This is a genomic window from Castellaniella sp., from assembly GCF_049651205.1.
Classification (GTDB): domain Bacteria; phylum Pseudomonadota; class Gammaproteobacteria; order Burkholderiales; family Burkholderiaceae_B; genus Castellaniella.
On sequence record NZ_JBASBR010000007.1, the window covers coordinates 56,945 to 114,615 of the forward strand.

Consider the following 57,671-nt stretch of genomic DNA (forward strand, 5'->3'; position numbering starts at 1 on the left):
GCCGGTGGTCGGCTTGATCTCGATATTGCTGTGGATCCCCTGCGCCTGGGTGTAGCGCGCCACGGCACTGAGGGTAGAGGCAGGCTCGCCAGCGAAGCCCGCGTCGTACCAGGCACCAAAATCATGCTCGGACAGCGCTTTCCAGCTGAGTTCGGAAGCCAGGCCCGTACCACTGGAAGTACGATCGATGCGATCATCGTGCAACAGGAACAACACCCCATCTTCGCTGAGCTTCACATCGTATTCAACCATCCGGTAGCCCCAGGCATGGCCCGTGCGCATTGCCGCCAGCGTGTTTTCGGGTGCGAGACGGCCACCACCCCGATGGGCAATCAGACGGGGCCAGGGCCAAACAGAGTGAGCGGTCATGAAGAAGCTACGCCAAAAGGCGCCTCGGGGAAAATGAGCTCCATTTTAACGGTTTGCAGGGCGGCTCAGCATGCCCGTGCCTCACGGTGTTAAACTGCGTGGCATTTACGGCTGTCGGTTCGACCAGCCGGCAGGGGCGATTGTGATCGCCTTTTTTGTTTCAAGTGCCTGGTTTGGATGCCAGCCCTACTCAGCAGGACCTTCGCCCATGTTCGATTTTATTCGCACGCACCAGCGTTTGATGCAGTTGATCCTTCTGATCCTAGTGGTGCCTTCGTTTGTATTTCTTGGCATCAGCGGATATTCGTTTGTAACCGCCGATACTGCCATTGCGGAAATCGGCAAATTATCAGTTACCAAGCAGGAATTCACCCAGGCGCAACGCAATCAGTTGCAGCAGATGCAAGAAAGCAGCCAGGGTCGCTTTGATCCGGCCTTGCTGGACAATCCAGAATCCCGCCAGGCGCTATTGGATCAGTTGATCAATCGCAAGGTTCAAATCGTGCTGGCCACTGATGAACACTTCAGTGTGTCCGATAATGCGTTGCGTCGCGCAATTGCCGCCATGCCGCAGGTGCAGGTGGATGGACAGTTTTCCGCGGACCGCTACCACGAAGTACTGGCGTCTATCGGCATGAGCCCGCGCGACTTCGAAGACAGCCAGCGTGCCGAACTGGCCCTGGATACTGTCCTGGGGCCTGTACGCGACACCGCAGCCTTGCCTGCACCTGTGCTCGATTCCATCAAGCAAGCCCTCACTGAAGAGCGCACCGTGCGCCTTAAAGTGTTTCTGGCCAAGGATCACGAGCAGTCGGTGCAGATTTCTGCCGAAGATATTCAGGCCTGGTACGACAAGCATCAAGACGATCTCCGTTTGCCGGAGCAAGTGACTGCCAGCTATATCGTGCTGGATGAAGCGGCTGCCGTGGCCAGCGTGGCCAGCGTCTCCGATACACAGCTGAAAGACTACTACGAGCAAAACAAGGCACGTTACGTTGTCCCGGCGCGCTACAACGTCAGCCATATCCTTGTAAAGCTGCCGGCAGGTGCTTCGGATGAAGCCAGCAAGGCTGCGCTCAGCCGCGCCGAAGACATCAGCCAGCGTGCCAAGGCCGACCCCAGCCAGTTTGCCGAGCTTGCCCGCAAAGAGTCTCAGGACGCAGGAACCGCCCGTGATGGCGGCAAACTCGGTTGGATTCAGCGCGGCACTTTGCCCCTGGCCATGGAGCAGGCAGTCTTCGCACTCAAGCAGGGTGAGATCTCCGAGCCCGTCAAAGGGCCGGATGGTTATCACATCTTTATGGCCAACCAGGTTGAACCCGAAAAAGGCGAAACCTTTGACGAAGCGCGCAGCAAGGTAGAGACCGAAGTGCGCCGTCAGTTGGCGGCCGACCGCTTTGCCGATATGGCCACCAAGCTCACCAGCCTGGTGTACGACAATCCCACCAGCCTCGAGCCTGCCGCCAAAGAGCTGGGCTTGCAACTGCGTTCTGCCACTGGTATTGCACGTGATCGCCTGCTAAGCAAGGACGAAGCCGGCCCCGGTTCGGCCACAGCCAGTGATGATGCGGCTGTTCTGGGCGATGTTCGGGTGCGCCAGGCACTATTTAGCCGCCAGGTGCTTGGCGACAAACAAAACTCGGGGGTGATAGAAATTTCACCGGATACCATGGTGGTGGTGCGCGTCAAGCAAGTCACCCCTTCGCATGTGCCCGAACTGGATAAGGTTAAAGATCATATCCGCACACAACTAACCAACCAGCAGGCACAGGCGGCGGCGGTTGCCGAAGGCAAAAAGGCCTTATCGGCATTGCAAGCTGATACCGGCTCTGCAGAAGGCTTCCAGGATGCCATCACCATCAGCCGTCTGGATTCTGCGGGCCTTGGCAAATCTGTGCTGGATACCGCATTTTCTGTATCGCAAGATAAATTGCCGGCGTTTGGCGGGGTTACACTGCCGGATGCCTACGCGATTGTTCAGGTGGATGCGGTTAAACCCGGCACCACCGACAAGCCCGCTCTGGACGGCCTGGCTGCCCAGCTGGGGCGCGTATGGGGTGAGATTGAGCAACAAGCCCTGATGGTTGATTTGCGTAAAGCGCTTAATGTAAAAATCACCGAAGAAGGCAAGGCCCTGATCCAGAACGGCGACAGCGGCAGCAACTAAGCATTACTCATCCGCCTGGCGTCTTCACAGACACGGGCGGATCGACCGCTTGGGGTTTTCTACCCCAAGCAACTATCCCTTGGCACGAACAATCTTTTGCACCTGAGGTACATGCCGGATTGCCCGGATGACCTGAGCCAGGTGCTTGCGACTGTCGACCTGCACGGTGACATGCAGTAATGCTGTGGCAGCCGCTTCGTCAGGCATGCTGAGCTGCGTGATATTGGAGTCTGCCTCGGTGATCTCAGCCGCCAGGCGGCCCAGTACGCCACGCTCATTAAGCACAGTGATGTCCAGGCGGGTCGTCAGGTGCCGCGCAGTGGTGACATCCCATACTACCGGGATCCAGCGTTCGGGTTCTTTTGCTTGCTGGCGCAAGGCAACAGGACAATCAGCCATATGCACCACCAATCCGTGTCCAAGGCGGATACCACCAATAATGGCATCGCCCGGCAATGGGCCACAACACGGCGCCAGCTGTACAGCTTGCCCTTCGTTGCCGTGGATAACGATTGGTGCCCCGGAGACGGCATTGAACTCATCTACCGCCATGGCCGTGGTTTCGAGCATGGCGTTTTCGGGGGCGAAACGGCGTGCCACCACAGCGGCCAAGCGTTTACCCAAGCCAATATCCGCCAAAATCTCGGTGCGCGAGGCGCCGCCCGAGCCTTTGGCCAGACGATCCCACTGGGGATCCGTATCGGCTGGGTAGGTGATCCCTAGCTGATCAAACGCTTGATTGAGCAAGCGCCGCCCAAACGCGATGGATTCTTCATAACGTTCAGTGCGCAGATAGTGGCGAATCTCGGAGCGTGCCCGCCCGGTACGGACATAATTAAGCCATTGCGCACTGGGGCGCGAGGCCGACGAAGTCATGATCTCTACAGCGTCCCCGCTGTGCAACTCGGTGCGTAGTGGAGAAAAATCGCCATTGATCTTGCAGGCCACCGCGTGATTGCCGACATCGGTGTGGATGGCGTATGCAAAATCGACGGGTGTAGCCCCACGCGGCAAAGAAAGGATTTTTCCTTGGGGTGTAAACACATAAACGGCATCCGGAAACAGATCAACCTTGACGTGTTCGAGAAATTCGCCGGAATCACCCGTTTGGTTCTGGATATCCAGTAACGATTGCAGCCACTGGTGCGTGCGTTTTTGCAAATCGTTCAGTGAGGTGCCTTGTTCTTTATAAAGCCAGTGAGAGGCAACACCTTCTTCGGCCACGTGATCCATGTCCCGTGTACGAAACTGAAACTCGACCGGCGTGCCATAGGGGCCAATCAGGGTAGTGTGCAAGGATTGATAGCCATTGATCTTTGGAATGGCAATGTAATCCTTGAATTTTCCTGGTACGGGACGGTATAACTGATGCAGTGTGCCCAGGGCCAGGTAGCACTCGGGCAGCGTGTGCACAACCACCCGAAACCCGTAGATATCGAGCACATCAGAAAACGATTTTTTCTGCTCGACCATCTTCTTGTAGATGCCGTACAAGGATTTTTCCCGGCCACTGACTTCTGCGTCCAGGCCGGTTGCCGGCAGTGCCGCCCGTACAGCTTCTGCGATTTTGGTGATGACTTCCCGACGATTGCCACGGGCGGCCATCATGGCCTTGTACAGCACATCGTAGCGGTTGGGGTAAATGGCCTTGAAGCAGCGGTCCTGGAGTTCGCGAAACAGGGCGTTCAGGCCCAGACGATGGGCGATGGGGGTGTAGATGTCCAGGGTTTCGCGGGCTACCCGGCGGCGCTTCTCAGATGGCACGGCATCCAGCGTGCGCATGTTATGCAGGCGATCCGCCAGCTTGATGAGAATGACGCGTACGTCGCGCGCCATGGCCAGTAGCATCTTACGAAAGGACTCTGCCTGCTGCTCGGCCTTGGTGGCGTATTCGAGGCGCTCAAGCTTGGTGAGGCCATCCACGATATCAGCAACATCCGGGCCAAATTTTTCGGCGAGCTCTTGCTTGGCAACGCCCTGATCTTCGATGACATCGTGCAGCAAGGCAGCCATCAGGGAATCTGCATCGAGCTTCCAGCCTGCGCAGATTTCAGTGACGGCTATGGGATGCGAGATGTAGGGCTCTCCGCTTTCGCGAAACTGCCCCAGATGTGCATTGTCTGCAAACCGGTAGGCTTCACGCACGCGCTCGATATCACGCGGTGCCAGGTATACAGAGATAATTTGTTGCAGCCCCGCCAGCGAGGCGATAGGGCTGGGTGCCGCCGCAGGAATGGAGGCGGGGGCAGCGTGGGGTTTTCTTCTGCGTAGCCTGGGCCCTTTGCGCAGCACCGCCAGAAGCCCGGACGATGCACCGCGTATGCCAGAAAACGCCATTGAATACCCCCCTTTGCGTTTAGATCAGGTGGGAACCTTGCGCAGCATCTCGGTGCCAACCTGGCCTTGTGCGATTTCACGCAGGGCGGTAACCGTAGGTTTATTATGGCTTTCGATGCGGGCTTCGTGACCTTGGGCAAGCTCGCGGGCACGATAAGTGGCCGCCAGGGTGAGGTCAAAGCGGTTGGGGATTTGCTGAAGGCAATCTTCGACGGTGATACGGGCCATGAGTGTCCTGATTAGCTAGCGTTGTTGAGAGGTTTACGTATGCCCAGTTGCATAAACAGATCAGCGTGGCGAACGGATTGTGCGGTATATCGTAACCGGGCCGCTAGCACAACTGCCTGAAGCTGCCGTGAAGCCAGGCTAAAGTCTTGATTAATAATAACATATTCGCAGTCGGATGCATGCGCCATCTCGCCTCCTGCAGCAAGCAGACGGCGGGCAATCACCTGCGGGGCATCCTGGCCGCGTTTGTTCAGGCGCGTCTCGAGCGCCTCGATGGAGGGCGGCAGAATAAAGACGCCGATAGCCTGTGGGTAATGCTGCCGAACTTGCCGTGCGCCTTGCCAATCGATCTCGAGAATGATGTCTTGTCCGGCCGTGATGGCCTGAGCCACCCGATCGCGTGGTGTGCCGTAAAAATTGCCGTGCACCTCTGCCCATTCGAGCATGTCACCGCGTTCGCGCATGGCCTGGAAAGTATCCACTGACACAAAACGGTAGTGCTTTTTATCTTCTTCTCCGGGACGTGGGGGGCGGGTGGTGCACGAAATAGACAGCGATAAGGTGTCATCCTGTGCCAGCAGAGCGTTGACCAGGCTGGACTTACCGGCGCCGCTGGGTGCCACCACCATGAAGATATTTCCGGCGTGCTTGGGAGACATATCTGCGGATTGTGAAGGGGACGATGTTGTCATGATACCGCCGGCGTATCTGGCGATTGACCAAACTCGGCTAAGGTATCCGCATAAGCCTGGGCACTGGTACACAGAAATACGATGGCATCGCCGGGATTCAGGTTGAACAGCACATCCTGAATCTGACTAGCGACGTCGTCGGTATCGTTGACAGCGGCCACATGGACGTCTCCCTCGCCCTGAAACTGTTGGGCGGGCACAATATCGGCCACCTGCTGTACATCGGCTGGCCGCTGGGCTACATATACACGAAAGGGCAGGTTTTCGAGGGTGATGTCGAGAATCGCGCCGCGATCTATGCGCGCGATCAATTGGCTGTCTAGGGGCATGAGGGAAGCAAAAACGCGGAATATCCCCGCATTATATTTTGAATTGCGCCACAACAGGCGCGTGATCGGAGGGCTTTTCCCATCCACGCGGTATTTTATCAACCACGCACTCGAGGCAGCGGCTGGCAAGATCGGGGCTTGCCAGGATGTGATCGATACGCACACCTGCATTTCGCCGAAACGACATCATCCGATAATCCCACCAGCTGAATATCTTGGGCGGCTGATCAAACAGGCGAAAAGTATCCTTCAGGCCCAGATCCAGCAAGCGTTGAAACGCTTGGCGTTCGGGCTCTGATACCAGCACATTGCCCTCCCAGGCTTTTGGGTCGTGCACGTCTGCATCTGCCGGTGCCACGTTGTAGTCACCTAAAATGGCCAGATCAGTATGCTGACTGATTTCATCACCTAACCAGGCATGCAGCGCCTGATACCAATCCAGCTTGTACGCATATTTATCGCTGCCCACCGACTGCCCATTAGGGCAATAGGCACTGATGACACGCACCGCCTGGCCCTGGGTATCCGTTATGGTGGCGGCGATGATCCGTTGTTGCGGGTCTTCGTAACCAGGGATATTGCGTTGCACATCCAGAGGCGGTGTCCTGCTAATGATAGCCACACCGTTATATGTCTTTTGCCCGGCCCAGCAGGCGTGATAGCCCGCCACCCGTAACGCAGCATCGGGGAAGCGCTCGTCTGGCAATTTCAGCTCTTGCAGACAGAGGGCATCCACCGGGTTGGCATGCAACCAGTCGAGCACATGGCCCAGACGGACGTTAAGCGAATTGACGTTCCAGGTGGCAAGTTTCATTCGATTATAAATATCGTTATTAATCAAATATATATTAAACAAACTTAAATTAATACTTTAAGCTCACCAATCAAGCACCTTTCCACTTCGGGCCTAGTGATTGATCTTCTCCGTACTGTGTGAATACCACCATGGTATCAGCCCGGCACCTTATGCCGCTCGATCATGGTGGATAAGGACACTGCCACAGCGTATGGAGAATACGCAGACTAGCCGGCCTGCGAGTGCCTCATGGCATCAGTCAGGAAGCGGCCCACAGAATCCGAGGCGGGCTTGAGACGCAGGGAGGATGGAACCGCCCATTGTTCCAAACAGCCATCGCACATCACGCCGATCTGATCCGCTATGGCGAACGCTTCGTCTTGGTTATGCGTCACCACAATGGCGGTTCGGTTTGTTGTCTTGATGATGTCGCGCACTTCGCTGGCAAGATGGGTGCGGGTATTGACATCCAGATTGGAGAACGGCTCGTCCAGCAGGAGCAGTTCGGGTGAGGGCGCCAGTGCCCTGGCCAATGCCACACGCTGTTGCTGCCCCCCTGAAAGCTCGTGCGGATAGCGATTGCCTATATCCGCAAGGTGCACGATCTCCAGCATCTCCTGAACACGCGTCATACGCTCAGTGCGAGAAACTCCGCGCACGCCAAAGCCAATATTTTCGTTTATCGTTAAATGCGGAAACAAGGCGTAATCCTGAAACATCAGGCCAATATGCCGATCTTCCGGCGCAACATGCATGGTTGGAGACGATAAGGTTCTATTACCCAGTGACAAAACGCCACCGATAACAGGCTCGAATCCAGCAATTGCCCTGAGAACTGTCGATTTTCCGCAACCTGACGGGCCTAACAGGCACCCAACGCTACCTCGTTCAAGAGAAAGAGAAAAATCACGGATTACCGTGACCGGCCCATCAGGTGTCTCGTAAGCAATTTTAACGTGTGACAGATCCAGAAACGCATCCTCACCGCTGACATGTCCCGTTAAAGCGGGAGATTGAATTGAACTCATTACTTCTGATGTCCGTAGGAAAGATTGGTTCGGGCGAGAAGGATCACAGGCAACAAGCCGGCAAGCACGATGGCCAGCGCCGCGACCGCGCCTTCTTCGTAGCTCCCGCGAGAAGCCTCCGCGTATAGCCACGTGGCCAATGTGTCGAAATCAAACGGACGCAATAATAACGTGGCCGGCAATTCTTTCATGACCTCAACAAAAACCAACAACGCGCTGGCCGCCAGGGCGGGGCGCAACAACGGCAGGTGGATACACCACAAGGCCTTGGCGGGGCTGGCTCCTAAAGTTCTGGCCGCGTGTTCCAATGAAACGGGCACTCGCGTCAGACCAGCCTCTATCGCGCCAACCGGGATCGCGAGAAACCGGATGGTATAGGCGATGACCAGCAGCCCGGCAGACCCCATGAGAAACAGGCCCTGGCCGCCTATCAGCTCGCCCAGTGTCTGTTCAATCAGCATCACCGGAGTCAATAAGCCAATCGCCAGGACGGTGCCCGGCACCGCGTAACCCAGGCTGGCGACACGCGCCATTGATCTTGCGGGTTGGCGCCAGGCACCCTCACGAAGCATGCGGCTTGCCCAGGCAACCATCAGGCCCGCTGCAACCGTGACCACCATCGCCAGCGCAGCGAGCATAACAGTACTGGAAAGACTGCGGCTTAGCGCATCGGATATCCCGTGTCCTTCATGAAACCGCTGCACAACTTCGGCGACCAGGTAGGCGGCTGGAAATACGAAGCCCACCAAAATCGGTAACAGACCAAGCAAAAGCGCAACAGTGGCAGGCGTACCACGCAATACCCGTGCGCGCATTGGCTGCATGCGCTGGGCACTGGCAAAGCGCTGACGCGCACGTCCTTTCCGTTCCATGAGAATAAGCCCAACAACGATGAGCAGCATGGTGAGCGCAATTTGCGCAGCCGCGGCCAGATCTGATCGTGTCGTCCACGACGTATAAACCGAGACAGTCAGGGTCTGCACACCAAGGAATTCTGAGGCGCCAATGTCATTGAGTGTCTCCAGCAGGGCCAGGCTCAGCCCAATGGCCCAAGCTGGCCTGGCAAGCGGCAATACAACGCGCCGAAACACCTCTGCCTTGTGCGCGCCCAATGTCCGGGCGGCCTCAAGCAGATTGGATGCCTGCGTAAGAAACATGGACCGCATGGTGAGATATACATACGGATAAAGCACAAAGCCCAGCACCAGGATAGCGCCGATCATATTACGTATGTCCGGCAACCTGAACTCGCGCGGGCTGGCATATCCCAACCAGGCCCGCAGCATGGATTGCACCGGCCCGATCGGATGCAAGAGATCCAGGTAGGCATAGGCCATGATATATGTTGGCACAGCCAGTGGGAGCAACAAAGCCCAGGCAAGTATCGAGCGGCCCGGAAAATCATACGCGGTGACCAGCCAGGCGCTCCCGACACCCAGCAGGCTGACCACCAGACCAACTCCAGCCAGTAAAATCACTGTATCGCGCAAAGCAGCTGGCATCACCGTGCCCGCCAGATGCTGCCAATGATCCAGATCGCTCCCCAGGGCATGCCAAGCCAAGGCAAGGATGGGGGTAATGACAGCCAGGCTAATGAGAATGGCTCCAGATGGAGCCCATGAGCCTCGGACCGCCCGAGAATAGCGAAGGTTGTGGATTTTCATTCAGGCAAGAGCATAGGGCAGAAGGGGGTTGGAAATGCGCTGGCCCAAAGGACTCTCGCCATATAAAAATACTTGGGCCGAATCGAACCCATGGATCCGATTCGGCGCGCGCAATTATGAAACCTTAGTTGTCGAAGCCGACTTTATCCACCAGCTCGCTTGCCTGTTTGCGATGCTTGGCAATTTCAACCAGATCCAGCGAGTCAGCCTTCAGAGGCCCCAATGCGGCCATGACAGGGTCTACCTTTACGCCGGCACGCACAGGGTACTCGTAGTTTGCATTGGCATAGATTGCCTGGGCTTCGGGCGAAACGAGGTACTCCAGAAAGCGCACCGCATTGTCACGGTTAGGCGAGTTCTTGGCGAGCGAAGCGCCACTGATGTTGACATGGGTGCCGCCATCAGCACTGCTGGCAAAGGTTGGGCGTACAACTTTGATGGCATCCCCCCAGGCGCGACCTTCTGAACCGGGTTTATCGTTTTTCATCCGACCGACGTAATATGCATTGGCGATACCAATGTCGCAGATGCCGCCCAGGATGTCCCTCGCAACGTTACGATCGCCCCCAGCCGCTTTGCGGGCGAGATTCTGCTTGACACCTTCAAGCCAGGTCTCCGTAGCCTGAGGCCCGTTGTGAGCAATCATTGCGGCGATCAGCGCGGTATTGTAAGGGTGCTGCCCCGAGCGGATGCAAACCTTGCCTTTCCATTTCGGATCAGCCAGTTCTTCGTAGGTGAATGTTGTCAGCGGCAGGTCTTTGTCTGCGTAAAGCACTCGATCCCGCAGGGAAAGCGTAAACCACTGGCCATCCTTGCCACGCAGGTTGGCCGGTATGACTTCCTCCAGGGCCTTTGAGTGCACGGGCTGGGTCACACCGGCACCAACCAGATCCAGCACATTCCCGATATCGACAGTCATGAGCACATCGGCGGGGGATCGTTCGCCTTCAGAGCGCACGCGTTCCAGCAAACCAGACTTGATGAAGATTGTCCGGACTTCTATTCCACTGTCTTTGGTGAAAGCGTCCAGCAACGGCTGGATCAAAGCCGGTTCTCGCGTGGTGTAGAGATTGACCTCTTGTGCCGCCAAAGCCGCTGGGGCAGCAAAGGTGGACGCCAAGACAACGGCGGCAGCTCGTAGAGCGAGAGATTTCATCGACATATCCTTGGTAAGTGGGAGGCGAGGCGGCTGAACAGCCACCAGATATTTTTGCTGAATAGAAATCGTTCGCACGTAGATTAGCTGTTGGCGATCCTGACGTCAACCTGAAACAGGAGGATATTTCAGAGATAAATCACGGCGATCGGAAACTGCACAGGACTGTGATCATCAATGCAGATTGCGTGCATTTTGCGCATGAATCCTTACTTGGTATGGTTAGCTTATAGAATGCATGTTGTTCTTACAGCGATGGGAACAGATAGGCGAGTTTTAATCTGTCCATCGCGCCTGTGAAGTGATACAAGCCGCTACAACCACACCACAATCCCGAACTATGGACCTCACATTTAGTTTTTTGAGAGTGGTCTCGCTCTTCACAATGACTGCTGTGGCCGAAATTGTTGGCTGTTATCTTCCCTGGCTGGTCATCAGACAAGGACGGTCGGTATTTTTGCTAGCACCTGCAACCGCTTCGCTGGCTCTGTTTGTATGGCTGCTGACATTGCATCCGGCTGCGGCGGGACGCACCTACGCAGCTTATGGCGGGGTGTATGTAGCGGTTGCTCTTTGCTGGCTGTGGCTTGTAGAGGGCCAACAGCCAAATCGCTGGGATCTAGCGGGCGTATTAACAATCCTGGTGGGCGTCGGCCTTATTGTGCTTGGCCCTAGAACCAGCTGACGCCCAAGCACGACGGCTGTGCGTGTATAGCGCTGTGTCAAAGACCAAATATGTTGAACTGACCGATATTGGAACATCAGATACTGGCTCAGTGGGCAGGGCTGACAGTTGAGGGTTGGCTTCCGGCACAAAAGACATATCCACACCGCCAAACGTACTTTTTTATACAGTGTTCTTGACCTATGTTAAGGATATAGCTGTTTGGCAAACATACTATATGTTGTATTAAAAAATAATTAACACACAATATATAGTATTAAAAAGCAGAAGCAAACCAAGCTCCATGTTGCAGTCACAGCTGCCATTTTGGCCTGCCTCCGCGGTCTTCTCGCGCCCACTTAAAAGAGCTACCATCCATGCAAACCAAACCCATATCGCCCGACATCGGCCAGCAGATGCTGGCCCAAAGTAAATTCTTCATGGGTTATGCCCGCTGGGATGAAGCCCATAACGCCTACGAAACCTGGCCCCGGGCCATTGAGCGGGTGATGCGCATGCACAAAGAGAAGTACGCACATCGCCTGACACCAGAACTCTCTGCGCTGATGGCACAGGCCCAGAGCGCCTACGAAAACCAACTTGTACTAGGCGCGCAGCGTGCCCTGCAATTTGGCGGTGAGCAGATTCGCAAGCACGAAGCCAAGATGTACAACTGTAGCTTTTCATACGCAGATCGACCTGCGTTTTTCCAGGAAGCCATGTACTTGCTGCTGTGCGGCTGCGGTGTTGGCTTTTCGGTGCAACCGCGCCACGTCCAAAAATTGCCACCCATCGCTGCACGTGCGGCCGGCCAAGCCCGTATTTTTCAGATTCCGGATTGCATCGAGGGCTGGGCCGATGCCTTTGGTGTCCTGCTGTCTTCGTATTTTGTCCGGAGTGGGGCGTTTCCTGATTATCAGGGGGCGCCAGTGCACTTTGATTACAGCCGTATCCGCCCAGCAGGCTCGATGATCAGCGGCGGCTTCAAGGCACCAGGGCCAGACGGCCTTCGCCGGGCGCTGGAGCGCTGCGAAGCCCTGATTGAAGGCGTACTGGCTCAAGGGCAACAGGTGCTGTCTCCCATTGTGGTGTACGACTTTGTCATGCACATGGCCGATGCGGTGTTGTCTGGCGGGGTGCGGCGTTCCGCCACCATCTGCCTGTTTGATAAAAACGACGAAGCCATGCTGGCGGCCAAAACGGGCAACTGGTATGTGGATAATCCACAGCGCGGGCGTAGCAATAATTCGGTCATTATCCAGCGCGACCAACTCACTCGAGCCGAGTGGGCACGCATCATGCGCTCGGTGCGCGATTACGGCGAACCAGGCTTTGTATTTACCGATAACCTGGATTTTGGCTTTAACCCCTGCGTGGAAATCGGCTTGTATCCGGTAGCAGAGGATGGCCGATCCGGCTTTCAGTTCTGCAACCTGTCTGAAATCAACGGCGCCGCTTGCACCACCCGCGAAATCTTCCTGCAGGCGTGCCAGGCTGCATCCGTCTTGGGTACCCTGCAAGCTGGGTATACCGATTTCCATTACCTGGACGATGCCTCGTGCCAGATCACCGAACGCGAGGCCCTGATCGGGGTTTCCATCACGGGCTGGATGAACAACCCCAAGGTGTTGTTCGATGAAGATCTGCTGCGCGAAGGCGCCGACCTGGTACGCGCCACCAACCGGCAGGTTGCGGGCCTGTTGGGGATACGGCCTGCGGCCCGCACCACCTGCGTCAAGCCCAGCGGCAACGCTTCGGTGCTGTTGGGCACGGCCTCGGGTATCCATGGCGAACACGCACCACGCTACCTGCGGCATGTGCAGATGAACAGCATGGACGAAGTGGCCCGGCTGCTGCAGCAAGAAAACCCCACAATGTGCGAGGCATCCGTCTGGAATCAACAGGATATCGTCGTGGCGTTTCCCATGATCCCCAAGGTGGGCTCTTTATTCAAAGATCAACTACTGGGCATACAGCAGCTGGAATACGTAAAAAAAGTACAGCGCAGCTGGGTTGCCCAGGGCACCGATCCAGCACTCTGCCGAGAACCGGGCTTGCGGCATAACGTGTCCAATACCGTCACCGTAGACGACTGGGACCAGCTTGAACAATATTTGTTTGATAATCGCCAGTGGTTTGCGGGTGTGTCGCTACTGGCGCAGCATGGCGATCGGGCCTACCCACAAGCCCCGTTTACGCAAATCCATACAGCTGAACAGATCACGGCCCGTTACGGCCAGGGGGCCATGTTCGCCTCGGGGCTGATCGTCGATGGACTGCACGCCTTTAACGATAATATCTGGCTGGCCTGCGACACTGCCCTTGGGCAGGGCCTGACGCTGTCCGATAATGCCAGCGATTTGCTGAAACGCGATTGGGTTCGCCGTTTTGAGAAATTTGCGCACAACTACTTTGGTGGCGATATTCTGCAAACTTCGTTTTGCCTGAAAGATTGCCATAACTTGCACAAATGGCACAGCATACTCAATACCCTGGCTCCTATCGATTTTGCCCAAAGGTTGGGCGAGCCTCGCTACACGGATGCGGATCAGTTGGCCAGCCAGGCGTGCGTTGGTGGAGCGTGCGAACTGACGTTTTAAGCAGGTTGAATGACTGGGGCAGTGCCTTGACCTTCCCACTATGGTAAGCATTAAGCTTGTGCCCCAACTCTTAACACGGCAGGTGATGATTCGTGCCAATGACACGTTTTTCCAAAGTATGGGCTACGGCCGCAATTGTTGTTGCCGGCGGGGGTATTGGCGCCTACGTATTTCTTGCCGGCGGGGCGTCACACAAAACGCTGATCAATGCCACAGACCAGGATCTGATCGTCCAGGGTCAAGCGATCTACACTAGCAGCTGTGCAGCTTGCCATGGCGCAATGTTGCAAGGCCAGCCAAACTGGCACGAGCGCATGGCCAACGGGCGATTGCCAGCGCCACCACACGATCAGACGGGACACACCTGGCACCATCCCGACGCTGTGCTGTTTGATCTCGTCAAACACGGCCTGGTGCCCGGGCGTACGGCACCGCCCGGTTATCAAAGCAATATGCCAGCCTTTGGCGGTGTGCTAAACGACAACCAGATCGTCGCGGTACTGACCTACATCAAGAGCACCTGGCCCGCAGATGTTCAGCGCATGCAAAAGGACGTCACTGCGCAGCAGCCATGACGCCGTTGGTGCAGGACTCTTTCTAATCCAGGCCACGCATCACGATTTTTCCTACCTGGGCGTTGGCTTCCATACGCTCCAGGGCTTCGGCCAATTGGGACATGGGGTAGACACGGTCAATGAGTGGCTGCATGGCCGGATCGGCCATCCGGGGCAGGATATCGCCGACGACCCCCTGGACAATACGGTGCCGTTGAGATGGGCTGAGACGCTTGCTGGACACCCCAAACAGGTGCAGCCGCTGGCTATGTACCGCGCGGATGTCCAGCATGGCCTCGTGCTCGTCATCCATATAACCCACCATCGCCAGACGGCCCTGAAACGCCAGTGCACGTATGCAGGTGGGCAGCATCGAGGCCCCTACAATATTGACCACCAAGTTGACGCCCTGGCCGTCGGTGGCGGCCAGCACGGTGTCATCAAAATCAGTGCGGCGCGTTGCGATCCCGAGATCAAGCCCCAGGGGTTGAAGAGCCGCCAATTTGTCTGAGGATCCTGACGTACCGATTACACGGGCGCCCAGTGATTTGGCCAGCTGCAATGCCGCTACGCCTACACCAGATGCCACACCGGTAATCAGCAGCCACTCATCCGCAGCAAGGTGCCCTTGGCCAATCAACATATCGTGTACCACCTGCGTGCTGATCGGCAGGGCGCCTGCCTGCACCCAGGACAAGGTGTCGGGTACCTTCATGGCATCCTGAACATCCATCAGGACAGCATCGGCAAAGGCCCCATGGCAGCGCCCCATCACCCGGTCGCCTAGATTGAATCCAGCGCAATCCGAGCCCAGTTGCAGGATCTCGCCCGCAGCCTCGGCACCCAAAGGCTTGGGTTGCCGAGATGCAGATTGACGCAGTGCCAGGATTTCACCGCGGTTCAAGCCTGCTGCACGTACCCGCACCAATAATTGCTGTGGGCCGGGCGCAGGCGTGGATACTTGCTGTGGCTGGATCTGGAGGGCGTTGTGTCGAATCTGGGCAAAGTAGGCAAGCATGGTAGTGACCTTGATATCGAGAAGCACGAAGCAGACAGCTTACGATATCACCGGGCAGGCCATGATGGCGCGTCGACCGAGCCTTTATTGCGCTTTGGCGGCTGTTTTTAGCATCGGGCAGGTGGACTCGTCCAGCGTGCCATAAGCAGTTTCAGCGGGGATGACTGCCGCTACTTTATGAAGATCCCAGGGACCTGTGCTTTCAGCCGGGGTTTTCACCCGCAGCAGTGTCATGTCGTTCATCATCCGGCCATCGGCGCGGATGACCCCATGATCAACAAAAAAGTCGTTTACGGGATGCGATTTGAGCCACGCCATGATGGTGTCGGCGTCATCGGTGCCTGTTTGGCTCACCGCCTTGAGATAGCTTGTGGCTGCGGAGTAATCACCGGCCTGGCCATAGGTGGGCATGCGCCCGATATCCTTCAGGTAGCGCTTCGACCACGCTTCAGAGTCCGGATTTTTGTTCCAGTACCACGGCACCGTGAAATACATGCCCTGGGTAACCTCCAGGCCCAGCGCATGGATATCCAGCAAAGTAGCCGTCAGCCCCACTGGAATCATGGTACGGGTCAGGCCAAACTCGACGGCTGTTTTTAAGGAATTGACAAAATCTGCCGTGGCATTTGCCAGGGCCAGGACTTTGGCTCCGGAGTTTTGGGCTTGCAACAGAAATGAGGAAAAATCTGGGGTGCCCAGTGGTGTACGGACCGACCCCAACACGGTTCCACCCGAGGCTTTGACCACGGCAGCCGTATCGTGCTCGAGCTCATGGCCAAAGGTGTAATCGGTGGTGAGGAAAAACCAGGAGGATCCACCCTCACGAACCACCGCAGCGCCCGTCCCGCGGGCCAGGCCACGCGTGGAATACGTGTACTGAATGGTATAGGGGTTGCATTGGTCGTTGGTGAAAGCCGAAGAACCTGCCCCGGAGGTAATGAAAGGCCTTTTCTTTTCGGCAGCCACCGCAGACATCGCCAGGCTGGCGGCAGAGCTTGTTCCGCCAATCAGCAAATCCAGTTTCTGGTTATCAAACCAATCGCGGGCCAGGGCAGAGGACACATCCGCCTTGTTGCGACTATCGGCTACCAAAAGCTCGACAGGGTGGCCATTTATCTGGCCACCGGCATCCGCGATAGCCATACGGATGGCATGTGCGCCTCCGGGCCCGTCTCCATCGGCATAAACACCCGACATGTCGGTAATGAAGCCGATGCGGATAACGTTATCTGAAATACCGGCTGCCTGCGCAGGCGCCAGGGCGCACGTCAACGCGGCGGCGAACAGCGCCAGGCGGGCAACTGAAAGAGGGTGTCTCATGGTGCAAACCACAAAAGAGGAGAAAGTCGATATGATGCCAGCCCAACGCAGCATAGGCACGAGTATGCCTACTTGAGCAGGGGTAAAGCACGACGCCAATGTTTCATTTCAAGGTAGGCTGTAAAAAGCAGCGCTTACCAGGCACCATGGTGCTCAGGCACCGACACAATAAGCCGCATTGATGCCGCCACCAGCACTGCCCAGAAGCCATAGAGCCAGGCCTGGCTGATGCCAGGGTCGGAGGATACCGACAGCACCATGGTGACAATCGAAATAAAAGTGATGGTGCCTACCTGAATGGACAGCGTTCTGATGGCTGCCAGCATGGCTGCGGATTTTGGCGCCAACTGCAAGCCAGCGTTTCTACTGGCGGGGTTCACTGTGCCGGTACCCATCCCCAGCAAAAATGTGGCGGCCATCAGCCAGGCAAAAGGTGATAGGCCAAACCAGGGCGGCAAAGCCACCAGCAGCATCCCCAGGCTGATCAGGCTGGCGCCAATATACAAAGGAACACGATATCCGGTACGGCGGATGGCCATCGTGCATGCCAGTGAGAACGCAATAGCCGCCATGCCTTGAGAGACCAGCAAAGAGCCAGCTTGCAGGGCACTTAAGCCATACCGGTTGGTGGCATATAGGGGAATCAGCGCTACCGCACCGATCGTGATGCCGCCGTAGAGCACGTTGATCAGATTCACAACCCCAAAGCCAGGCCCGTAAATCAGTGGAGGAGCAATAAAAGGATGATCACTGCGACGGATATGCCGGAAAAACAGCCAGCCAGCCAACAAAGCCAGTACTGCCGGGATCAAAATGCGTGGTGAACCAAACGGCACATTATGTTCTCCCAGAAAACTGGCCGCCAACATGCCGGCCAGCAAACACACGCCAACATAGGTAATGCCCGGGTAGTCCATACGAGCATCAGGGCGCTGGCTTCGGGGTGCGTCTGGCGGAATATAGCGCAGGGTCATCCACAGTATCAGCAGACCAATGGGCACATTGACAAAAAATACACCGCGCCAATTCCAGTAGGTGACAAACAGCCCACCAAAAACGGGCCCGATCATGGCCCCAATGGGAAAAATGCTGCCAAACAGGCTCACCGCGCGATCGCGGCTATTACCAAAGTAATCAACAACAATGCCTGTGGCGGAGGGGGTGATGCCCGCTCCGCCGGCCGCCTGCAGGACGCGCAACACAATCAGGGCTGCGATATTGTTGACGAGCCCACAAAGCAGCGAAGCCGCCGTAAATACGCTGATTGAGATAAGAAACACACGCCGGCGGCCCAGACGCTCGCTGAGCTTGCCGGCAACGGGCAGCATCAGCACAAAACCAAACGCAAACGCAGTGAGTGTCCAGCCGGCCCAGTTGATAGAGGTGTTCAGGCCCTGTTGCAGCTCATGCAAAACAGTGGCGACAATTGTTGAATCCACCGATGTCATGATCAATGCCAGGGCAACGGTAATGAAGGCCGGAACCCGGTGAATGGGCGCTGCGTGTGTATCAGGCATCTCAGTGCTTTGGTAGTCCTGTCAGACCTTGCAGCCCCTCAAGTAGGTTTTGCAAATTGGTAGGCTTTGCCGGCAGCGCAAATTGGCTGGCCGGCGGCGTTTGCGTGGAAATTGATTGCAAGGTGAAATCCTGCCCAATGCGCAAAATGCCACGACGCTGCGCGGGTAGGGCGCTGGCCAGCCGCTGGGCGCTGTCCGAGCTCATCAGGGCCCGCAAGGTGTGCAGGTAGGTCGTGGTCATGTCAACAACGGCCGCCTGCTCCGTTAAGACAGCATCGGTGACATGCGCCTTGCCCTGTGTGTCAGTGTAGTTCAGCTGATATACGTGCCCCTGAATACTTGCGATGGTCTCGGTTTTATGCAGATCACGCACCGAATTGACGTGATCGGGCAGTGTGTATTGACCTTGTGACTGCGTCAGTGCGCTGAGGCCTTGCACCAGCCCACCTATTTCCATCACCACGGGGCCGCCCATCTTGTATGTAACTGTGTACGGTTTGCCGTCACGCACGACAACGTAGTCCTTCTGGCCTTGACGCCCCAGGCGCACAGGACCGTCAGTTTGCCACGACAACGTGGCCGTATCCTGCCGTGTCTGCACCACGGCAGTGCCACTGGCAACTGCGGCAAGGGGCGCCACCAGGCATCCCGCCATCGCCACACAAACGGTTACGCTGGATCGAAAGCAATATCGCATCATGAAGACCTCACCTGAAGTTTGAGGCTGCGCTCGAACAACCACGCGCATCCCAGCAGGGTGACGTTGATCATCAAGTACAGCAGGCCCGCGATAATAAAGGTTTCGACGATCAGGTAGCTTTGGCTCATCAGACGCCGCGCCATTCCCGTGAGTTCCATCACGGCAATCGTAGAAGCCAGGCTGGTGCCTTTGATGGCCAGGACCAGTTCGTTGCTGTAGGCGGGAAACGCCTGGCGGATTGCCAAGGGAAACCGGATGCGACGAAACACCTGAAGACGGGTCATGCCACACGATAACGCAGCATCAATCTGGCCGCTGGCTACAGATTGCAAGCCTCCGCGGATAGCTTCGCCCATATAGGCACCACTATTGAGGCTGATCGCCAGGATGGCACAACGTGCACCATCGCTGAAAAGCCACCATAACCAGGATTGATCGTGCACGAAGCCAAGCGTGCCAATACCGTAGTACAGCAGAAACAATTGGATTAATAGTGGCGTGCCGCGAAATATGGTGCTGTACAGAAAAGCGATGCCCGCAACCAGGCGATTGTTTGCACTGCGCATCAGGGCGCTGCCCAAGCCCAGCAAAGAAGCAAACACAATGGAGAACAAACCAATCCGCAAGGTGATCCAAAACCCGTCGATGAGAACAGGAAATGCTTTTTGCATAAGTTCAATCATCTGCGGGCTCCTTGCATGCCGCGCCCAAAACGGCGCTCAGCCCAGACAAAAATGGCCTGACTGCATACACCGATCAGGAAGTAGAGGATTCCTGCCAGCAAATATAAGGTAAGCGGCGCCCGAGTGGCAGCAGAACCCAGCACGGCCGCCCGCATGAGTTCGACCAAGCCCACCAGAGAGATCAAGGCCGTGTCCTTAAGGGCGTTTTGCCACACATTATTGGCCCCCGGCAGCGCATACCAAAATAACTGAGGCAAGGTAATGCGCCGCAATACCTGGGGGCGGCTCATGCCAATGGCACGGGCTGCTTCGATCTGACCACTGTCGATGGCTTTGAACGCTCCGCGAAACACTTCAACGCTATATGAGCCCGAGATCAGGCCAATGGCAAGAATCCCCACGAGCATGGGGAAAACCTTGCTCATCAGGTCGTCCCACTCGAGCCAATCAGCCAGATCGGCAGCGGGCTGTACCGTACCAAAAAAAAGCAGATAAATGATCAGAAGCTCGGGGACACTACGTACCAGCAAGGTATACAGGCTGATCAGGCTGCGCGCCAGCCAGTGGCCTCCAGATTTCAGTGCCGCACCGGAGATGCCGATGGCCATTCCCAGCATGATCCCGCATACACTGATGAACACTGTCATACCGGCACCGCGCAACAGCATGGTGCCCCAGCCAGCGCTCAGGATCTCGGTCAGGGAAGCGTTCATGAAATAGCAGGCCCGGCGGCCTTGGATGGAACTTTAGGCACCTTGAAGAAGGGTGCCAAAAAAGAAACCGGCCTTGGGCTGTCACACAATCGGTGCGTGACAAGCCCAAGGCGGAAATAACAAGACAGAAGTTTACTTGCAGGCGGCGTAGTTGGACAGATCGACGCCAAACCATTTCTCGCTGGACGTCTTGAGGGTACCGTCCTGGATCAGCTCACACAAGGCTTTGTCAACCTTGGTTTTGAGTCCGGTGTTTTTCTTGTTGATGCCGGCGCCAATACCCAGGCCCAGAATATCAGGATCGGCACTGCTTTTGACAACGTAATCGGCCAGCGCAAATTTGCCTTTGCCACTGGTGCTGAGGAACTGGCTTTGAGGCGTAACCTCTGAGAACGTCGCATCCAACCGATCAGCAGAAAGATCCATCTGCATCTGGTCTTGCGTTTCATACGTTTTCAGTTTCAGGTCGGGTGCATATTTTTGCAAAAATGCCCCCTGAGTAGTGCCACTTTGCACGCCCACCGTCTTGCCGGCCAAACCTTGCAACAATGTTTTCTGGTCTGCCGCCTTTAACAGGGGGCTGCCTGCGGGCAGGACAAATGCAGAGTCTTCGGTGGCGTAGGGAATGCTAAAGGAAATCACCTTAGAACGCTCGGCCGTGACGGACATACCCGAAATCACCAGATCAAAGCGCTCGGCTTCAAGAGCGGGGATCAGGCTGTCGAAAGCTTGCACCACAAACCGGCATTTCATGTCCAGCTTCTTGCACAGTGCGTGCCCGACATCAGCATCAAAGCCCGTAACCTTGCCCTGAGCATCCACCATGCTCCAGGGCGGATACCCACCTTCGGTACCGATTTTCAGGGTGGCTGCCGAGGCAGCAGTGGCCAGGCCCGCAAGGCCCAGCGCGGCGCACAACAGCGCCTTTCGTGCAATGGAGGTCACCATGGACAGCATCCTTATTTGACGGGTTCCGGAAACCGCAATAGTAGTACATCAACGCCAGCCTCGCTTAGCCGCGGGTGTGAGATCAACCAATCTGGATGGTGCCTTCCGGATAGCGGACACGGCTGTTTCGCTGAGTACCCAGGCTGTACACCAGCGTCAAGGGTCCCACTCGCCCAATAAACATCAGCACCATAAGAAGGACTTGGCCAGGCAGACTGAGGGTATGGGTAAGATCAGGACTCAGGCCCGTGGTGCTAAAGGCAGCCATTACCTCCATCAAAATCGTCATAAAAGGCTGATGTTCGAGCAGACTGAGCAAAAAGACCCCGGCACACACCAGGGTGCCCGATACCATGAGCAGGGCCAGCGCCTTGTGCACGGCTTCCGGAGCAATCCGCCGATGCATCAGTACGATTTCTTTGCGTTGCAGCACATATGCACGCACCACTGCAATGAGAATAATAAAAGTGCCCAGTTTGATGCCGCTGGCAGTAGACAAGGATCCACCGCCGATAAACATCAGGATCACCAATAAAAAGCGTGTACTGTCACGCAACTGACTGACGTCCATACTGGCAAAACCTGCTGTACGCGCCCCAACCACTTGTGTCCAGGCAGCCAGCCCCTGGCTCGCCAGTGGCATACCGCCCAGTGTGGCTGCATTTTGAGATTCGATCAGCCAAAACAGGGCCCATGCACTGAGGTTGAGCACCAGCGTGGCAATCAGCATGATGCGGGTGTAATACGCGAGTGATTGCCACGCACGCTTCTGATAAATATCAGCCAATACACTAAAGCCAATACCACCCAGAATAATGCAGCCGGTTATTACGAATGTGGTGACAGGATCACCCACAAAACGCTCGAGGCTGTCGGAAAACAGCGTAATACCGGCATTATTGAATGCTGACACGGCATGAAACACTGCCATCGGAAACGCATGGGAAAGTGAATCATTGCGCCACCACCAGAGGGTAAGAACCAGAATGGCCGCCGCCTCAATCGCCAGTGTAAATTTGATAACCGTCGCAGCGGTATGGCCGATACGTGCCACGCTGGTCTGGTTGAATGCCTCAAGTGCCAGCGCTTGATAGCGCAAGCTTAGCCGCTTGCCTAGCGTCAAGGAGGCCACAATGGCAAAGGTGACAAACCCGATTCCGCCAATTTGCACGAGAACCAGCACAATGCCTTGCCCCAGTATCGTGAGGTCTGTTGTGAGGTCGATCACCGTCAGACCAGTGACCGTGACCGAAGACGCTGCGGTAAACAAAGCCTGAAAGAAACTGATGGGCCGAGCCTGTGCCGCTGGCAAGAGGAGCAGGGCAGTACCCAGCAGGATCAACAACAAAAAACTGCCGGTCAGCACTGCCGGCGGGCTGGCTTGCAACTGTCCGGTATGCCGGGCACGCCGATACGCCCGGAACGGATGGATAGTAAAGCGTGCCATATAAGAAAACAGCCTCAGCGCAATTTGGGCGCAGCCAGCTTAAGCTGCTGCAATGGCCCAAAGAGGATCAGCGTATCTTTGGTACGAAGCATGAACTGTTCCGGTGGCTCGAGCGTTGTTTCGCCCTTGCGCTTGACCAGCAAGGCACGGATCTGGTCGGGAGGGTCTGTGGTCAGGGCATCTCCCAAGGTCCGGCCATCCAGATGCTCACTCGCTTCGAGCTCAACCACAAAATCACCGTTGCCCAGGGCAATGTAGTCGTTGACCATGGGATAGCTGAGCACCTGAGCGATCCGGATACCCATTTCTTCTTCGGGATGAATCACCCGGCTGACGCCCAGCTTGGTCAGGATCAGATGATGCGCACGAGAGGTAGCCTTGACCCAGACTTCGTGTACCCCCAGGGATTTCAGGTGCACGGTACACACCAGACTAGCCTGGAGATCAGCCCCGATGGCGACCAGCACGACGTCATATTGTTCAAGGCCCAGCTCGGCCAGGGCATTACGATCAGTGACATCGGCAATGGCCGCGCGTGTAAGTTTGTCAGCCTGAAGGTCGACCACCTTACTGTCCTGGTCGATTCCCAAAACAGAATGCCCCAGACGCATGAGTTCGAGGGATGTAGCTGCACCAAACAGCCCTAATCCGATGACGGCAAATTGTCCCATGGGTCTCCTGTTGATGAGCGGTGCTTGAGTTATGGTGACATCCCACGGGGATGGCCATTATTACAAAAATCTGGTAAAAACCCTGATAGATTTTTAAAAACTTTTGATGTCCGGATGGTGCGTTGCAGCAAACTGTGTCGCGACTCTGGTCTCGTCGTACTAATCGCATGATATGACAAGTTTGCTTGATCCACTGCAGTTGGGCGATGTGTTGCTTCGCAATCGCATCGTCATGGCGCCGTCTGCCAGCATTCGGCCCGCACAGGGGCGGATACCCAATGACATACTGCGCACCTATTACGCGCAACGCGCCAGCGCAGGTTTAATCGTCACCGAAGCCGCCTCGGTCTCACCACTGGGCATCGGCTATCCCGACATGCCCGGAATCTGGAATTCTGCCCAGGTACAAGGGTGGCGCCGGGTTACCCAGGCCGTGCACGAGCGCGGCGGGCGAATATTTTTACGGCTATGGCATGCGGGCAGGGTATCGGATCCCGAGTATTTGTCCGGAGAAATGCCTGTGGCGCCTAGCGCCATCCCGTGCCGTGATCAGGATCCAAAGGCACAGCATACAGAGCGCTGCCCAAACTACGTCGTACCCCGCAGCCTGCACATCAGCGAAATCCAGCGTATCGTGGCCGATTTTGACCAGGCTGCCCGATATGCCCGTCAGGCCGAGTTTGACGGTGTTGAGATTCATGCAGGAGACGGCTACCTGATCGACCAGTTCCTGCATGACGGTTCCAACTGCAGACAGGACGAATATGGCGGTTCTTTGGTTAACCGCAGCCGTTTCCTGCTTCAGATCGTGGACACCTGCATCGGCGTCTGGGGTGCGGGGAGGGTAGGCGTTCATTTATCTCCCCGTGGAGATCGCCACGATATGCAGGACTCCAACCCGGTTGCCCTGTATCGCCATGTGGGTCAAGCGTTGGGCAACCGCCGGGCTGCATTTGTCTGCGTACGCGAACGCCCCGGCAGCGACGCATTGACTCCAACGATTCGTCATGCGTTCAGTGGCGCCTTGATTCTCAATGAAGGGTACGACCTGCTTTCTGCCCAGCAGGCCATGCAAGCCCGTGAGGGTGATGCAGTGGCCTTTGGCCGGGCATTTGTATGTAACCCGGATCTGGTTGAGCGGGCCCGGGAGGGCCTTACCTTGCGCCCGTGCACCGAAGCACTCTCGCTGGCTTGAGGCTTTTAACGGTCTAAGCAGCGAGGCGCGATTTTACTTTGGCCGACACGGCCGACATATCGGCACGGCCCGCCAGTGCGGTTTTAAGCTGGCCCATGATGGCACCCATGGCGGCGCCTCCTTGCAGCCCTTTTCCGGCAACCACAGCCACAGCGGCTTCGATGGCGGCAGAGATTTCTTCTTCGCTGGCTTCCTGAGGCAAAAATTCTTTCAGGATATCGAGTTCGGCGCGCTCTTGGTTGGCGCTATCGGTACGGCCGGCGGAGTCGAAGGCCGCAATGGATTCTCGCCGCTGCTTGGCTTGTTTTTCGATGATGGCAATGATCATGGCATCATCGGGCTCAATGCGTTCATCTACCATTTTTTGCTTGATCGCCGCCTGCAGCAGGCGCAACGTCCCCAATCGTACGGAATCGTGCGCGCGCATGGCAGATTTGACGGATTCCGTAATTTGGCTTGCAAGGCCAGAGCTCATGAGAGTGTCCTATGAAGTAATAAAAAGCTATTTTAACGAGGCAAACGCCAGTCGTGCCGATCTGTTGCTTGGCCGGCCGGATCATAGCTTTGCTCGCACAGCACCGTAGCGCCACTTGCATGGATGGCAATCACGCTGGAGCAGCGCGTGCCATATTTGGGGCTGACGATAAACGGACTGCTCAACAGTTGCTCCATTTCCTGGCTCAGGCCGGTGACAGGCAATTGCGTGGGCGACGCCTGGGTGACGTCATGCAGACGAACAAAAACCTCTTCAGGCGCTGTGGCCCATTGCTCTGCGGGCCAGACATCCAGCGTGCCCTGCAAGCGTCGCACCTTGGGCCAGGCAGTATCCAGCAGGTGGTTGGACAAGACATGGGTACCAGGCGCAATCCGGTGAGGGCCCGCAACAGCATCCCTGTTGCTGAGATACCAGCTGCTGGCCAGGTCGCCGATGATCAGATTAAAACCTGCCCACCGCTGCTGGTGCGTCAAAATCTCTTGGCCATAGGCCTCGGGCGTCTGCTTGCCCAGTAAAAAATCGCGCACCAGCACGCCACGGGAAATGGCGTTGTCTGGCGCGGGAGTGCCAGGCTCACGGTAATTGGTCAGCAAGGCATAACGACCACCCGCGGCACACCCCAACCAAGTACCCCCTGCTTGCAGGTCCTGGCCTGCAAGCAGCTCCGGATGCCCGGGCCAGGGCCCAGCGGCACGGGTGGGACGTGCATGGAACTCGTCTCTATTGGCTGCAACCAGCACCGGCCATTCGGGGTGCCCCAAAGAAAGATAGGCGATACACATGAGCCGCAATATACTCGCCCCATGAAATCTCTGTACAGAATCCATCCGCATTGGGTGCATCGTGCGGCAGTCACTTTGGCTGCCTGCTTGCTGGGCTCGGGCCATGCCATGGCTGGCAACCCTGCCTGGACGCAGGATCGCACCAGCGAGGCCTTGCACACGGTTGGGCGGCCGGTATCGGTGGTCTTCAAGCCAGACGCAGCCGTGCAACTCAATATGCCTGTCAATGCAGTGGTCACGCATGTGTATGCTGCACGCCGGTTTGACAGCACGGCGCAGATCTCCACCCAGCTTTGCCATGGGCTTACTGGCGGGCCGTGTGTGCCGCTGCAAGGCTCACACATCAACACAGGCCGGTTCGATGGGCAAGCGGCCACGGGGCCCTGGCGGCTGGTACACAAGGTATTGGGGTGGGGAAACGATCATCCACCCGTGTTCGTGCGCGATACGATCATCGTTTGGTACACCGCACCCTAGGCTCGTCAATAGTTCCTGCCCGTCACCCATGACCCGGATAACAGCACGGAATGCTCGGGTTATACTGTTAGGCTTACCTACTTAGAAGGCTTGCGTTCTGATATTTTTCAGGGCGTCGGGCACACCGGTTTTCAAACGGGGCATCATGGAAAAAAACAGCTACAGCTACGAAGAACTGCTGGCTTGCGGGCGCGGAGAACTTTTTGGCCCGGGCAATGCGCAGTTGCCCTTGCCACCCATGTTGATGTGCGACCGAATCGCCCACATCGACGATCATGGCGGCTCACATGGCAAAGGCGAAATCATCGCCGAGCTCGATATCCGTCCTGACCTCTGGTTTTTCGGCTGCCATTTCCAGGGAGACCCCGTCATGCCCGGGTGCCTGGGTCTGGATGCCATGTGGCAACTGGTAGGGTTTTTCCTCGGCTGCTGTGGTGGCCAGGGGCGTGGTCGAGCACTGGGCGTGGGTGAAGTCAAATTCACCGGTCAGGTATTGCCTACAGCCCACCAGGTACGCTATCACATCGATATGAAACGCGTCATGATGCGCAAGCTCGTCATGGGCATCGCAGATGCTCGGATGGAAGTCGATGGCCACGAAATCTATGTGGCTCATGATTTGCGGGTGGGTCTGTTCACCCGTACAGACAACTTCTAGGAGGCCCGATTATGCGTCGTGTGGTCGTCACCGGCATGGGCATCGTATCCAGCCTGGGCAACAACCAGTCCGAGGTTCTCGACAGCCTACGCACCGGTCGTTCCGGTATTACCTACCAACCAGAGTACGCCGAACAAGGCCTGCGCTCCCATGTGGCGGGGTCCGTGCATCTGGATGCACTGAGTCAGATCGACCGCAAGCTCAGCCGATTCATGGCTGATGGCCATGCCTACGCCTGGCTGGCCATGCAAGAGGCCATTCAGGACGCTGGTTTGTCTGCCGACCAGGTATCCAATCCGCGCACAGGCCTTATCGTCGGCGCTGGCGGAGCCTCTCACTCCGCTATTCTCGAGGGCATCCAGACGCTCCGCGACAAAGGCGTTCGCCGTGTTGGTCCCTATATGGTTACCAAGGCAATGGCCAGCGGAGTCTCAGCCTGCCTGGCCACGGGCGCCCAGATCAAGGGTGTCAACTACTCAATCAGTTCTGCATGCTCCACCAGCGCGCATTGCATCGGCAATGCGGTCGAGCAAATCCAGCTGGGCAAGCAAGACATCGTGTTTGCGGGCGGTGCCGAAGAAGAACATTGGTCGCTTTCCTTCATGTTCGATGCCATGGGGGCGCTGTCCACACGCTACAACGACACCCCTGATCGCGCCTCCCGCACCTATGATGCAGATCGTGACGGCTTCGTCATCTCCGGAGGCGGCGGGATTCTGGTGGTCGAAGAATACGAACACGCCAAGGCACGGGGTGCCAACATCCTGGCCGAAATCATCGGATATGGCGCAACCTCCGACGGCTACGACATGGTGGCACCGTCCGGCGAAGGCGCCGAGCGCTGCATGCGCCAGGCCCTCGAAGGTGTTCAGGGCCCGATCGACTACATCAACACACATGGCACCAGTACACCAGTCGGCGATGTCAAAGAGCTCGAGGCCATTCGGGCTGTATTTGGCAACAAGCAGCCCTTGATTGCCTCCACCAAGTCCTTGTCGGGCCATGCGCTGGGCGCTGCGGGCGTCAACGAAGCCGTCTACACACTGCTCATGATGAAACATGGCTTTGTGGCTGCATCAGCCAACATCGATACTCTTGATGCAGCTGCCGAAGGGATGAACATCCTGCGCGAAACTGTCACCCACGCAAATATCCAAACAGCGCTGTCCAACAGCTTTGGCTTTGGCGGTACCAACGCAACACTGGTGTTCTCAAAAGCCACCCTGTAAGCATATTTACAGTGTGTGCTTTTGGGTCCCCAACAAAAAGGCCTGCAATTTGATTTTGCAGGCCTTTTTGTTGGGCGCCAGTGTGCCAAGCTAGGCATCATCGGCCGATGATGCCACAGCCACTGCCTTCACATACGCCGGGCGGCCTGCATACCAGCCGGCCAGGCCGGACGTAAGCCCAAGAAACGCAAACAGGGCGCTGGTTACCTGAAAAGACCCTGTCCAGGCAAATAAGGCACCCACCAACAGCGGCCCGCTGGCTGCCAGTATGTAGCCAGTGGCTTGCGACATACTGGACAAATGGGCGGCCACATTGGCATCGCGCGAGCGCAAGACAATAAACATCAAAGCCAGTGCAAACAAGCCACCTTGCCCCAGCCCCTGCAATACAGCTAGCGGCCAGATTGCCCAGCGTGGGCCCAGCACCATGCCCATGAGGCCAAGCGTTGCCAGAGAGGTAAGCCATACGGCCAAACCACGCTGGCTGTGAAACCGCATGGCCAACCACGGTGTGACCAGACAAGACACTACCTGCAGAAGTAAAGACACCGAGGTAACCAAGCCGGCCTCCGTGCCGCTGAGTCCGCCTGCGCGCAAAATAGGCGCCATCCAGCCCAGTACGCAATACGCCAGGGCGGACTGCAAACCCATGAACAGCGTCACGGCCCATGCCAGGGGATCTCGGTACAAGCCTTTGATCGGCAAAATATGGCGCCCATTGGATGAGCGCCCGCCTGCCCGAATGGCGACGGGTGACCACACCAGGGTAGCCAACAATGCAGGCACTGCCCAAAAGGCCAGCCCCCAGGACCAGTGCTCTCCGAACCATTGCGCCAATGGCAAAGTGCTGGCTGCTGCCAGCGACGCGCCGCCAACCAGCGAAGTGGTATACAGACCTGTCATCAGAGCAGCTTTGTCGGCAAAATCACGCTTGATCAGGCTAGGCAACAGCACATTGCCAACCGCAATACCGGCGCCTGCCAGGCCGGTGCCCAGAAACAGAACACTGGTGCTGACAAAACCACGCAGGCCAACCCCCAGTGTTATCAGTGCCAACACCAGCAGCAACGTGCGCTCGACCCCAATGCGCTGGGCGATGCGTGGAGCAAGCGGTGCGAAAACACCCATGCACAACACCGGCAAGGTGGTGAGATACCCGGCCGTTGCAGCACTTAAGTGCAGGCCGCGGATGATATCCGGCAACAGCACTGCTGTACTGGAAAAAAGAGGCCTCAGATTAAACGCAAGCAAAAGCAGTGCGGCCGCCACCAGCACACGGCCCAGGAGCTTTTGGGTGTGGTCAGACCTCATGCAGATTGGCGCCTCATATCTGGCAGGAAAAACGCGGCCAGGCCCAGCAGGGGCAGATAGGCACACAAGTGATACACAAATGCAATGCTGGTGAGATCAGCCAGCTTGCCCAGCACCGCTGCACCAATACCAGCCATGCCAAAGGCCAGGCCATAAAACAGCCCGGATACAGTGCCGGTTTTGCCCGGCATCAACTCTTGCGCATAAACAATAATGGCCGGAAATGCGGAAGCAATCATGACACCTGCGCAAAACACCAGGATCAGGGTCCATTGCAGGTTGACGTATGGCAAGGCCAAAGAAAACGGCGCCGTGCCAAGAATTGAACCCCAGATGACACGCTTGCGGCCAATGCGGTCTCCGACCGGGCCACCCACCAGCGTACCCGTAGCCACCCCGGCCAGAAACACAAATAGAGAATACTGGGCTTGCTGGATATCCAGCCCAAAACGATCTATCAGGAAAAATGTGAAATAGCTGTTGAGACCGGCCAGATAAAAATACTTGCTGAAAATCAGCAAGAGCAAAATCATCAGCGCACCACGCACCTGACGATCAGCCAGACCGTTATCTACCTTGCCCAAAGAGCTGCGCCCCCGCACAGACGTCAGGTTGGCCGCATACCAGCGGCTGACACCAATCAGGATGCAGATGCCCAGCAGCGCAGCCAGGGACACCCAGGCCACGCTACCTTGCCCACGGGGCACAATCAAAAGGGCGGCCAACAAGGGGCCAATAGACGAACCTATATTGCCACCCACCTGGAAGATGGACTGGGCCAAACCATGGTGGCCGGCAGACGCCATGCGTGCTACCCGCGAGGACTCTGGGTGAAATACTGAAGACCCGGCCCCCACAAGAGTGGCGGCCAGCACGACCAGAGGAAAGCTCCAGGCCTGTGACAGCAGCAAAAGCCCAGCGCAGGTGAAACTCATCCCGATAGGTAGGGAATAGGGCAGAGGCTTGCGATCGGTAAAGCGCCCCACCAGCGGTTGCAGTAGAGAAGAAGAAAACTGGAAGGCGAGGGTGATGAGACCAACCTGTACAAAGCTGAGATCAAAACGGCCTTGCAGCACAGGATAAATAGCCAGCAGCACCGACTGCATCATGTCGTTGAGCAGGTGGGTAAAGCTGATGGCGCCCAACACCGGAAACGCAACCCCCGGCTGCGCAGCCGGGGGCTCAGGGCGAATCATGGGTGCCGCGGCACTGGAAGCGAACGTGGTCTTCATGAAAAATCCGTGAAAGGGCGGATTCGATTAATTGTACGCTGATGTATCAAGCCATGCCCCCGCCGGGTACCCGGCGGCTGGACGTATGAGCACCATATGCAAATTGTGATCCACCAGATCGCCGACTGCAGTAGCATTGCGGTCGCAATATCAAACCCGCGACAGGACAGTCTCAGAGATTTCACAAAATGACGGCCATTTTGCCTTGGATAATTTCTCGTGTCCGCACCGCCGTGCAAGATACGCTGCGGGGCATTGGGCAAATTTTTTTGCAGCCACACGCAGGGGCAGGCCTATGCTTTCTGTTGGCGGTCTTCGTTCAGTCTTGGATGGCCGCCCTGGCTTGCCTGCTGGGTGCGTTGACGGCCACAGCCTACGCGGCTGTCTTTTATCCCGCGCCCGCCAGAAGGGCCGGACTGTACGGGTATAACAGCGGGCTTATCGGCATTGGTGTTCTAGTGGCTCTCTCGCCCTCCGCACTATCCTGCCTGCTGGCCACGGCACTGGGCATTATCGCCACCATTTGGTCACATCACTGGCGCAAGACACATACGCTTTCGCCGTATACCGCTCCCTTCATCGTCACTATCTGGCTGGTATTGGCTCTAGCACCTTGGGCTGGATGGCCACCTGCACAGACATCAGCGCCAGCCACCTTGCTTGCCGACCATTGGGGCATTGCAGCCGGCGTCCTGCGAGGGGTGGCACAAGTTCTGTTTATGGATCACCCGGCATCCGGCTTGCTGTGCGTACTGGGGCTGGCCTGGGCAAACCCTTGGACGGCGGCTCGAACTTTGTTTGTCTCAGCGCTGATGATGGCATTGGCATGGGGACTTGGTTTTCCGCTGGATCCCATTCTCATGGGCTTGTATGGCTTCAACGCAGTGCTGGTTTCCGAGGCGCTGCACCAGGCACAGCCAGGGCGTTGGCTGCTGTGGACGGTTGGCATCCTTTTAAGCCTGTTGCTCATGCGGGGATTTCAGCAACTCATGATACCTGCCCTGACCGCCCCGTTTGTTTTGAGCACCTGGGCAATCGAAAAAATGGCCTCGAGACGCCGCCATGGCGACATCTGAGGCCACTGTTCTGGTGGGTAATTTATCTTATGACGTGACTTGCACCATGGCTGGTGAGGCCTCCGGAGCAGCAGCAGGCTGGGGGCGTGCTTGCAAAGATGCCAGGAAGCGCCATACAAACAGCAGCGTAATCAGCAAGAGGCCTGGATAACCGATGCCTGCCAGCACGTACGGGATAGTGGGATCTCCCTTGGACACCGCATCAAGGTTGAAACTGAGCAAACCCATGGTGATGATGGCTCCAAAAATCCACATCCCCATCAACCAAAGGCTGGCTTCGGACCCTTTAAGCGCCGAGCCCCAACCAGCCCTGGGTGCTGCATGCAGGCGCGGCTCGGGGACTACTGCCGAAGGCTGCCGCAAACCCAAGGTAAGCAGGTCATAGACCAGCAGGCCTGTGCCCACTGCAAATACCAGACCGAAGATCGGGATGAGCACTTTATAAAACTGCATGGCTGGAAATACTTCTCCGCCAAACCAGCTCAGGCCCATGGAACGGTACAGAAACACCTGGATGGTACCGCCAATGGCAAAGGCAAAGGCAATGCCCAGCATACCGGTGAGAACCAGCCAGAAAGCCACCCGCCCCAGGCGTTGGTCGAAAGACTTGACGCCGCGCAACAGGGGAACGGCATAGTAGGCTGACGCGATACCCAGCATGCCAAAGGTGCCAAACATCGCCAGATGTGCGTGGCTGGGCGTCACCCACGTGCCATGCGACCAGACGTTGGTCAGCGCGAAGGTCATGGTGAAACCGAGAATGCCGGCACCCACTTGTTCGAGCACCACAGAGCCCAGAATAAAGTAAAACGCAGGGGCATTGGCTAGGGGTTTGTTGTCCTGGTGAGCATCCAGGTAAATATGCCAGAAGCAAAATACCAGAGGCAGGGGCTCGAGGGCACTGAACAAAGAGCCCCAGAACTGCCAGAAGGCAGGGGTGCCAATCCAGAAGTAATGGTGCGCATTGCCGATCAGGCCCGAGAGCCACACCAGAGCCACACCCCAAAAGACAGCGTACCCCACAGACTTCACATCCGCCTTGAACATCAATACCAGCAAGAACCCCACCAGGCTGATATGGATGACTTCCCAGACGCCTTCAACCCAATAATGAACGACATACCAGCGGAAATACTCTTGGAGGTCAAGGCGATCAATGAAAAACACACCAAACAGCCAGACAAAGGTAAGCGCCGTCACACCGATGGCCAGCCCCCAGTGGATTTCGTTCCATTCGCGACGTGGGGGAAATGTGCGCAACACCACCCACGCCAGGATTGCAAAACCAATGAAGATGACAACATCAGCAGCACGGCCAGCTTCGAGGTACTCCAACCCCTCTTGCAGCCAGGGCTGACCCGCCCACCAACCGGCCACGCCGTCTGCCGCCAAGCTTTGCGTGGCGACGTTCCAGACAGTGACGATAATCAGTGCATAAAACAAGATCTGAATCAGCCACGGGGCCGCGAGCTCCCGTTTGGAGAGCAGGGGCCCAATAAACAAAATGGTGCCGATAAAACCCGAGAGAATCCATAGAATCCCTAGATTGGTGTGCTCGGCCCGCAAGATATTGAAATTGGCAATCCCTGCCAGCAAGGTTGGATCGACGTGCTGGGTGGCAATAATCAAGCCAAACAACATCTGAAACAGAAACAGCACCAGCATCAGCAGGAAAAACCGCAAACTGAGCCGTTGAGTACGGTATTCGATTTTGATCATGACGGTTTCCCCATTAAAGGCTGCGCAGATAAGCCACAATGGCTTGCATGTCGGATTCACTGACAAGCGTGTCATAAGGTGGCATTACGTGAGGTGGATAACCTTCGACGACCTGCGCATCCGGGGTGCGGATCGACCGAACCAGATAGGCATCATCGGCCACCACGCTTGTGCCATCCGCCAGCGTGACCTGGCGACCTGACAGCCCGCCCCACCCAGGCCCAACCAGACGTTTTTGGTCGGTGGCGTGACACGACACACAACCCAGGCTATTTACCAGCTGCTTGCCAACAAGCACCGGATCCTGTGCAGCATCCACGGCAGGTGCCTGGGCAGATGCGCCAGAGACAGGGCCTGCGGCAGCCTGGGCCTGAGCGGCCAATGCCACTACAGGTAAGCGGCGATCAGGATTGGGCTTGGGCGGCCAGCCCTCGGTGTTTAAGGCAGAGGTGTATTTGAAGAAGGCAATCAGCTGGGTGATTTCGGTGGCGCTAAGCGGCAGGTTTGGCATCAGTGTGTGCTGCCCGCCACGCTGGTGGATGCGCTCGACGGCACCCGGATAGCGTTTCAGGTAGTCGGTGATTTCTGCCGTACCCGCATCCTTTTGCACCATGGCATTTTGAAGCTGTACCTTGACTGCAGCCTCAGTGGGCCAGCCCCCGGCAGAGGGCAAAAATGCACTGAGCCAGGCAGGGCCCGCGTCTTCGTAGATGTTGGTTAGATCCGGCCCGAAATAAGCACCGTTGCCAACGATGGTGTGGCACCCCATGCAGTTGTATGCCTGGAACACCCGTTTACCCATCACCGCATCGGCGTCGCCATAATAAGTGTTGTTGGGAATTGCCTGTTTGTGAGAGGGCACAAACGACCAGACAGACAGCAGTAAAAATGCAATCAGCATCAGGGCAAGTACTGCAAGCGCCACATGGCGTTTGGCCCCTTCGCGGCAATCGGTTCCGTTGGCGCAGCTCATGATTGGCCCTCCTTGGAGGAATCTGCCTGACGCGTCAGGGCATCATGCAGGAAAAGCGTACGCAGACAGCCTAAAAACACGTAAAAGACATAAACCGCCAAGACAAACCCCAGCACCATGTAGACTCGCCACATGCCAGGGGATTCGGCCCAATAACTGAAACTGCGCCAGTATGGCCAAGACAGCAGCACACTGACCAGACCAGCAAGGGCAGACAAGACCACGTCAATGAGGCGCTGCGCCATGTAGTTCTCCCAAGTAGGTTGAGCGGCAGACTCAGTCTAGGGAGCAGCGCCACAGCGCAGGTGGATATCCTTACTCACGTATCGAAAACCAATCGTTTCTAATAGTTTTTGTCTTGATACGAACGTTGCATACAGGGCTTTCGCTAAGCGTAAATTATTGCCAAAGCAAGGGGCCGGCAGCAGCCTTGCTGAAAGGCTCTCGGATATATGCTGGAATTTCCTTAACCTGCATCAATAATTACATGAAACAGGGACTTTCCATGAGCAGTACCAACTCAACCCCACTAAGGGCGGGATCAGTCTGTGCTACTCGATATTTTGCGCCTGTTCACGCATCTGCTCAATCAGCAGTTTGAGGTCGATGGCCGCCTCGGTAACCGTCAACGCAGCGGCTTTTGATCCAAGGGTATTGGCTTCGCGGTTCATCTCCTGAAACAGGAAATCCAGCCGCTTGCCACTACCTCTGCTGGCAGAGACGTGTCGGCCGTGCAGGATATCGCGCAGTTCTTGCAAATGCGATTGCAGCCGGGTAAGTTCTTCGGCCACATCTACCCGCAGACCAAACAAACTGGCCTCCTGGGCGATACGGGCTGTGAGCTCAGCCCCACTGATGGCTTCAAAACCTTCGGGGCTCGCTGCCAGTAAGGCATCACGCAGACGTTGTGCGACGCGTGCCTGATGCTGGCGCACAAACTCGGGGAGTTCGGCCTCAACCCGCTTGACCAGCACGTCCACTTCATCGGCCATTTGCAGCATGGCCTGGGCCAACCGGGCTCCTTCGCGCTCGCGGGCAGCCTGAAACTCTTGCAGTGCCTGAGCGCACGCCTGATCGCTCAGCGTTTGCCAGACATCCGGATCCAGCCCCAAACGGGCCACGCCTTCACGCGGTAGCTCCGCCAGTGAGGGCGCTGCGAGGTCGGGAATATAGCGACGGGCAAACTCTAGTTGCTTGGCCAACACCTGCACAGCCGCCTCATCGATGGGGCGTGGGGCATCGGTGGCATTGGCGCTATAGCTGAGCCGGATTTCGATCTTGCCCCGCAATGCAGTACGACTCACTGCGTCGCGAATCGAGCCTTCTGCAAAGCGGAGGTCTTCTGGAATCCGGAGATTGAGATCCAGAAAGCGGTTATTGACACTGCGGATTTCAACCGATAGGGCACCAGGTGCGGACTCCAGGCGGCTGGCCCCATAGGCCGTCATACTACGAATCATCTGCGTGCCTTTCTGATTCTCTACAATAAAGAACATATTGTAGTCTGGCTCATGATTCTGGAAATTCTCACATGTCCTCCACACCCGCTGTCGTATCTGCCTCCCGTTCTGCCAACCGTGCGCCTGACGCCCTGCGCCCTGTGCAACTGATCACCGGGTATACGCGCCACGCAGAAGGCTCGGTACTGGCCTGCATGGGCGAGACGCGCGTACTGTGCACCGCCAGTGTGCTCGACAAAGTACCGCCTTTCCTCAGGGGAAAAGGGCAGGGCTGGGTAACCGCAGAATACGGCATGCTGCCCCGTGCCACCCACACCCGGGGCGACCGCGAAGCAGCCAGAGGCAAGCAAAGCGGCCGTACACAAGAGATCCAGCGCCTCATTGGCCGCAGTTTGCGCGCAGTCTTTGATCTTGCCGCCCTGGGCGAGCGCACCCTGCAGCTGGATTGTGACGTGCTGCAGGCAGATGGTGGTACGCGCTGCGCCAGCATTACCGGTGCCTGGTTGGCAGCCGCCTTGGCCATTAAGGGCCTCAAGGCACAAGGGCTGGTATCCGGCGAGCCACTTATCGGGCAGGTTGGGGCAGTGTCCGTTGGACTCGTCAACAAAATACCCATGCTCGATCTTGATTACGTCGAGGATTCCGGCTGCGACACGGACATGAACGTCGTCATGACAGACACAGGGGGGTTCGTCGAAGTGCAGGGCACAGGCGAGGGCGGCAGCTTCCAGCGCAAAGAGCTCAACACACTGCTTGACCTCGCCGACCACGGCATTCGCCAGCTTATTTTGGCGCAGCAGCAGGCACTGGAGGCCGCGCAATGAGCCGTGTTGTTCTGGCATCCAACAACCCTGGCAAACTGAAAGAGTTCTCCCTCAGCCTCACGGCTGCAGGCATCGAAATGGTGCCACAGGGCGAACTCGGCGTCAGCGAGGCTGAAGAACCCTTTGACACCTTTGTCGAAAACGCGCTGGCCAAGGCGCGACACGCCAGTCGTATCACAGGGTTGCCCGCACTGGCCGATGACTCCGGCCTTTGTGTCTCTGCTCTGGGGGGGGCTCCGGGGGTGCATTCGGCACGCTATGCCGTAGCCACTGACGGCAGCCGCTCTGACGCTGCCAACAACGCGCACCTGATCGCCGAGATGGCAGGCCACACCGACACCCGCGCCGCTTACGTAGCCGTACTGGTCTATCTGCGTAGCGCACTGGACCCACGCCCCATCGTGGTAGAAGGCAGTTGGGCCGGTGAAGTGCTCTCCGCACCGCGCGGACACAACGGCTTTGGCTACGATCCCTTATTCTATTTGCCCGATCTGGGCATGACTGCCGCCGAGCTGCCGCTCGAACAAAAGACCATGCTCAGTCACCGCGCACGAGCACTTCGGGCGCTGCTGCAAGCCTTACGGGGCGAATCCTTCAACTCAAAATCCTGAGCACACCTGGCCATGAAGAAACTGGTACCTGTCCCGCAAGAAGAAGAACACGACGGCCGCCCAGGCGTCAGAGGCCGCCCGGGCCTGGTGGCCTTGCCACCGTTGTCCATCTACATTCACGTGCCCTGGTGCGTGCACAAGTGCCCGTACTGCGATTTCAACTCCCACGAACGAAAGGGCGGAGAAATCCCCGAGCGCGAATACCTTCAAGCCTTGCAGGCAGATCTCGAGCAAGCGCTGCCAGATGTCTGGGGTCGGCAGGTATCCACTGTCTTTTTTGGTGGCGGCACACCAAGCCTGCTGTCTGCCGACGCCATCGATCAAATCATCGGCCTGTTGCGTGCCACACTCAGCCTGCCCCCCGACACCGAGATCACACTGGAAGCCAATCCCGGTACCGCGGAGGCTGCCCGATTCCAGGGGTATGCACAAGCCGGCGTCAACCGGATCTCTCTGGGCATTCAAAGCTTCAATGATGACAAGCTCCGGCGCTTGGGGCGCATCCACGATGCCGCCCAGGCGCGTGCGGCCATCGAGATGGCTCAACGCGCCGTCAATCGCGTTAACCTCGACCTCATGTTTGCACTGCCGCAACAAACGCTTGCCGAATGCGAGCGCGACATCCAGGAAGCCCTGTCGTATGACACAGGCCATTTGTCGCTCTACCATCTGACGCTTGAGCCCAATACAGTTTTTGCCAAGTATCCGCCACCGGTACCTGGTGACGAGCTCAGCGCCACCATGCAGGATCGCGTGGCCGAACTCGCACAAGCCGCGGGCTTTAATCGCTACGAGGTTTCGGCCTACGCCCGCCCCGGAGAGATCTGTCAGCACAACCTCAATTACTGGCAATTTGGTGATTACCTTGGCATTGGGCCCGGGGCACATTCCAAGATTTCATTTCAAAACCGGATTATCCGCCAGGCGCGTGCCCGGATGCCAGATGCATGGATGCGTCTCGCGGAGGCGCGCACGGGGAAACACATTGTCGAAGAGCGCACGCTCAAACACGAAGATCTGGGCTTTGAGTTCATGCTCAACGCATTGCGGCTCCGTGAAGGTGTCGAGGGTGGTTTGTTTATCGAGCGCACGGGCTTGTCATTAATGTCGCTTCTGCCGGACATGCGCCGCGCAGCCGAGCGTGGTCTGCTAGAGCCAGGGCTTAACCGTATCCAGGCCACCCCGCAAGGCTGGCGCTTCCTGAACGATCTCCAAATGGAGTTCCTGCACTAAGTCTTTGCGCTTCGCGGCACAACCCTGCAACAAAATGGAGCATGAATAGTTATGTGATGCACCATTTTGGTGCCAAAATATATTTTCTTGGCATGCAATGCACTCATTCGCTGCAGGACATGCCCGTTTTTAGCGGTGTCAGGGTTGAAGCAATACCTGGCATGAAGCTTGCTTGTAGGTTTTGGTACTGGCACCACAAGCTGCCGTGTATTTTTCAAGACAACATCTTTTTCCCATTTGGCCCAGGAGCCCGTATGTCTACCCCTGAAAACGTCGTCCACATGATCTCAGAACGCGAGGTTGCGTTTGTAGATTTCCGGTTCACCGATACCATGGGCCGGGAGCATCACCTTACGGTACCCGCTGGCCTGGTTGACGAAGATCGCATGGAGGCCGGCGTGGCCTTCGACGGTTCGTCCCTGCCAGGCTGGAAGGGCATCGAGGCATCCGACATGCTTCTGATCCCCGACGCGACAACTGCCCGTATGGATCCGTTTCGCGAAGAAAACACACTGATTCTTACCTGCGATGTGGTCGAACCCTCCGATCTCAAAGGATACGACCGCGACCCGCGATCCCTCGCTCGTCGCGCCGAAGCCTACCTGAAATCCAGCGGCCTGGGCGATACAGCCTATTTTGGCCCCGAGCCCGAGTTCTTTGTGTTCGACGGCGTCAGCTGGAACGCCGATATGTCGGGCAGTTTTGTCAAAATTCATTCCAACGAAGGCGCCTGGTCCAACGCCGATGACGCCAACGGCACCAATCTGGGCTACCGGCCTGCCATCAAAGGTGGTTACGTACCCGTGTCCCCAATCGATTCATTTGCAGATATCCGCTCCGAGATGTGCCTGCTGATGGAACAAATGGGTGTGCCGGTCGAAGTCCATCACCACGAAGTCGCCAACTGCGGCCAGCTCGAAATCGGCACGCGGTTCTCCACACTGGTTCAGCGCGCCGACTGGACGCAAACCATGAAATACGTGATCCGTAATGTGGCCCACGTTTACGGCAAAACAGCCACCTTCATGCCCAAGCCCGTGGTGGGAGATAACGGCTCCGGCATGCACGTACACCAATCCATCTGGAAAGACGGCCAAAACCTGTTTGCAGGCAACGGCTACGGTGGGCTGTCCGAGTTCGCCCTGTACTACATTGGCGGCATCATCCATCATGCCAAGGCGCTCAACGCAATCACCAATCCAGGCACCAACTCATACAAGCGTCTGGTGCCTCACTATGAGGCCCCCGTCAAGCTGGCTTACTCAGCCCGCAATCGCTCGGCATCCATCCGCATTCCCTATGTCAGCAATCCCAAGGCACGGCGTGTGGAAGCCCGCTTCCCCGACCCCCTTGCCAACCCTTACCTGGCCTTCTCGGCCCTGATGATGGCAGGCCTGGATGGGGTGCAAAACAAGATCCACCCCGGCGACCCTGCAGACAAAAACCTCTACGACCTGCCGCCCGAAGAAGACGCCAAGATCCCGACGGTCTGCTCTTCACTTGAGCAAGCCCTCGAGGCTCTTGATCGTGACCGGGATTTCCTCACGCGTGGTGGTGTATTCAGCAACGACCTGCTGGACGCCTACCTTGATCTTAAAGAGTCCGAGCTCAACCGTCTGCGCGTCACTCCGCATCCTGTTGAATTCGACCTTTACTACACTTTATAAGCAGGGCATCTTGGATACGCCCGGGCTCGACTGGCTGCAGACAGCAGTGCTGCTGCTGGATGAGTCCGGGAAAATCATTTGGATCAACAGCGCCTGCGAGGATTTACTGGGCTTGTCTGCCCGCCAACTGACGGGTCAATTGGCAGCCCCCATTCTCAAGAGCTTCCCGCACGTTCTAAAAACGTCTGCCCCTGGGCAGCCCTGGGCAAGCATTATCGAGATCCCGGCGCACCAGGCAGGCCAACTGGATGACCAGCAACAGGCGCTGGCCGAACGGGCGGCTCAAAGAGAGACCATGCGCAATCTTGCACATGAAATCCGTAACCCGTTGGCTGGTTTGCGGGCTGCCGCCCAGTTGCTGGATATCGAACTCCCCGACCCAGGACTGAAGGACTACACCCGGGTCATCATCCAGGAAGCGGATCGCCTGGCAGATCTCGTCACCCGCTTGGTCTCACCGCAACACCAGGTGCTCGACCGCCAATACTTCAATATTCATGAAATCTGCGAACGCGCATTGGCACTGGCTGGCCTGGAGTTTGGCAGTGCCCTGAAAATCACCCGGGATTACGACGCCTCATTGCCAGAACTGTTGGGTGACCGAAACCAGTTGATGCAGGCCGTCTTGAATATCGTACGCAACGGTGCACAGGCAGCCTCAGAGTCGCCTGATACACCAACACCCACGATCGGCATCCGCACACGTATTGTCCGGCAACCAGTGTTGCTGCAGGGGCGGCACCGTCTGGGCGTTTTGGTGTCCATCGAGGACAACGGGCCGGGGGTGCCCGACATGCTGCGCGACAAGATTTTCCATCCTTTGGTCACCGGAAGAGCTACAGGCACCGGCCTGGGGCTCAACCTGGCCCAAGAATGCGCCCATGCACACGGTGGGGTGCTTGATTATGATTCCGAAGCCGGACACACCGTATTCCGTCTTCTGCTGCCTGTGGGTGCCTCATGAATACTGTCTGGATTGCCGACGATGAACCAGGCATGCGCTGGGTACTGGACCGCGCCCTGAAAATGGCAGGCTGGGAGGTACGCAGTTTCGAAACCGGCACCGCGTTGCTTGATGCCCTTGGCCAGGCAGGTGCCAACCAGGTGGGGCAGGTACCAGCCGTACTGGTGTGCGATGTGCGGATGCCCGGCCCAGACGGCTTGGCCGTCCTGACAGCCGTACGCCAGCAGTATCCGCAACTGCCGGTCATCCTCATGACCGCCTATACGGATCTCGAAACCACAGTGGCCGCTTTTCAGCAAGGGGCATTCGACTACCTGGCCAAGCCATTTGATATTCAGACGGCCGTCGATCTCATCTCCCGTGCAGCACGTTCGGCGGCGGGAATTCATAGCGCATCAGCACAAAAAGACGCGCCGGGCGGGCTGCTGGCCAATCAGACCGCATCACACATCAGTGGCGATGGACCAGAGACGAAAGACACCCTCCTACCTTCCCAATCACCTGCCATGCAAGAGGTTTTTCGGGCAATTGGCCGCTTGGCACGTACCAGCGCCACCGTTCTGATCACAGGCGAATCGGGTACTGGCAAAGAACTGGTGGCACACGCCTTGCACCAGCACAGCCTACGCGCTCAAGGTCCTTTTGTCGCCGTCAACGCAGCAGCAATTCCCCACGACCTACTTGAGGCCGAGCTCTTTGGACACGAGCGAGGAGCATTCACCGGGGCGGTACAGGCACGCCGCGGACGCTTCGAGGAGGCCCATGGCGGCACGCTGTTCCTGGACGAAATCGGCGATATGCCCGCAGACCTGCAGACACGCCTGTTGCGGGTTCTGGCGGACAACAGCTTTTACAGGGTTGGTGGGCGCGGTCTGATCCAGGTGGATGTGCGCATCATCGCGGCCACGCACCAGCCACTTGAAGAAAGGGTGGAAGCAGGGCTGTTTCGTGCAGACCTGTTCCATCGGCTCAACGTTATCCGGCTACGCTTGCCTGCCTTGCGGGAGCGACCCGAGGACATTCCCGAATTGGCCCGGTGTTTTCTGTTGCAATCTGCCGCCAGTCTGGGCCTGTCACCCAGATCACTGCATCCGGACGCCCTGCAGGCATTACAAAAGTTCTCGTACCCAGGCAATATCAGGCAACTGCAAAACATCTGTCAGTGGCTTACCGTCATGACAGCCAGCGCCCTGATTACCCTCGAAGATCTGCCACCAGACGTGTCCGGGCAGGACCACCTTGCCAAACCAGCCACTGGCACTTTATGGCAGCAAGCGCTCGAAGCTGAGGCCCGCGCCCGGCTGAAAGCCCCAGGGGCCCCGACCATGGCGTCTCTGCAACAGGAAATCGAGCGCCTGCTGCTGGTCACCACCCTTGAGGCCACAGAAGGGCGCCGCGGCAAAGCTGCCGAGTTTTTAGGCATTGGACGCAACACGCTGTCTCGTAAATGCCGCGAATTAGGCCTGGATTTTCCGGACAGCGGCGCAACATCCGCAAAACAAGACGGGCTAATGGGCGAGCCAACAGGCAAATAGTCTAAAATCGGTATTCTTGCTTTTATTTTCTTCAAAATCCGGTTTTATTCATGGCTGCCTTTGTTTCTGAACACGTCCTCAGTGTGTACCACTGGAACGACACCCTGTTTTCCTTCAAGACCACCCGGGACCCCGGACTGCGGTTTCATAATGGCCATTTTGTGATGCTGGGCCTAGAAGTAGAAGGCAAGCCGCTGATGCGCGCCTATAGCATTGCCAGCGCCAACCACGAAGAAAATCTCGAATTCTTCAGCATCAAAGTACCAGACGGGCCACTTACCTCGCGCCTGCAGCATCTGCAACCCGGAGACGCTGTACTGGTTAGCAAGAAACCCGTGGGCACGCTGGTGGTTGACGACCTCAAACCCGGACGACATCTGTACCTTTTTGCTACCGGCACCGGCCTTGCACCATTTCTGAGCATCATCAAAGACCCCGACGTCTACGAGCGCTTTGAAAAAGTTATTCTGATGCACGGGGTGCGCTTCACCAGCGAACTCGCCTACGCGGATTACCTCACCCGAGACTTGCCCAACGACGAGTTCCTTGGCGAGCTTCTACGCGACAAGCTGATTTATTACCCCACAGTTACCAGAGAACCCTATGTGCGCCAGGGCCGGCTCACTACGCTGGTGGAAACCGGCCAGATATTCCAGGATATCGGGCTTCCGGCCCTGGACCCCACCCGCGACCGCGCCATGATCTGTGGCAGTCCAGCCATGCTTAATGACATCCGTTCCATGCTTGATGCCCGCGGGTTTGTGGTATCTCCAGGCGTAGGCGAACCCGGCGACTACGTCTACGAACGCGCATTTGCAGAAAAATAAGCCATCTTTTATTTTTGGCTATTGATCTGTAAACTCTGATAGTTATGTAATTCTTTCAGGGAAATCCCATGAGCAAGGCCATCATACACACAGACTCAGCACCTGCCGCAGTAGGGCCATACTCACAGGCCGTTGCAGTGCCGGCCGGACAACTCGTCTTTCTGTCCGGCCAGATTGGTCTCGAGCCCGGCACCGGAGAACTCGTCTCGGAAAACTTCGAAGGGCAGGTACGCCAGTCTTTTGCCAACATGCAAGCCGTCATCGAAGCCGCAGGCGGCACACTCGACAATATCGTCAAACTCACCCTGTTTCTGACTGATCTCAGCAAATTCGCCAGTGCCAATGCAATCATGGCCGAGATCATCCCCCAGCCGTACCCGGCACGTTCTACTTTGGGCGTCGCCAGCCTGCCCAAAGGTGCACAATTCGAGGTAGAAGCCGTTCTGGCGCTTTAAGCCACCCGTTAATGGCATCACGGACGGCGGCAGCCGGCAACTCCCGCACGGTAAAGTCAGGTGCCAAGACGCCTGCTGCACAGCAGGCCCGGCTATTTCAACGCCTGGGGCTAAACACCGCAGCGGACTTTATCGTCCACTTGCCCCTGCGCTACGAAGACGAGACCCGCATCACGCCAATCGCACAGGCGCAGGGTGGCACGCATGCCGTCTTCGAAGGCGAGATCCTGGACAGCCATCTGCGTACACAACCCCGACGCGAACTGCACGCCACACTGGCGGATGATTCGGGACGCCTCGCGCTACGCTGGCTGCACGTATACCCCGGCCAGCTGTCACGCGTACCGCCGGGCAGGCGTGTACGTGTGCGCGGTGAGATCCGTATGGGCTACCAAGGGCCGGAGCTTGTGCATCCGCTTTTGACAGAACCCGACACACCGCTGCCACAGACCCTGACGCCGGTATACCCAACCACCCAGGGGCTGTCTCAGGCAAGCTTGCGCAAGGCCATCGCCCGCGCACTGGACAGCACCAATCTGCAAGACACCTTGCCGGCAGCCTTGTGCAAAGAATATCAACTGGCAGACTTCGCGACATCCCTGCGATTGCTGCACCATCCAGGGCCGGACATCTCTCTATCGTCACTGGTCAACCACCAACACCCCGCCTGGCGGCGTATCAAATTTGACGAACTACTGGCTCAACAACTGGCACTGGCAGATGCCCGTGCCGCCAGACAAGCTCAGATGGCCCAACCCTTGCGGCAAAAGCAGACACTAAGCAAGCAACTGCTGGCCTCGCTGCCGTTTACACCCACGGACGCGCAACAACGCGCCATCAACGACATACAGGCCGACCTGTCCCAGTCTCACCCGATGCATCGCTTGCTGCAAGGTGATGTCGGTAGCGGCAAAACGCTGGTGGCCGCTTTTGCAGCCGCGCAGGCGGTCAACGCCGGGGTGCAAGTAGCCGTCATGGCACCCACAGAGATCCTGGCCGAACAGCTATGGCGCAAACTCTCCGAATGGTTTGAACCTCTTGGCGTGGCGGTCACCTGGCTCACAGGACACTTATCCACTGCCGCCCGGCGCGACGCCATGCAGGCCATCGCCTCTGGGGCCGCGCAGATTGCTGTGGGCACACAGGCGCTGATTCAGGATAAAGTCCAGTTTCAACGCCTCGGGCTTGTCATCAGCGACGAACAGCATCGCTTCGGCGTCGGACAACGGCTGGCGCTCAGCCGCAAGGGTGATAGCCACACAGTACGACCGCATCAGCTCAGCATGAGTGCCACGCCCATTCCCAGAACCCTGGCCATGGCGTTTTTTGCGGATATGGACGTTTCAGTGATCGACGAGTTGCCTCCCGGCCGTAAGCCGGTTCGAACCCGCCTGTTTGCCAGCGAACGGCGCCATGAGGTTCTGGCTCATGTGGCGACAGCAGTGCGCCTGGGCCAGCAAGCCTATTGGGTTTGCCCGCTGGTTGAGGAAAGCGAAACCTTGCAGTTGCAAACCGCAGTGGATACCTGGCAGCACTTGTGCGCGGAGCTGCCTGACCTCGATATCGGCCTGATGCACGGCCGCTTACCTGCCGTCGAGAAGGCCGACACCATGCGGCGCTTTCGTGCCGGTGAAATCCATTTGCTGGTAAGCACCACCGTCATTGAGGTAGGCGTGGATGTACCCAACGCCAGCCTGATGGTCATCGAACACGCCGAGCGTTTTGGTCTGGCTCAGCTTCATCAACTGCGTGGCAGAGTAGGGCGGGGCGCTCAGGAATCCACGTGCGTCCTGCTTTATCATTCACCCCTCTCCGCCATCGCACGCGACCGCCTGCGCGCCATGTATGAAACCACAGACGGCTTTGAAATCGCCCGCCGGGATCTGGCGCAACGCGGCCCGGGAGAACTCCTCGGCATACGGCAATCCGGCCCGTTGCTGATGCGCTTTGCCGACCTCAACGTGGACGAAGATCTCCTGGAGCACGCCCGTACAGCCGCGCAGACTCTGCGCACGGACTATCCGGAACATGCCCGCGCACACCAGCAACGCTGGATGGCGGGGGCCACTCAATACCTCAACAGCTAGCAAGAGGACTCGTATGACGCTGACAGAGCTTAAATACATTGTTGCCGTTGCCCGGGAGCGCCACTTTGGCCGGGCGGCAGAGGCGTGCTTTGTCAGCCAGCCAACCCTGTCGGTCGCCATTCGTAAACTCGAAGAAGAGCTCGGCGTCGTGCTCTTCGAGCGTGGTGGGGCCGAGATCGGCATCACCCCCGTTGGCTTGAAAGTGGTGGCGCAAGCCCAAAAGGTGCTGGAAGAAGGCGCTAATTTGCGCGAGATTGCCCGCCAGGGGCACGATCCGCTGGAAGGCCCCTTGCGAGTCGGCATCATTTACACCGTAGGGCCGTACCTGCTGCCTTATCTGGTGCCCGAACAGATTCGTCGCACACCACAGATGCCCTTGCTCCTGCAGGAGAACTACACCACCCGCCTGCTTGAACTGCTGCGTCAGGGGGAAATCGACTGCGCCATCGTGGCACTACCTTTGCCGGAGACGGGCCTGGCTCAATGCGCACTGTATGACGAACCCTTTTTTGTAGCCTTGCCTCACCGGCATCCCTGGGCCAACGAAACCAGTATTCCATCGCAGCGCCTCAAAGAAGAAACCATGTTGCTGCTGGGCGCCGGCCACTGTTTCCGCGACCAGGTTCTTGAAGTATGCCCGGAGCTTTCCAGATATTCGGCAGCCAGCGAGGGAATCCAACGCACATTCGAAGGCTCGTCCCTCGAAACCATTCGGCATATGGTGGCGGCAGGGATCGGAATTACCGTGATGCCCGCCAGTGCGATCGAGGTACGGGGATCCGAAAGCAAATTGCTGCGATTTATCCCCTTTGACCCGCCCGCGCCCGATCGGCGAGTGGTGTTGGTCTGGCGTAAAAGCTTCCCCAGACTGGCGGCTATTGAAGCATTGGCCGAGGCCGTCCGCCATTGCAAGATGCCCGGCGTCAGTTATTTGGACGAATCTGTGTCCTCCGCAGTATTAGTGAATTAACGGATTGCAAAGGTTTCAGTTTTTTGCACACCCTTGTATTTTGCACCCTTGGCACCATGTTATTGTGTAAGCACATCGTCTAAAACGGAGTATTTCATGGCAAAAGCATCTAAAAAGACATCAACCACACAAGCTCAAACCAGCCCCTCCGGATTGCCCATCAACATTGGCATCTCTGACAAAGATCGCGCCGCTGTGGCCACAGAACTCGCCCACACACTGGCGGATTCCTACACTCTGTATCTGATGACGCACAATTTCCACTGGAACGTCACAGGCCCCATGTTCAGCACCCTGCACCAGCTGTTCATGACGCAATACACAGAGGCCTGGCAGGCACTGGACGCGATCGCCGAACGCATCCGGGCTCTGGGCCACTATGCGCCCGGCACCTACGCCGAATACGCTCGCTTGAGTTCAATCGCCGAGCCCACCTCAGTGCCCAATGCCCAGGACATGATTCAGATGCTGGTGTCAGGCAACGAAGCCGTGGCCAAGACCGCCCGCAAAGCGTTCAAGATTGCCGACGCAGTCAATGATCAACCCACTGCCGACCTCCTTACCCAGCGTCTGGACGTTCACGAAAAAAATGCCTGGATGTTGCGCAGCCTGCTGGCATAAACCTTCCGGCACACATCCGGGCGCTGCCTCCTAAATAATCTCGGGAAAACCCCCGTACGTGACGTGAACCGTCACACGGGGGTTTCGTGTATTCTTTCTGAGTCTTTCAAAGGAGGTTGTATGAACATTCGCTTGACGCCGACAGTTGCCGCAATAGGGCTGGTTGCCGGCATGATGATGTCTTCCGCGGCGACCGCTGACACAATCAAGATCGCCATCGCGGGGCCTTACACCGGGGCACTGACGCAATATGGCGATATGGTCAAAGAGGGCGTAGATACAGCAATCGAGACCATCAATGCAAACGGCGGCGTGCTGGGCAACAAACTCGAGGCAGTCGTCATGGACGATGCCTGCGAGCCCAAACAAGGCCCTGTCGTTGCCAACCGTGTGGTCAACGAGCAAATCCACTACGTCGTAGGACATGTGTGCTCGGGCGCCACCATTGCAGCAGCACCGGTCTATAACAACGAAGGCGTGGTCATGGTGTCACCATCTGCCACTTCTCCGGCCGTCACCGATGGCAAAAACTACGACATGATCTTCCGCACCATTGGTCGCGATGATCAACAAGGCCCCGCGGCTGCCGAGTTCATTGCTACCAAGATCAAACCCAAAGCTGTCGCCGTCCTGCACGACAAACAGTCCTATGGTCAAGGCATTGCTTCCGCTGTTAAGGCCGATCTCGAAAAAGCCGGCGTAAAAGTCGTCATGTTCGAAGGTATCAACGCGGGTGACAGCGATTATTCCGCCGTGATCACCAAGCTCAAGGCTGCCGGTGCAGATTTTATTTATTACGGTGGTTATCACCCCGAAATGGGCTTGCTGTTAAGGCAAGGTGCCGAACAAGGCCTGGAAGCCAAGTTCATGGGTCCCGAAGGTGTAGGCAATCCTGACATCAACGCAATCGCCGGCCCTGCTGTCGAAGGCATGCTCGTCACACTGCCTGCCGACTTCACCACCGATCCCGCCAACGCGGCTGTGGTCAAGGCATTCAAAGACAAAAACCGTAATCCAGGTGGAGCATTCCAGCTCACCGCCTACGCTGCAGTGGACGCCATCGTGGCAGGTATCAAGGGTGCGGGCAAAGACGACCCCACCAAGGTAGCCGCCTGGCTTCATAGCAATTCCGTCAAAACACCAATTGGCAACATCTCCTGGAACAAACAGGGCGACTTGAAATCCTTCAAGTTTGATGTGTTCACCTGGCACGCTGACGGCTCGAAGACAGTATTCAAGTAATCCTGGCTTCATGCAGTTAAAACAAGGCCCTCATTTCGAGGGCCTTGTTTATTCAAGTGTTTCAGTGATCAAACAACTGCATGGCTAATGATCAGGCACCACCTGCCGGGCTTTCAATCCGTTTACCGGTGTCAGCATGAAACCAATGCGCAGGATGCTGGCCGTCAGGGCCCAGGTTGATTTTGTCGCCAACAGAAAGCTTTTGTCCCTGCGTTTCTGCCACCGTACAACGCAACACCACACTTTGCGTGCCCCAGCGCGTGTGCACCAGTTGCTCGGAGCCCAATACCTCAACCATCTCAATAACCACTGGAAGCCCAGGCTGATTGATGCGCAGGTGCTCGGGGCGCAAACCCAGTATCGCTTTGCGTGTGCCTGCAGCCAGCCCCACCGGCGCCTTGACCGGCAAGGCAACACCATCCGGGCCTTGCACATGCCTCTGATCGTCGATATGCACTTGGAGAAGATTCATCGGTGGAGCACCAATAAAGCTGGCCACAAAGACAGTGGCCGGGCGCTCAAAGACCTCGGATGGCGTGCCAATCTGCTCTGGGATCCCCTGGTTCATGACCACCATGCGATGTGCGAGCGTCATGGCCTCAACCTGATCGTGTGTCACGTAAAGGCTGGTAGTGCCCAGCCGTTGATGCAGTTTCTGGATTTCCAGCCGCATCTGCACGCGCAATTTGGCGTCAAGATTGGACAATGGCTCATCAAACAGAAAAACCGAGGGTTCTCGGACGATGGCACGCCCCATGGCCACGCGCTGCCGCTGGCCACCAGATAACTGACGGGGGCGCCGATCCAGCAATTGATCGAGCTCGAGAATACGGGCGGCATCATCCACACGGCGGCGAATGCCTTCTTTACTCATCCGGCGGATCTTGAGCCCATATGCCATATTGTCAAATACGCTCATGTGAGGGTAGAGCGCGTAATTTTGAAACACCATGGCAATATCACGCTCGGCAGGTTCAAGCGTATTGACCACACGATCACCAATCATGATCTCGCCATCCGTAATGGATTCGAGGCCCGCCACCATCCGCATCAATGTGGATTTGCCACAGCCAGAAGGGCCCACAATGACGACAAACTCGCCATCACGAACATCCATGTCGATGCCATGGATGACGGCTACGCCGCCAGGGTAAGTCTTGCGCACATTGCGAAAGCTCAGGGTTGCCATGTGGTTGTGTATCCTATTTTTCGGTATCGACCAGGCCCTTGACGAACCATTTCTGCATGAAAATCACCACTGCAGCAGGCGGCACCATGGCCAGCAGAGCAGTTGCCATCACGAGATTCCACTCGGTGACACTATCACCGCCTGCAATCATCCTGCGAATGCCGACCACCACCGGATACATGTTTTCTTGGGTGGTGATAATAAGTGGCCATAGATATTGGTTCCAGCCGTAAATAAACTGGATCACAAACAGGGCGGCAATGCTGGTACGCGACAAAGGAAATAAAATATCCTTGAAAAACCGCATCGGGCCGGCCCCATCGATACGGGCCGCTTCAACAAGCTCGTCGGGCACCGTCAGGAAAAACTGTCGGAATAAAAAAGTAGCGGTAGCAGAAGCAATCAGCGGCAAGGTGAGGCCTGCGTAACTGTTGAGCATGCCAAGATTGGCCACGACCGCATAGGTAGGCGCAATCCGTACCTCGACGGGCAGCATCAACGTCACAAAAATCATCCAGAAGCACAGCATGCGTAGCGGAAACCGAAAATAAACCACCGCAAACGCAGAAAGCATCGAGATAAAGATTTTGCCAATGGCAATGGCCAGTGCCATGAATGTACTGATCCACAGCATACGGCCCACGGGCGGCGTGTTTACCGCATTACCTGTCAGGACGGTCCAGTAATTTTCCAGGAAGTGCCCGCCGGGGATAAGCGACATGGGTGCCTGAGCGACTTCTTGTGCAGTTTGTGTCGAAGCCACAAACGCGACATAAAGCGGAAATGCAATCACCACCACGCCCAAAATCAGGACAGCATGAGAGAGGAGGTCGAGCAGGGGCCTGCGTTCAACCATATTGACGCGCCTCCATCAGTAGTTGACCTTGCGATCGACATAACGAAACTGGATAGCAGTGAGGGCGATAACAATCAGCATCAGAATGACCGATTGCGCCGCTGAAGAGCCGAGATCCAGACCTTTGAACCCGGCGTTATATACCTTGTAAACCAGGATGTCCGTGGCGCGCCCGGGGCCGCCTTGCGTGACAATATCGATGACCGCAAATGTGTCAAAGAAGGCATAAATAAAGTTGATCACCAGGAGAAAGAAACTGGTGGGGGACAGCAGGGGAAATACGATTGAAAAAAACCGCCGCACAGGCCCGGCACCGTCAATGGCAGCCGCCTCGATCAATGAGCGGGGGATAGACTGCAAGCCCGCCAAAAAAAACAAAAAGTTATACGACACCTGCTTCCAGATGGATGCAAAGACAATCAGCGCCATTGCATCTTCGCCGTCGAGGCGGGGGTTCCAGTGCAGCCCCATCTGAACCATGGCAACGGCCAAAATGCCCACTGAGGGGGAAAATAGAAACAGCCATAACACCCCTGCGACCGCAGCGGCCACTGCGTAGGGCCAGATGAGCAAGGTTTTATAAACTGTTGCCCCGCGAACCACACGATCTGCCATTACTGCCAGCAGCAGCGAAATGGACAGACCTCCGATGGCTACCCAGGCCGAAAACCAGGCTGTCGTACGGAACGAAGCCAGGTAATCGGCGCTGGAGAACAAAGCCATGAAATTGGCCAGCCCCACAAACTGTGAGGACAGGCCAAACGGGTCTTCCAGACGAAACGACTGCCACATGGCTTGCCCGGCCGGCCAAAAGAAAAAAACCAGAGTGATGGCCAGCTGCGGAGCCAACAACAACCAGGGCAGGGTCTTGTGACGGAAGACGACGCGTTTTTCCATGAATTACTTGACGCTCTTCTCGAAACGTTCCAACAGAGCATCGCCTTCGGTGGTCATCTTCTTCAGCCCATCCTCGGGGCTGACTTTACCAGCGAAGATTTGCTCCATTGTGCTGTCTTCAATATCGCGGATCTGGGGCAGATATCCCAGCCGGATGCCTCGAGAATTGGCAGTAGTATCGGCATTGAGCTGTTGCACGGCCACTTCCGTACCAGGGTTTTTCTCATAGAAACCGGACTTTTTGGTTTCTTCGTAGCCTGCTTTGGTGACTGGGACATAACCAGTGTTCTGGTGCCAGGCTGCAGCTTGTGCAGGGCTGGATAGAAACTTGAAGAATTTGACTACCCCTTTGTAGGTGGCATCCGACTTGCCGGAGAACACCCATAATGATGCGCCGCCAATAATGGAGTTTTGTGGCGCGCCTTTGACATCGGGATAATAGGGCAGGGTAGATGTGCCGAAAGCAAACTGACCATTTTTGAGAATGGACGCCCGCATGCCGCTTGAACCGGTATACATGCCGCACTTGCCCGACGTAAACAGGGCGTTGCCGGCATCACCCCGGCCCCCGTAGGTGAACTCACCGGCCTTGGCCATATTGGACAAAAAGGTGAGATGCTTTTTAAACAGAGGGCTATCCAGTTGCAACCGTGCGCCTAAACCACCAAAACCATTATCCAGCGAGGCATACGGAACGTTGTGCCAGGCAGCGAAGTTTTCAAGCAAAACCCAGGAGGGCCATGCGGTGGAATACCCGCATTCCATGCCTGCAGCACGCAGCTTTTTAGCTGCATCGGCAAGCTCAGGCCAGGTCTTGGGTGGTTTGTCGGGATCGAGGCCCGCCTTTTTGAAAGCATCCTTGTTGTAATACAGCACCGGGGTGGAGCTGTTGAACGGCATCGACACCAGCTTGCCTTCGGGCGACGAATAATAACCGGCTACTGCACCCAGAAAACCGGATGGATCGATAGGATCACCCACTTTTTCAGACAAGGCCTGCACAGGTTGTACAGCCCCCTTGGCATACATCATCGTGGCTGTGCCAACTTCAAACACCTGGAGAATATCGGGCGCGTTACCTGCACGGAACGCGGCAATACCAGCATTCATGGATTCGCCATAGGCGCCCTTGTACACCGCATGCACAACATAATCCGACTGACTTGCGTTGAAATCCTTGGCGATAGCGTCAACGCGCTCTCCGAGGGGACCTTCCATGGAATGCCAGAACGTGATGTCGGTTGCTGCATTGGCTGCTCCGGCGCTGGCCAGCAGGGCCGCAAGCATCGTCAAACGAGAAATACGAAATGCCATTGAAATCTCCTTGAGGGTGTCCACCAATTATGCCGTGGCGGATGCGGGGCATTATAGGTACCTATTGTGAACAGTTCTGGTCAGATTTGACAATCCCTGTTTCCCGCAAGCAAATGGGCTCGTACAATACAGCGCTATGGAAAAAAATAATCTTTCACTGGCACTCGTGGGGGGTGGCAACATGGCCAGCGCCCTGGCCAGCGGCCTGATGGGCCGAAGCTGCCTGGCACAGGATGTTCACGTCATCGACCCTAGCGCCGATACCCGGCAGCAATGGGAAACCCAAGGCACCACCACGGCTGCCGAACCCTCTGCACGCCTGTCCGAGTGCAAAGTATGGTTCTTTGCCGTCAAGCCGCAGATCATGTCACAGGTGGTACCGCTTTGCCGGCCCTGGCTGCGCCCCGACACTCTGGTGATCAGTATTGCAGCGGGCATCCCCGCCGAAGCAATTGCCCGGTGGCTGGGCACTGACGCTACCCCCTATCAACAGGTTGTCCGTTGCATGCCCAACACGCCGGCCCTGATCGCCTGCGGTATGACCGGCATGGCCGCCTTGCCTGGGGTGACCGATCCCGATCGCCAATTGGCCGAGACCCTACTGCGCTCGGTTGGCGACGTGCTTTGGGTAGAAGACGACGCAGCCATTGATGCGGTAACCGCAGTCTCTGGCAGTGGGCCAGCTTATGTATTTTTGTTTCTCGAAGCCCTGATTGCTGCAGGCGTCGAGCAGGGCTTGTCGCCCCAGCATGCCCGCCAGCTCGCTTTGGCCACATTTCATGGCGCCACCCAACTGGCAACGCTCTCACCCGACACCCCTGATGTGCTGCGTCAACGGGTTACCTCCAAAGGCGGCACAACAGCAGCCGCCCTGCAAGTGTTTCAAGAGCGTCAACTTCCAGACATCATGCGCGAGGCTGTGGCTGCTGCCGCTCACCGTGCAAAAGAGCTCGCCCAAGAGTTTTCAAAGTAACAGCCTTTATCAGGGATTAACCGTAGTGACACCTCCGGAGCAAGTCGTCAGAATACGCCTGCCGCTCAGGGCGGAAGCAGAAAACCAACGCTTCACGCCCCTGGCTCAAGCACCCGATCGGGTTCTTTCATACCAGCGGCGCCTCTACCGGAGACATCCCGAATGACGTTCACTTTGCGTATCACCCCCGTTATTTTGGCTTTTGGCGCAATGTCGCTGGCGGCCGGGGCACACGCCGACACACTCAAGATCGGCATCCCCCAGCCCATGACAGGCCCCAACACTCAGTACGGAGACCAGATCCAGGCTGGTGCACTCACAGCCATTGATGCGCTTAATGCTGCCGGCGGCATCAAAGGCATGCAAATCGAAGCCCTGCTGATTGACGATGGCTGCGAACCCAAACAGGCCGTTCCTGCAGCCAACCGTGTGGTCAACTCGGGTGCCAAATTTGCGGTGGCACACGCCTGCTCGGGCACTACCGTGCCTGCCGTCAATGTCTACGAACAAGAAGGCATTGTCGCGATCACCCCGGGTGCAACTTCGCCCCTGGTTACCGACACCATCAAGCCGCATTACTTCTTTCGCACCATCGGCCGCGACGACCAACAAGGCCCGTTTGCAGCCGATTACATTGCCAAGCAAATCAAACCACAAAAAGTGGCCATTTTGCACGACAAGCAAACCTATGGCTCTGGTGTCGCTACCCAGGTACAAAAATCCCTCGAGAAAGCCGGCGTCAATATCGCCATGTTCGAAGGGATCAACGTAGGCGACAGTGATTACTCTGCAGTCATCTCCAAGCTCAAGGCGCTGGGCCCCGATCTGATTTACTTTGGTGGTTACCATCCTGAGCTTGGCTTATTGCTGCGCCAGGCACGCGAACAAGGGCTGGATACCCAATTTATGGGTCCTGAAGGCGTTGCCAACAAAGATCTCACTGCCATTGCTGGCCCGGCAGTCGATAAGCTTCTGGTAACCTTGCCAGCCGATTTCACGAAGCGTCCCGGCAATGAAAAGATTCTCGAGAACTTCAAGCAATACAAACGCAGCCCGGATGGTGCGTTTACCATGACAGCCTATGCGGCTGTTCAAGTGCTGGCAGACAGCATCAATGCCGTGGGTCCTGATCCCGACAAAGTTGCTGATTACATGCATAAAAACAGCTTTGATACTGGTATTGGCAAAGTAGACTACGATGCGAAGGGCGACCTCAAACATTTCGAGTTTGCTGTGTTCCGTTGGGACGCCAACGGCAACATGACCCAGATCCAGCCTTAAGGGCTCGGCAGGCCCTGGTCACGGCCGGGGCTGTTTTCGGCAAGGCCTTCGGGCTTTGCCATCACCTTGTATATCCCCGCCATTATGTCCGACTTGCTCCCTCTACTGACGCAACAGCTGTTTAACGGCCTGTCGCTTGGTGCCATCTATGCGCTGATCGCGATCGGCTACACCATGGTCTACGGCATTATTGGCATGATCAATTTCGCCCATGGCGAAATCTACATGATCGGTGCCTATGTTGGCTTGGTTACGCTTTCTGCGATCGGCATCAATAGCGGCCTGCCACTACCCATCATGATCCTCATCATGTTGATCATGGCAATTCTGGTCACGGCCGTCTATGGTTTCGCCGTCGAAAAAGTAGCCTATGCACCGCTGCGCAACAGCCCCCGGCTGGTTCCCCTGATTTCCGCCATCGGTATGTCCATTTTTCTGCAAAACTGGGTAGCCACCGGGCAGGGCGCCCGCGACATGGCCGTCCCGGCGCTGATCAACGGCTCAGTTAATTTCACCATCGGGGCCAGTGATTTCTCCGTCACCGCGCCATACTCCAGAATCCTCATTATCGTAGTAACGATCCTGATGATGCTGGGACTGACACTTTTCATTAAGTACTCGCGCACCGGACAAGCCTCCCGGGCCTGCTCGCAAGATCTTCACATGGCCAATCTGCTGGGCATCGACACCAGCCGGATCATCTCGTTCACCTTCATGATTGGCGCCATGATGGCTGCCGTCGGTGGCGTGCTGATTGCACTTGCCATCGGCAAGCTCAATCCGTTTATTGGCTTCATCGCCGGAATCAAGGCATTTACCGCCGCCGTCCTGGGAGGCATCGGCAGCATCCCCGGCGCAATGCTGGGCGGTGTGCTGCTGGGCCTGGCCGAAACCTTCGCAGCCGCATTTATTTCATCGCAGTACAAGGATATTGTTGCCTTCCTGCTGCTCGTCTTCATCCTGATGTTCCGTCCCACGGGGCTATTGGGTAAACCCGAGGTGGAAAAGGTCTGATGATGCACAACCTCAAGAATTCTTTCATTGCCGCACTGATGGCGGGCGTTATCATCGCGCCTGTGTATGGCCTGCAGATTCTACGCAAAGGTCAGGAAACCTATCTGCAACCCGACTGGAAAATGATCATCGGCGGCATGCTGGCGGTCTTTATATTCCAGATGGTGCGACCACTGCTGTCACGTCGCAAAAAAACCAGCAAGTTCAAATTCCAGATACCCGCCATCACCGACAGCATGCGCCACAAAGCCATTATTGTGCTGGTGCTGTTTGCCATTGTCTGGCCATTTTTCTCTGGCCGGGCCCAAGTGGACATCGCCACACTGGTCCTGATTTACGTCATGTTGGGCCTGGGGCTCAATATCGTGGTCGGGTTTGCTGGTTTGCTCGATCTGGGCTTTGTCGGCTTTTATGCCACCGGCGCCTATACCTATGCACTGCTTTATCACTGGGCAGGGTGGGGCTTCTGGGAAGCACTGCCCTTTGCCGGGCTGGTGTCAGCGCTGTTTGGTTTTGTGCTGGGGTTCCCGGTATTGCGTCTGCGAGGCGATTACCTTGCAATCGTCACTCTGGGTTTTGGCGAAATCATCCGCCTGCTGCTTATCAACCTCTATAGTTTCACAGGCGGCCCGGACGGCATCTCAGGTATTCCCAAGCCTTCGTTCTTTGGCTATCAAATGACGCGCCGCTCGATGGACGGTACGCCCACTTTTCACGAGATGATGGGCTGGACGTTTAACAGCGAGCACGTCGTAGTGTATCTGTACCTGATGGCCCTGCTGCTGGTGCTGTTTACCTTGTATTTCACCAGTCGTCTGATCCGCATGCCCATTGGCAGGGCCTGGGAAGCCTTGCGCGAAGATGAGATCGCTTGCCGCTCGCTGGGTCTCAACCCCCGCAAT

At 56.9% G+C, this 57,671-nt stretch carries 55 protein-coding genes (2 of these 55 running past the window's edge); 25 read left to right on the plus strand and 30 right to left on the minus strand.

Features of this window, described 5'->3' with window-relative positions; translation table 11 throughout:
- Positions 1-369 carry the beginning of a glycerophosphodiester phosphodiesterase gene (ugpQ, locus tag WA928_RS03860; RefSeq protein WP_424299819.1) on the minus strand. 396 nt of this gene lie to the left of the window's left edge, so only the first 369 of its 765 coding nucleotides appear in the window; its start codon is at positions 367-369; its stop codon lies beyond the left edge, outside the window.
- A 208-nt stretch (positions 370-577) separates the two neighbouring features.
- Between ugpQ and WA928_RS03865 the strand changes: the two genes are divergently transcribed.
- Positions 578-2,536 carry a SurA N-terminal domain-containing protein gene (locus WA928_RS03865; protein WP_424299822.1) on the plus strand — a complete coding sequence of 653 codons (1,959 nt, stop codon included), beginning with the start codon at positions 578-580 and terminating at the stop codon, positions 2,534-2,536.
- Between the two features lie 72 nt (positions 2,537-2,608).
- On the opposite strand, the gene WA928_RS03870 is transcribed toward WA928_RS03865, so the two are convergent.
- The 8 genes from WA928_RS03870 to WA928_RS03905 form a co-directional block, all read right to left on the minus strand.
- Positions 2,609-4,873: a RelA/SpoT family protein gene (locus WA928_RS03870; protein WP_424299825.1), complete on the minus strand. Its 2,265-nt coding sequence runs from the start codon at positions 4,871-4,873 to the stop codon at positions 2,609-2,611.
- 24 nt (positions 4,874-4,897) lie between these two features.
- On the minus strand, positions 4,898-5,101 hold the full coding sequence (rpoZ, locus tag WA928_RS03875) for a DNA-directed RNA polymerase subunit omega (protein WP_350382954.1): 204 nt from the start codon (positions 5,099-5,101) through the stop codon (positions 4,898-4,900).
- Between the two features lie 11 nt (positions 5,102-5,112).
- Entirely contained in the window at positions 5,113-5,793 is a 681-nt protein-coding gene (gene gmk / locus WA928_RS03880) for a guanylate kinase (RefSeq protein ID WP_424299830.1), read from the minus strand.
- Positions 5,790-6,122, minus strand: coding sequence for a hypothetical protein (locus tag WA928_RS03885; RefSeq protein WP_424299833.1), 333 nt, complete (start codon positions 6,120-6,122; stop codon positions 5,790-5,792). The genes gmk and WA928_RS03885 overlap by 4 nt, the downstream gene beginning before the upstream one ends.
- A gap of 31 nt (positions 6,123-6,153) precedes the next feature.
- Positions 6,154-6,936, minus strand: a complete 783-nt coding sequence (gene xth / locus WA928_RS03890) for an exodeoxyribonuclease III (protein WP_424299836.1) — start codon at positions 6,934-6,936, stop codon at positions 6,154-6,156.
- Between the two features lie 209 nt (positions 6,937-7,145).
- Positions 7,146-7,946 (minus strand): ABC transporter ATP-binding protein, encoded by an 801-nt coding sequence (locus WA928_RS03895; RefSeq protein ID WP_424299839.1) that lies wholly within the window; start codon positions 7,944-7,946, stop codon positions 7,146-7,148.
- The gene (locus WA928_RS03900; RefSeq protein WP_424299842.1) at positions 7,946-9,610 is read right to left on the minus strand and encodes an ABC transporter permease; all 1,665 of its coding nucleotides are present in this window, start codon (positions 9,608-9,610) and stop codon (positions 7,946-7,948) included. The genes WA928_RS03895 and WA928_RS03900 overlap by 1 nt, the downstream gene beginning before the upstream one ends.
- A gap of 124 nt (positions 9,611-9,734) precedes the next feature.
- On the minus strand, positions 9,735-10,772 hold the full coding sequence (locus WA928_RS03905; RefSeq protein ID WP_424301097.1) for a Fe(3+) ABC transporter substrate-binding protein: 1,038 nt from the start codon (positions 10,770-10,772) through the stop codon (positions 9,735-9,737).
- A gap of 334 nt (positions 10,773-11,106) precedes the next feature.
- On the opposite strand from WA928_RS03905, the gene WA928_RS03910 reads away from it, so the two are divergent.
- The 3 genes from WA928_RS03910 (at position 11,107) to WA928_RS03920 (ending at position 14,605) form a co-directional block, all read left to right on the plus strand.
- Entirely contained in the window at positions 11,107-11,451 is a 345-nt protein-coding gene (locus WA928_RS03910) for a YnfA family protein (RefSeq protein ID WP_424299845.1), read from the plus strand.
- A 356-nt stretch (positions 11,452-11,807) separates the two neighbouring features.
- Positions 11,808-14,030, plus strand: coding sequence for a hypothetical protein (locus tag WA928_RS03915; RefSeq protein ID WP_424299848.1), 2,223 nt, complete (start codon positions 11,808-11,810; stop codon positions 14,028-14,030).
- A 98-nt stretch (positions 14,031-14,128) separates the two neighbouring features.
- Positions 14,129-14,605: a c-type cytochrome gene (locus WA928_RS03920; protein ID WP_424299851.1), complete on the plus strand. Its 477-nt coding sequence runs from the start codon at positions 14,129-14,131 to the stop codon at positions 14,603-14,605.
- 22 nt (positions 14,606-14,627) lie between these two features.
- Here the strand turns inward: WA928_RS03920 and WA928_RS03925 are convergent, their stop codons facing one another.
- From WA928_RS03925 to WA928_RS03965, 9 genes are all read right to left on the minus strand, one after another.
- Complete coding sequence (locus tag WA928_RS03925) at positions 14,628-15,602, minus strand: zinc-binding dehydrogenase (protein ID WP_424299854.1); 975 nt, start codon at positions 15,600-15,602, stop codon at positions 14,628-14,630.
- A gap of 84 nt (positions 15,603-15,686) precedes the next feature.
- Positions 15,687-16,922, minus strand: coding sequence for an ABC transporter substrate-binding protein (locus tag WA928_RS03930; RefSeq protein WP_424299857.1), 1,236 nt, complete (start codon positions 16,920-16,922; stop codon positions 15,687-15,689).
- A gap of 134 nt (positions 16,923-17,056) precedes the next feature.
- The gene (locus WA928_RS03935; RefSeq protein WP_424299860.1) at positions 17,057-18,439 is read right to left on the minus strand and encodes an MFS transporter; all 1,383 of its coding nucleotides are present in this window, start codon (positions 18,437-18,439) and stop codon (positions 17,057-17,059) included.
- 1 nt (position 18,440) lies between these two features.
- Positions 18,441-19,139, minus strand: a complete 699-nt coding sequence (locus WA928_RS03940; protein ID WP_424299863.1) for a hypothetical protein — start codon at positions 19,137-19,139, stop codon at positions 18,441-18,443.
- Positions 19,136-19,765, minus strand: coding sequence for an ABC transporter permease (locus WA928_RS03945; RefSeq protein WP_424301100.1), 630 nt, complete (start codon positions 19,763-19,765; stop codon positions 19,136-19,138). The genes WA928_RS03940 and WA928_RS03945 overlap by 4 nt, the downstream gene beginning before the upstream one ends.
- A 53-nt stretch (positions 19,766-19,818) precedes the next feature.
- Positions 19,819-20,535 (minus strand): ABC transporter permease, encoded by a 717-nt coding sequence (locus tag WA928_RS03950; RefSeq protein WP_424299866.1) that lies wholly within the window; start codon positions 20,533-20,535, stop codon positions 19,819-19,821.
- A 132-nt stretch (positions 20,536-20,667) separates the two neighbouring features.
- On the minus strand, positions 20,668-21,483 hold the full coding sequence (locus WA928_RS03955) for a transporter substrate-binding domain-containing protein (protein WP_424299869.1): 816 nt from the start codon (positions 21,481-21,483) through the stop codon (positions 20,668-20,670).
- An 82-nt stretch (positions 21,484-21,565) separates the two neighbouring features.
- Positions 21,566-22,930 carry a TrkH family potassium uptake protein gene (locus WA928_RS03960; protein WP_424299872.1) on the minus strand — a complete coding sequence of 455 codons (1,365 nt, stop codon included), beginning with the start codon at positions 22,928-22,930 and terminating at the stop codon, positions 21,566-21,568.
- A gap of 14 nt (positions 22,931-22,944) precedes the next feature.
- On the minus strand, positions 22,945-23,601 hold the full coding sequence (locus tag WA928_RS03965; RefSeq protein WP_424299875.1) for a potassium channel family protein: 657 nt from the start codon (positions 23,599-23,601) through the stop codon (positions 22,945-22,947).
- Positions 23,602-23,773: 172 nt separating this feature from the next.
- On the opposite strand from WA928_RS03965, the gene WA928_RS03970 reads away from it, so the two are divergent.
- Positions 23,774-24,796, plus strand: coding sequence for an alkene reductase (locus WA928_RS03970; protein WP_424299878.1), 1,023 nt, complete (start codon positions 23,774-23,776; stop codon positions 24,794-24,796).
- 13 nt (positions 24,797-24,809) lie between these two features.
- Here WA928_RS03970 and WA928_RS03975 read toward each other — a convergent pair whose 3' ends face one another.
- Both WA928_RS03975 and WA928_RS03980 read right to left on the minus strand, forming a co-directional pair.
- A complete protein-coding gene (locus WA928_RS03975; protein WP_424299881.1) occupies positions 24,810-25,271 on the minus strand; it encodes a GatB/YqeY domain-containing protein in 462 nt (153 codons plus the stop codon).
- 32 nt (positions 25,272-25,303) lie between these two features.
- Positions 25,304-26,074: an NRDE family protein gene (locus tag WA928_RS03980; RefSeq protein ID WP_424299887.1), complete on the minus strand. Its 771-nt coding sequence runs from the start codon at positions 26,072-26,074 to the stop codon at positions 25,304-25,306.
- Positions 26,075-26,095: 21 nt separating this feature from the next.
- On the opposite strand from WA928_RS03980, the gene WA928_RS03985 reads away from it, so the two are divergent.
- From WA928_RS03985 to fabB, 3 genes are all read left to right on the plus strand, one after another.
- Complete coding sequence (locus WA928_RS03985; protein ID WP_424299890.1) at positions 26,096-26,551, plus strand: hypothetical protein; 456 nt, start codon at positions 26,096-26,098, stop codon at positions 26,549-26,551.
- A 145-nt stretch (positions 26,552-26,696) separates the two neighbouring features.
- Positions 26,697-27,209: a 3-hydroxyacyl-[acyl-carrier-protein] dehydratase FabA gene (gene fabA, locus WA928_RS03990; RefSeq protein WP_417250857.1), complete on the plus strand. Its 513-nt coding sequence runs from the start codon at positions 26,697-26,699 to the stop codon at positions 27,207-27,209.
- An 11-nt stretch (positions 27,210-27,220) separates the two neighbouring features.
- Positions 27,221-28,438 carry a beta-ketoacyl-ACP synthase I gene (gene fabB / locus WA928_RS03995; protein ID WP_424299893.1) on the plus strand — a complete coding sequence of 406 codons (1,218 nt, stop codon included), beginning with the start codon at positions 27,221-27,223 and terminating at the stop codon, positions 28,436-28,438.
- A 90-nt stretch (positions 28,439-28,528) separates the two neighbouring features.
- Here the strand turns inward: fabB and WA928_RS04000 are convergent, their stop codons facing one another.
- Both WA928_RS04000 and WA928_RS04005 read right to left on the minus strand, forming a co-directional pair.
- A complete protein-coding gene (locus WA928_RS04000; protein ID WP_424299896.1) occupies positions 28,529-29,749 on the minus strand; it encodes a CynX/NimT family MFS transporter in 1,221 nt (406 codons plus the stop codon).
- Positions 29,746-30,981, minus strand: coding sequence for an MFS transporter (locus tag WA928_RS04005; RefSeq protein WP_424299899.1), 1,236 nt, complete (start codon positions 30,979-30,981; stop codon positions 29,746-29,748). Before WA928_RS04005 ends, WA928_RS04000 begins: the two co-directional genes overlap by 4 nt.
- Before the next feature lie 188 nt (positions 30,982-31,169).
- Between WA928_RS04005 and WA928_RS04010 the strand changes: the two genes are divergently transcribed.
- Positions 31,170-32,057 carry an urea transporter gene (locus WA928_RS04010; RefSeq protein ID WP_424299902.1) on the plus strand — a complete coding sequence of 296 codons (888 nt, stop codon included), beginning with the start codon at positions 31,170-31,172 and terminating at the stop codon, positions 32,055-32,057.
- A gap of 27 nt (positions 32,058-32,084) precedes the next feature.
- Here the strand turns inward: WA928_RS04010 and WA928_RS04015 are convergent, their stop codons facing one another.
- The 4 genes from WA928_RS04015 to WA928_RS04030 all read right to left on the minus strand — a co-directional run bounded on the left by WA928_RS04015 (position 32,085) and on the right by WA928_RS04030 (position 36,209).
- Positions 32,085-33,776, minus strand: a complete 1,692-nt coding sequence (locus WA928_RS04015) for a cbb3-type cytochrome c oxidase subunit I (RefSeq protein ID WP_424299905.1) — start codon at positions 33,774-33,776, stop codon at positions 32,085-32,087.
- Positions 33,777-33,789: 13 nt separating this feature from the next.
- A complete protein-coding gene (locus WA928_RS04020; RefSeq protein WP_424299908.1) occupies positions 33,790-34,749 on the minus strand; it encodes a c-type cytochrome in 960 nt (319 codons plus the stop codon).
- Positions 34,746-34,994: a hypothetical protein gene (locus WA928_RS04025; protein ID WP_424299911.1), complete on the minus strand. Its 249-nt coding sequence runs from the start codon at positions 34,992-34,994 to the stop codon at positions 34,746-34,748. Before WA928_RS04025 ends, WA928_RS04020 begins: the two co-directional genes overlap by 4 nt.
- Before the next feature lie 306 nt (positions 34,995-35,300).
- Positions 35,301-36,209 (minus strand): YicC/YloC family endoribonuclease, encoded by a 909-nt coding sequence (locus tag WA928_RS04030; protein WP_424299914.1) that lies wholly within the window; start codon positions 36,207-36,209, stop codon positions 35,301-35,303.
- Between the two features lie 71 nt (positions 36,210-36,280).
- Between WA928_RS04030 and rph the strand changes: the two genes are divergently transcribed.
- The 12 genes from rph (at position 36,281) to WA928_RS04090 (ending at position 49,245) form a co-directional block, all read left to right on the plus strand.
- Positions 36,281-37,033 carry a ribonuclease PH gene (rph, locus tag WA928_RS04035; RefSeq protein WP_424299917.1) on the plus strand — a complete coding sequence of 251 codons (753 nt, stop codon included), beginning with the start codon at positions 36,281-36,283 and terminating at the stop codon, positions 37,031-37,033.
- On the plus strand, positions 37,030-37,644 hold the full coding sequence (gene rdgB / locus WA928_RS04040; protein WP_424299920.1) for an RdgB/HAM1 family non-canonical purine NTP pyrophosphatase: 615 nt from the start codon (positions 37,030-37,032) through the stop codon (positions 37,642-37,644). The genes rph and rdgB overlap by 4 nt, the downstream gene beginning before the upstream one ends.
- Before the next feature lie 12 nt (positions 37,645-37,656).
- On the plus strand, positions 37,657-38,877 hold the full coding sequence (hemW, locus tag WA928_RS04045; protein WP_424299923.1) for a radical SAM family heme chaperone HemW: 1,221 nt from the start codon (positions 37,657-37,659) through the stop codon (positions 38,875-38,877).
- A 254-nt stretch (positions 38,878-39,131) separates the two neighbouring features.
- The gene (glnA, locus tag WA928_RS04050; protein ID WP_350382862.1) at positions 39,132-40,544 is read left to right on the plus strand and encodes a type I glutamate--ammonia ligase; all 1,413 of its coding nucleotides are present in this window, start codon (positions 39,132-39,134) and stop codon (positions 40,542-40,544) included.
- Positions 40,545-40,554: 10 nt separating this feature from the next.
- Positions 40,555-41,508, plus strand: coding sequence for a two-component system sensor histidine kinase NtrB (locus tag WA928_RS04055; protein ID WP_424299926.1), 954 nt, complete (start codon positions 40,555-40,557; stop codon positions 41,506-41,508).
- Positions 41,505-43,043 carry a nitrogen regulation protein NR(I) gene (ntrC, locus tag WA928_RS04060; protein WP_424299929.1) on the plus strand — a complete coding sequence of 513 codons (1,539 nt, stop codon included), beginning with the start codon at positions 41,505-41,507 and terminating at the stop codon, positions 43,041-43,043. The genes WA928_RS04055 and ntrC overlap by 4 nt, the downstream gene beginning before the upstream one ends.
- A gap of 50 nt (positions 43,044-43,093) precedes the next feature.
- Positions 43,094-43,870 carry a ferredoxin--NADP reductase gene (locus tag WA928_RS04065; RefSeq protein ID WP_424299932.1) on the plus strand — a complete coding sequence of 259 codons (777 nt, stop codon included), beginning with the start codon at positions 43,094-43,096 and terminating at the stop codon, positions 43,868-43,870.
- Between the two features lie 68 nt (positions 43,871-43,938).
- A complete protein-coding gene (locus WA928_RS04070; protein ID WP_417250872.1) occupies positions 43,939-44,325 on the plus strand; it encodes a Rid family detoxifying hydrolase in 387 nt (128 codons plus the stop codon).
- A gap of 11 nt (positions 44,326-44,336) precedes the next feature.
- A complete protein-coding gene (recG, locus tag WA928_RS04075; RefSeq protein ID WP_424299935.1) occupies positions 44,337-46,412 on the plus strand; it encodes an ATP-dependent DNA helicase RecG in 2,076 nt (691 codons plus the stop codon).
- A gap of 13 nt (positions 46,413-46,425) precedes the next feature.
- Complete coding sequence (locus WA928_RS04080) at positions 46,426-47,382, plus strand: LysR substrate-binding domain-containing protein (RefSeq protein WP_424299938.1); 957 nt, start codon at positions 46,426-46,428, stop codon at positions 47,380-47,382.
- A gap of 96 nt (positions 47,383-47,478) precedes the next feature.
- Entirely contained in the window at positions 47,479-48,003 is a 525-nt protein-coding gene (locus WA928_RS04085; RefSeq protein WP_424299941.1) for a Dps family protein, read from the plus strand.
- A gap of 120 nt (positions 48,004-48,123) precedes the next feature.
- On the plus strand, positions 48,124-49,245 hold the full coding sequence (locus WA928_RS04090; protein ID WP_424299944.1) for a branched-chain amino acid ABC transporter substrate-binding protein: 1,122 nt from the start codon (positions 48,124-48,126) through the stop codon (positions 49,243-49,245).
- A 91-nt stretch (positions 49,246-49,336) separates the two neighbouring features.
- On the opposite strand, the gene WA928_RS04095 is transcribed toward WA928_RS04090, so the two are convergent.
- The 4 genes from WA928_RS04095 to ugpB are packed head-to-tail and all read right to left on the minus strand — an operon-like array spanning position 49,337 to position 53,501.
- Entirely contained in the window at positions 49,337-50,434 is a 1,098-nt protein-coding gene (locus WA928_RS04095; RefSeq protein ID WP_424299947.1) for a sn-glycerol-3-phosphate import ATP-binding protein UgpC, read from the minus strand.
- 13 nt (positions 50,435-50,447) lie between these two features.
- Positions 50,448-51,290 carry a sn-glycerol-3-phosphate ABC transporter permease UgpE gene (gene ugpE / locus WA928_RS04100; RefSeq protein WP_417250875.1) on the minus strand — a complete coding sequence of 281 codons (843 nt, stop codon included), beginning with the start codon at positions 51,288-51,290 and terminating at the stop codon, positions 50,448-50,450.
- 15 nt (positions 51,291-51,305) lie between these two features.
- Complete coding sequence (gene ugpA / locus WA928_RS04105) at positions 51,306-52,187, minus strand: sn-glycerol-3-phosphate ABC transporter permease UgpA (RefSeq protein ID WP_417250876.1); 882 nt, start codon at positions 52,185-52,187, stop codon at positions 51,306-51,308.
- Positions 52,188-52,190: 3 nt separating this feature from the next.
- Positions 52,191-53,501 carry a sn-glycerol-3-phosphate ABC transporter substrate-binding protein UgpB gene (ugpB, locus tag WA928_RS04110; protein WP_417277104.1) on the minus strand — a complete coding sequence of 437 codons (1,311 nt, stop codon included), beginning with the start codon at positions 53,499-53,501 and terminating at the stop codon, positions 52,191-52,193.
- Between the two features lie 136 nt (positions 53,502-53,637).
- On the opposite strand from ugpB, the gene proC reads away from it, so the two are divergent.
- The 4 genes from proC to livM all read left to right on the plus strand — a co-directional run.
- Complete coding sequence (proC, locus tag WA928_RS04115) at positions 53,638-54,474, plus strand: pyrroline-5-carboxylate reductase (protein ID WP_350384056.1); 837 nt, start codon at positions 53,638-53,640, stop codon at positions 54,472-54,474.
- 162 nt (positions 54,475-54,636) lie between these two features.
- A complete protein-coding gene (locus tag WA928_RS04120) occupies positions 54,637-55,755 on the plus strand; it encodes a high-affinity branched-chain amino acid ABC transporter substrate-binding protein (RefSeq protein WP_417250877.1) in 1,119 nt (372 codons plus the stop codon).
- Positions 55,756-55,839: 84 nt separating this feature from the next.
- Positions 55,840-56,769: a high-affinity branched-chain amino acid ABC transporter permease LivH gene (livH, locus tag WA928_RS04125; protein WP_350384052.1), complete on the plus strand. Its 930-nt coding sequence runs from the start codon at positions 55,840-55,842 to the stop codon at positions 56,767-56,769.
- Positions 56,766-57,671, plus strand: partial view of a high-affinity branched-chain amino acid ABC transporter permease LivM gene (gene livM / locus WA928_RS04130; protein WP_424301103.1) — the 5' portion only. 324 nt of this gene lie beyond the right edge of the window; 906 of the gene's 1,230 nt are visible here — the first part of the coding sequence; the start codon lies at positions 56,766-56,768; the stop codon falls past the right edge of the window. Before livH ends, livM begins: the two co-directional genes overlap by 4 nt.

Coding starts and splice junctions, on each gene's coding strand:
- WA928_RS03905 (WP_424301097.1), bottom strand. CDS start 10,772: ATGTCGATGAAATCTCTCGCTCTACGAGCTGCCGCCGTTGTCTTGGCG.
- hemW (WP_424299923.1), top strand. CDS start 37,657: ATGAAGAAACTGGTACCTGTCCCGCAAGAAGAAGAACACGACGGCCGC.
- livH (WP_350384052.1), top strand. CDS start 55,840: ATGTCCGACTTGCTCCCTCTACTGACGCAACAGCTGTTTAACGGCCTG.
- gmk (WP_424299830.1), bottom strand. CDS start 5,793: ATGACAACATCGTCCCCTTCACAATCCGCAGATATGTCTCCCAAGCAC.
- ugpE (WP_417250875.1), bottom strand. CDS start 51,290: ATGGTTGAACGCAGGCCCCTGCTCGACCTCCTCTCTCATGCTGTCCTG.
- WA928_RS03960 (WP_424299872.1), bottom strand. CDS start 22,930: ATGGCACGCTTTACTATCCATCCGTTCCGGGCGTATCGGCGTGCCCGG.
- WA928_RS03950 (WP_424299866.1), bottom strand. CDS start 20,535: ATGAACGCTTCCCTGACCGAGATCCTGAGCGCTGGCTGGGGCACCATG.
- WA928_RS03940 (WP_424299863.1), bottom strand. CDS start 19,139: ATGATGCGATATTGCTTTCGATCCAGCGTAACCGTTTGTGTGGCGATG.
- WA928_RS04015 (WP_424299905.1), bottom strand. CDS start 33,776: ATGATCAAAATCGAATACCGTACTCAACGGCTCAGTTTGCGGTTTTTC.
- rph (WP_424299917.1), top strand. CDS start 36,281: ATGTCCTCCACACCCGCTGTCGTATCTGCCTCCCGTTCTGCCAACCGT.
- WA928_RS03910 (WP_424299845.1), top strand. CDS start 11,107: ATGGACCTCACATTTAGTTTTTTGAGAGTGGTCTCGCTCTTCACAATG.
- WA928_RS03965 (WP_424299875.1), bottom strand. CDS start 23,601: ATGGGACAATTTGCCGTCATCGGATTAGGGCTGTTTGGTGCAGCTACA.
- rdgB (WP_424299920.1), top strand. CDS start 37,030: ATGAGCCGTGTTGTTCTGGCATCCAACAACCCTGGCAAACTGAAAGAG.
- WA928_RS04005 (WP_424299899.1), bottom strand. CDS start 30,981: ATGAAGACCACGTTCGCTTCCAGTGCCGCGGCACCCATGATTCGCCCT.
- WA928_RS04080 (WP_424299938.1), top strand. CDS start 46,426: ATGACGCTGACAGAGCTTAAATACATTGTTGCCGTTGCCCGGGAGCGC.
- WA928_RS03900 (WP_424299842.1), bottom strand. CDS start 9,610: ATGAAAATCCACAACCTTCGCTATTCTCGGGCGGTCCGAGGCTCATGG.
- WA928_RS03885 (WP_424299833.1), bottom strand. CDS start 6,122: ATGCCCCTAGACAGCCAATTGATCGCGCGCATAGATCGCGGCGCGATT.
- WA928_RS04120 (WP_417250877.1), top strand. CDS start 54,637: ATGACGTTCACTTTGCGTATCACCCCCGTTATTTTGGCTTTTGGCGCA.
- WA928_RS04090 (WP_424299944.1), top strand. CDS start 48,124: ATGAACATTCGCTTGACGCCGACAGTTGCCGCAATAGGGCTGGTTGCC.
- WA928_RS04000 (WP_424299896.1), bottom strand. CDS start 29,749: ATGAGGTCTGACCACACCCAAAAGCTCCTGGGCCGTGTGCTGGTGGCG.
- WA928_RS03955 (WP_424299869.1), bottom strand. CDS start 21,483: ATGGTGACCTCCATTGCACGAAAGGCGCTGTTGTGCGCCGCGCTGGGC.
- fabA (WP_417250857.1), top strand. CDS start 26,697: ATGGAAAAAAACAGCTACAGCTACGAAGAACTGCTGGCTTGCGGGCGC.
- WA928_RS03895 (WP_424299839.1), bottom strand. CDS start 7,946: ATGAGTTCAATTCAATCTCCCGCTTTAACGGGACATGTCAGCGGTGAG.
- WA928_RS04085 (WP_424299941.1), top strand. CDS start 47,479: ATGGCAAAAGCATCTAAAAAGACATCAACCACACAAGCTCAAACCAGC.
- WA928_RS03870 (WP_424299825.1), bottom strand. CDS start 4,873: ATGGCGTTTTCTGGCATACGCGGTGCATCGTCCGGGCTTCTGGCGGTG.
- WA928_RS04070 (WP_417250872.1), top strand. CDS start 43,939: ATGAGCAAGGCCATCATACACACAGACTCAGCACCTGCCGCAGTAGGG.
- WA928_RS04010 (WP_424299902.1), top strand. CDS start 31,170: ATGACGGCCATTTTGCCTTGGATAATTTCTCGTGTCCGCACCGCCGTG.
- WA928_RS03985 (WP_424299890.1), top strand. CDS start 26,096: ATGAAATCTCTGTACAGAATCCATCCGCATTGGGTGCATCGTGCGGCA.
- WA928_RS03980 (WP_424299887.1), bottom strand. CDS start 26,074: ATGTGTATCGCCTATCTTTCTTTGGGGCACCCCGAATGGCCGGTGCTG.
- WA928_RS03915 (WP_424299848.1), top strand. CDS start 11,808: ATGCAAACCAAACCCATATCGCCCGACATCGGCCAGCAGATGCTGGCC.
- glnA (WP_350382862.1), top strand. CDS start 39,132: ATGTCTACCCCTGAAAACGTCGTCCACATGATCTCAGAACGCGAGGTT.
- WA928_RS03975 (WP_424299881.1), bottom strand. CDS start 25,271: ATGAGCTCTGGCCTTGCAAGCCAAATTACGGAATCCGTCAAATCTGCC.
- recG (WP_424299935.1), top strand. CDS start 44,337: ATGGCATCACGGACGGCGGCAGCCGGCAACTCCCGCACGGTAAAGTCA.
- ugpB (WP_417277104.1), bottom strand. CDS start 53,501: ATGGCATTTCGTATTTCTCGTTTGACGATGCTTGCGGCCCTGCTGGCC.
- WA928_RS03920 (WP_424299851.1), top strand. CDS start 14,129: ATGACACGTTTTTCCAAAGTATGGGCTACGGCCGCAATTGTTGTTGCC.
- WA928_RS04030 (WP_424299914.1), bottom strand. CDS start 36,209: ATGATTCGTAGTATGACGGCCTATGGGGCCAGCCGCCTGGAGTCCGCA.
- ntrC (WP_424299929.1), top strand. CDS start 41,505: ATGAATACTGTCTGGATTGCCGACGATGAACCAGGCATGCGCTGGGTA.
- WA928_RS04065 (WP_424299932.1), top strand. CDS start 43,094: ATGGCTGCCTTTGTTTCTGAACACGTCCTCAGTGTGTACCACTGGAAC.
- xth (WP_424299836.1), bottom strand. CDS start 6,936: ATGAAACTTGCCACCTGGAACGTCAATTCGCTTAACGTCCGTCTGGGC.
- proC (WP_350384056.1), top strand. CDS start 53,638: ATGGAAAAAAATAATCTTTCACTGGCACTCGTGGGGGGTGGCAACATG.
- fabB (WP_424299893.1), top strand. CDS start 27,221: ATGCGTCGTGTGGTCGTCACCGGCATGGGCATCGTATCCAGCCTGGGC.
- WA928_RS03935 (WP_424299860.1), bottom strand. CDS start 18,439: ATGCCTGATACACACGCAGCGCCCATTCACCGGGTTCCGGCCTTCATT.
- WA928_RS03865 (WP_424299822.1), top strand. CDS start 578: ATGTTCGATTTTATTCGCACGCACCAGCGTTTGATGCAGTTGATCCTT.
- WA928_RS04020 (WP_424299908.1), bottom strand. CDS start 34,749: ATGAGCTGCGCCAACGGAACCGATTGCCGCGAAGGGGCCAAACGCCAT.
- WA928_RS04025 (WP_424299911.1), bottom strand. CDS start 34,994: ATGGCGCAGCGCCTCATTGACGTGGTCTTGTCTGCCCTTGCTGGTCTG.
- WA928_RS03925 (WP_424299854.1), bottom strand. CDS start 15,602: ATGCTTGCCTACTTTGCCCAGATTCGACACAACGCCCTCCAGATCCAG.
- WA928_RS03970 (WP_424299878.1), top strand. CDS start 23,774: ATGACAAGTTTGCTTGATCCACTGCAGTTGGGCGATGTGTTGCTTCGC.
- WA928_RS03930 (WP_424299857.1), bottom strand. CDS start 16,922: ATGAGACACCCTCTTTCAGTTGCCCGCCTGGCGCTGTTCGCCGCCGCG.
- ugpA (WP_417250876.1), bottom strand. CDS start 52,187: ATGGAAAAACGCGTCGTCTTCCGTCACAAGACCCTGCCCTGGTTGTTG.
- rpoZ (WP_350382954.1), bottom strand. CDS start 5,101: ATGGCCCGTATCACCGTCGAAGATTGCCTTCAGCAAATCCCCAACCGC.
- WA928_RS04095 (WP_424299947.1), bottom strand. CDS start 50,434: ATGGCAACCCTGAGCTTTCGCAATGTGCGCAAGACTTACCCTGGCGGC.